Below are 57,671 nucleotides of genomic sequence, written 5' to 3'. Positions count from 1 at the left end.
CCTTGTTTTTATTGGCAAAACTAATTGGCTGTTTAATCCCTACACCGATCCGGTCATTAAGATACTACCAGAGACTTTCTTTTTGCACTGTTTTTTAATTTTCTTGCTCATTTATGAGGTTTTCTTTTGGGGTCTGACGGTCCTCAGCTACTTCCAATTTAAACAGTTAGATAAAATGACTTGATTGATAAAATAATGTGATTAGCTCTTGCAAAATAAGGGAAATTTTAATAGGATAGAAGAGGATAAAGACTTTAGGGAAGCAAATGGAGAATAGGCATGCAAATTGAACGGGTGTATAATAACAATGTGGTCCAGGTCTTTGATGACAAGAATCGTGAAGTCATTGTCATGGGACGCGGCATCGGTTTTCAACGAAAATCAGGAGATTTTCTTGATCCTAGCTTGATTGAGAAAAAATTTGTGTTAGAGGACCAAGAAAAAGCTCAAGAATTGTCCCAGATTTACGGTGATTTAAAGGCAGAGGAAATTGACCTAGTCATGGCCGTCATCAAACATGGTCAGGCGTTATTAGAAGAGCAATTTGATATTTCTCTCTATATTGCTTTAGCAGACCACTTGCATTACGCTTTGACTCGCTTGACAGAAGGCTTGGCACTGACTAACCCCTTGGCTTGGGAGATTCGCAAATTTTGCCCCAAGGAATATGAGGTGGGCCTTTATGCGACAGATTTGATGACTAGCCGGTTGGGGCTATCCTTTGTGAGTGACCAAAACAAGCAGGGCGAAGCAGCTTCTGTGGCCCTTCATTTTATCAATGCCCAGAAAAATGGTCGTCTGGGAGAGAAAAATCAACAAGTGGGCAAGATGATTGTGGATATATTGGAAATTATCCGCCTGCATTTTGGCAGTCTAGCAGAGGAAACTTCACTCAACTATCATCGTTTGGTGACCCATATCAATTATTTTGCTCAGCGTGTGGTTAATGGCATGGTTCAAGGACAAAATGATGCCTTTCTTTATGAGCAGGTCAAGGTTAATTACCCGCAAGCCTTTGCCTGTACCGAAAAGATTAAGACTTATGTGGAGCAGGCCTATGACTTTCCCATGAGTCGTGATGAACAGGTTTACCTGACCATCCATATCCAACGCCAAGAAATGAACAAGTAGGATTTGATAGGGTAGCTTAGCCTTATCAAATTTTTTTAACTTTTTTCATAAAAACGCTTGCAAAAAATCAAAAGTCTGCTATAATAAAATCATAAGGATTGTTACTGGTAAGCAGGCAAAACCTAAATAGATACGAAAGAAGCAGGACACCCTTGGGGACAGTCGAGGCTTGTTTGGTATTTGTTTAGGTTTTTTGTTTGTTTAACCGAAAATATCAGTTGAAAGGAGCCGATTATGGCTAAGAAAGATTATACAGAGTTGGCAAAAGACATTGTCGCTCATGTCGGTGGTAAGGAAAACGTGATTGACCTCCGCCACTGTGTGACCCGTTTACGTTTTCGCTTGAAAGATGTGGCTAAGGCTGATACCGATTATCTCAAAGCCCGTGAAGGGGTGGTAACCGTTGTTGAAGCTGGTGGTCAGTATCAGGTGGTTATCGGCAACCATGTTCCTGACGTTTATGCGGCTGTCTTACAAGAAGGCGTGGCTGGTGTTGGTGTCCTTGATGTGGATGAAGGGGATGCTGGTCCAAAAGGTAGTCTTTTTGATCGCTTCATTGACATGATTTCTTCTATTTTCCAACCTACCCTAGGGGTTTTGGCGGCAGCAGGTATCTTGAAGGGATTGGCCTCTCTCTTAACCGCTCTCTTTGGTTGGACGGCAGCCAATAGTGGTGTCTATGTTCTCTTGAATGTGGCTGGCGATGGATTTTTCCAATTCCTACCAATTGTTTTAGCCCTAACTGCGGCTCGTAAATTTAAGGTTACTGAATTTATCGCCTTGGCTCTAGCAGCTGCCCTTGTTTACCCAGGCTTGTCAGATATGGTGACTGCCTTAGGGGAAGCCAAAGCTGCTAACTTCTTTGGTTTGCCAATCAGCCTACCAGCAGGTGGCTACCTCCAAACGGTGATGCCAATTGTCTTAGCCGTTTGGGTCACTTCTTATGTTGAAAAATGGGTACGGTCATGGATGCCAGATGTGGTTAAACTCTTCATGGTACCATTTGTCACTCTCTTAATCATGGTTCCTGTGACCTTCTTGGCAGTAGGACCAGTGGCCAATACTGTTTCAGCTTGGATTGGTGCAGCTTTTGGAGCTATCTATGGTTTCAGCCCAGTCCTTTACGGGGTCTTGCTTGGTGGCTTGTGGCAAATTATGGTCATGTTTGGTCTGCATTGGGGCTTGATTCCACTGGCGATTGTAGAGCTTTCTCAAACAGGAACCAGCTTTGCCCTAGTTCCAGCTGTTCTACCTAGCTTTACTCAAGTCGGTGTCTTGGGAGCTATCATGCTCAAAACCAAGGAGAAAAAAGTTAAGGGTCTCTCTTTCCCAGCCTTTATTTCAGCTATTTTTGGGGTAACTGAGCCTGCTATTTACGGGATTACCCTTCCTATGAAAACGCCATTCTATCTCAGCTGTGTTATCAGTGCCATTATCGGTGGCTATGTCGGTTTCTTCAAACCAATCAGCTATGTCATGGGTGGCCTTGGTATCTTCTCTTTCCCAGCCTATGTCAATCCACAAACAGGTGATTTGTCAGGCATGTGGGTGATGATTGGTGGAGCTGTCTTGGCAGTTGTCCTATCCTTTATTGCTCAGATGTTGGTTCCCGTGCCAACCCTCTATGGCCAAGCAAGTGAGAGCCAAAGCAAGGAAGTTGTCGCTGAGCCTGTAGCAGATTTGAAAGAAATCTCACAAGAGATTGTAGCTAGCCCAATGACTGGTCAGATTCTTGACCTAGCTGATGTACCAGACCCAGTTTTTGCCAGTGGTGTTATGGGAAAAGGGGTAGCCATCCAACCAACGGAAGGTCTGGTCCTTGCTCCTGCCAATGCAGAGGTGACCTTGGTCTTTCCAAGTAAACATGCTATCGGTTTGAAAACAGAAAATGGCGCTGAATTGCTCATCCATGTCGGTATGGATACCGTTTCTCTGGATGGCAAAGGTTTTGAAAGTTTTGTCTCAGTTGGCGACAAGGTCAGCAGCGGTCAACAATTACTCAGCTTTGACCTAGATGTCATTCATGAGGCAGGCCTACCAAGTGTGACGCCGATTATTGTAACCAATACAGATAGCTTTGAAGATGTTCTGGTCACCCAAGATAAGCAGGTGACAACAGGTGATTACCTCTTAACAGCTGTCAAATAAGTCTTGAACAAGCACCAGTTAGACTGGTGTTTGTTTTTCTAATGACAGTAGTAGCCATTTTGTTGAATTTTTTGGTATAATAGGACATATTGAATCGAATAGTAAAGGATAGTTGATGAATAGTAGTGAATTGAAAAAACGTCAAGAAAAGATACGGAATTTTTCCATCATCGCCCACATTGATCATGGCAAATCAACCCTGGCAGACCGTATCTTGGAAAAGACAGAGACTGTTTCTAGCCGAGAAATGCAGGACCAGCTCTTGGATAGCATGGATTTGGAGCGTGAGCGTGGCATTACCATCAAGCTCAATGCCATTGAATTGAATTACACCGCCAAGGACGGCGAGACCTATATTTTCCACTTGATTGATACCCCAGGGCACGTGGACTTTACCTATGAAGTGTCACGTTCTTTGGCAGCTTGTGAAGGAGCCATTTTGGTGGTGGATGCCGCTCAAGGTATTGAGGCTCAAACCCTTGCTAACGTCTATCTGGCTTTGGATAATGACTTGGAAATCTTGCCGGTTATCAACAAGATTGACTTGCCCGCAGCAGATCCGGAACGTGTCCGTGCCGAGGTAGAAGATGTCATTGGCTTGGATGCCAGCGAGGCTGTTTTGGCTTCAGCCAAGGCAGGAATCGGCATTGAGGAGATTTTGGAGCAAATCGTTGAAAAAGTGCCAGCCCCAACTGGTGATGTCGAGGCTCCCTTGAAGGCCCTGATTTTTGATTCGGTTTATGATGCTTATCGTGGTGTCATTCTCCAAGTGCGGGTCATGGACGGGATTGTCAAGCCCGGCGATAAGATTCAACTGATGTCTAATGGCAAGACCTTTGATGTGACAGAAGTGGGAATTTTTACCCCTAAAGCCATGGGACGTGAGTTCTTGGCGACCGGTGATGTTGGCTATATTGCGGCTTCTATCAAGACCGTTGCGGATACCCGTGTCGGTGATACAGTGACCTTGGCAAGCAATCCAGCCAGTGAGCCTTTGGCGGGTTATAAGCAGATGAACCCCATGGTTTTTGCAGGGATTTATCCGATTGAGTCCAACAAGTACAACGACTTGCGTGAAGCTTTGGAAAAACTTCAGCTCAACGATGCCAGTCTGCAATTTGAACCAGAAACGTCCCAAGCCCTTGGTTTTGGTTTCCGTTGTGGTTTTTTGGGGCTTTTGCACATGGACGTTATCCAAGAACGCTTGGAACGTGAGTTCAACATTGACCTCATTATGACTGCGCCATCGGTGGTTTATCATGTCAATACCACAGATGGCAATCAGCTTGAAGTGTCTAACCCTAGTGAGTTCCCTGACCCAACCAAGGTGGCTAGCATTGAAGAGCCTTATGTCAAGGCTCAAATCATGGTGCCGCAGGAATTTGTTGGTGCGGTTATGGAGCTAGCCCAACGCAAGCGGGGTGATTTTGTAACCATGGAATACATTGACGACAATCGGGTCAATGTCATCTACCAAATTCCCCTAGCGGAGATTGTTTTTGATTTCTTTGACAAGCTCAAGTCATCAACCCGTGGCTATGCTAGCTTTGATTATGAGATTTCTGAGTATCGTACCTCACGTCTGGTCAAGATGGATATTCTCCTCAATGGCGACAAGGTAGATGCCCTTAGCTTTATCGTTCACCGTGATTTTGCCTATGAACGTGGGAAAATTATCGTGGAAAAACTTAAGAAAATCATTCCACGTCAACAGTTTGAGGTACCTATTCAGGCTGCCATTGGGCATAAAATCGTGGCTCGGACAGACATTAAGGCCTTGCGGAAAAATGTTTTGGCCAAGTGTTATGGCGGTGACGTGTCGCGGAAACGGAAACTCCTTGAGAAACAAAAAGCTGGTAAGAAACGGATGAAATCTATCGGTTCGGTAGAAGTACCACAAGAAGCCTTCTTGAGCGTCTTGAGCATGGATGATGAAAAATAAGCAATGAGCTGGGTGTTGCCCAGCTTTTGTCTTAGCCAAATGTTAAGGAGATAAGCATGAAGATAAAAACAGTTTGCCAACTGACCAACCTATCGGCAGACACCATTCGCTATTATGAAAAAATTGGTCTCTTGCCTGAGATTAAGCGAGATAGGGCTGGGATTCGAGACTTTAATCAACGAGATGTTGATACTCTAAACTTTATCCGCTGTTTTAGGCAGGCGGGTATGTCGGTGGAGACTTTGTCAGCCTACATGAACTTGGTTAGGCAGGGGCAAGAAACCCTGAGTGAGCGCGTGGCTCTCTTGACCAAGGAGCGAGAGCTTTTAGCCCAACGCTTGTCAGATTTACAGGCGGCCCTAAATCAATTAGATTACAAAATCGACCATTACCAAGAGCAGATTCTTCCCCATGAAAAGAGGTTATTTGAAAAAGGACAGTGACTGGCTAATTCACCAGTTGATTAGAACAAGATTTTGAAAATCAAGCCAATTTATGATAAGATAGGAGTGATAATTAAGGAGGATGGCAGATGAGAGTTGGCTTGTTTACAGATACTTACTTTCCCCAAGTATCAGGGGTGGCAACCAGTATTCAAACCCTGAAACAAATGCTAGAAGCTAATGGCCATGAGGTCTATATTTTTACCACTACAGATAAAGACATCGGTGCCTATGATGACCCAACCATTATTCGCCTACCTAGTGTTCCCTTTATTTCCTTTACTGAGCGGCGCGTCGTTTATCGGGGACTGTTGTCTTCTTATAAAATTGCCAAAAAATACCAACTAGATATTATTCATACTCAAACAGAGTTTAGTGTGGGGATTTTGGGGAAAATTTTAGGGAGAGCTCTGGGGATTCCCGTTGTCCATACTTACCATACCCAGTATGAGGATTATGTCAACTATATCGCCAATGGGAAAGTTATCCGTCCTAGTATGGTAAAATACATTATGCGAGGCTACTTGAAGGATTTGGACGGTCTTATTTGTCCCAGTCGAATTGTGCTCAATCTCATGAATGATTATGCCATCAAGGTTCCTAAGCGGATTATTCCAACAGGGATTTACCTAGAAGATTATGTGCGAGAAGATATTTCTCAAGAAAGCTTGCTTCAATTACGAGAGGATTTGGGAATCCAAGCAGGGGAAAAAATGTTACTCAGCCTATCTCGTGTTTCCTATGAAAAAAATATTCAAGCTATTTTAGCCAGTCTACCTGAAGTGTTATCTGAAACTCAGGCAGTTAAATTGGTGGTGGCAGGCGATGGCCCTTATTTGGAAACCTTAAAGAAGCAGGCTCAGCAGCTAGGTATTAATGAGCATGTCATTTTTACGGGTATGGTGCCTCATGATAAGACAGCCTTGTACTATCATGCAGCAGATTTCTTTATCAGTGCCTCAACCAGCGAGACGCAAGGCCTAACTTATACAGAGAGCTTGGCAAGTGGCACACCAATTATTGCTTGTGCCAATCCCTATCTCAGTGATTTGATTACTAACCCTATGTTTGGTATTTTATATGAGAGTCAATGGGATTTGGCAGGGGCGATCTTAGAGGCTGTTTTAGTCACTCCTGAAAAAGAACAGCTGTTATGGGATGAAAAACTGTATGACATTTCAGCCCAGCATTTTGGTCAATCCGTTTATAATTTTTATTTAGATGTTCTGATTGCTAAGGCCAATCAGAAACAAGAGCATATTTCGATGACCTTACCAGGAAGTAAGACAGAAACTTCTGTTAAGCTAGTTCGTAAGGCTATCAGTTTACCAAAATCAGCGGCCAAAAAGACAGCGCAGACATCTATTAAAGCCATGAAACTGCCCAAACGGTTAGTTCATTCCATCAAAGATTTTTTAGATTAAATCTTGCTAAATTTTTAGAAAATGGTATAATGTAAGTGGAAACATGTTTCTTGTGTCGGGTTTTAGAGAGAGCGTCCGTGGCTGGAAGTGGCGTAAACTTAAGCAAGCAAATACTCTTCCCTCGATTTTATGTAAACATAAAAGGGTGGTCACCTTATAACCAGCAATGAGGTGCAGGATTTTCTGCATAAATGAAGGTGGAACCACGTTACGACGTCCTTTTTGTGAGGGCGTCGTCTTTATTTTGAGGAGATAGTATGCTGACAGATGACCTATTGAAACGGTGTCAAGATGTGCGACAAGCCTATAGAGAATTGGAAATCAAACACCATCAGAAAGAATGGACCATTGAGGAAGATCTCTTGGCTTTGACCAATGATATTGGCCATATGAATCGGCTGGTGATGACCAAACAGGGACGTTATTATGATGAAACACCCTATAAGTTGGAGCATAAACTGGCTGAAAACATTTGGTGGCTGATTGCCTTGGCCGATCGTCTAGACATTGATATTCAGCAAGAAATGGAAACCTTTTTAGTTCAAAAAGAAGAGCTATTAGGGATAAAAAAATAAAAGGAGATACCTATGATTAATATTACTTTCCCAGATGGAGCAGTTCGTGAGTTCCAAGCTGGCGTCACAACTGTTGAAATTGCTCAATCAATCAGCAATTCCTTGGCAAAAAAAGCCTTGGCTGGTAAGTTCAATGGCAAATTGATTGACACCACTCGTCCAATCATGGAAGATGGTAGCTTGGAAATTGTCACCCCAGACCATGAAGATGCTTTTGGGCTTTTGCGTCACTCAGCGGCCCATTTATTTGCCCAAGCGGCTCGTCGTCTTTTCCCTGATATTCATTTGGGGGTAGGGCCAGCGATTCAGGACGGTTTCTACTATGATACAGACAATGCAGCAGGTCAAATTACCAATGAAGATTTGCCCCGCATTGAAGAAGAAATGCGTAAAATCGTCAAGGAAAATTTCCCAAGTATTCGCAAAGAAGTCAGCAAGGAAGCAGCGCGTGAGATTTTCAAAAATGACCCTTACAAGCTGGAATTGATTGAAGAACATTCAGAAGATGAGGGTGGCTTGACCATTTATAGTCAAGGTGAATACACTGACCTTTGCCGTGGCCCTCATGTGCCAACGACTGGTCATATCCAAGTTTTCCAACTCTTGAATGTGGCTGGTGCTTACTGGCGTGGTAATAGCGACAATGCCATGATGCAACGGGTCTATGGAACAGCTTGGTTTGACAAGAAAGACTTGAAAAAATACATTCAAATGCGTGAAGAAGCCAAGGAACGTGACCATCGTAAACTTGGTAAAGAATTAGACCTCTTCATGGTTAATCCAGCAGTGGGGCAAGGTTTGCCATTCTGGCTGCCAGATGGTGCAACCATTCGTCGCACAGTGGAGCGTTACATCACCGATAAAGAAATCGAGTATGGTTATCAGCATGTCTATACCCCACCGCTTGCCAATGTTGATTTGTATAAGACTTCTGGCCATTGGGATCACTACCGTGAGGACATGTTCCCACCAATGGACATGGGTGAAGGCGAGCATTTGGTCTTGCGTCCTATGAACTGCCCACACCATGTTCAGGTTTATAAAAATCATGTTCACTCTTATCGTGAGTTGCCAATCCGTATCGCCGAGCTTGGCATGATGCACCGTTATGAGAAATCAGGTTCCCTATCAGGTTTGCAGCGGGTGCGTGAGATGACCCTTAATGATGGCCATATCTTCGTTACACCTGAGCAAATCCGTGAAGAATTCAAACGGACCTTGCAGTTGATTCTTGACGCTTATGCAGACTTTAACTTGACCGAGTATTCCTTCCGTCTGTCTTACCGTGATCCAGCGGACAAGGAAAAATACTTTGACAATGATGAGATGTGGGAAAATGCCCAAGCCATGCTCAAGGCAGCCATGGATGATATGGAGCTTGACTACTATGAGGCAGAGGGTGAAGCAGCCTTCTACGGACCAAAATTGGATATTCAGGTGAAAACAGCCTTGGGTAATGATGAAACCCTATCAACCATTCAGCTTGATTTCTTGTTGCCAGAGAAGTTTGAGCTGACCTATGTGGGGGCTGATGGTGAAGAACATCGTCCAGTTATGATTCACCGTGGAGTTCTTTCAACCATGGAACGCTTTACGGCCTACTTGATTGAGACCTACAAGGGAGCTTTCCCAACTTGGTTGGCACCAACTCAGGTAACCCTTATTCCAATCTCAAACGACGCCCATACGGACTACGCTTGGGAAGTGGCTCAAGCTCTTAAAGACCGTGGTGTCCGTGCAGTTGTTGATGAACGTAATGAGAAAATGCAGTACAAGATTCGCCAAAGTCAGACTAAGAAAATCCCTTACCAACTGATTGTCGGTGACAAGGAAATGGCTGATAAATCTGTTAATGTTCGTCGTTACGGTAGCAAGGAAACCCATACAGAAACCGTGGCTGAATTCGTTGACAATATTCTGGCAGATATTGCCAACTACTCACGTGTTAGCGACTAATCATCAAGAAACTGGTTATCCAGTTTCTTTTTGTGTGATTGTGATATAATGAAAGAAAACAGAAAGGGTGAGCAAGCATGTGGGAATTGGTTATGACTGGTCAGCAAGGAGATTTCACGGAACAATCTCTTAGAGCTCGCTACCAGTTAGCTAGGCAGCTATTGACCTTGCTGGCCAAGGGCTGGTCAAAGGCCAGTTTACGGGCTGTTTTAGGTCAACATTTGGCTGTCAGGGATACTAGGGTCGGCACAGAGGCTTTCAAGGCCATGTGGCGGGTAGAAAAAAAGCAATCTAGCCCCCAGCAGCTCTTGCAGATTTTGCTCAATCACTTGGATTTTCCCCAAGACTTATCAGGGCAGCTATCAGAAAATCAAGCCTTGGTTAGGCGATTTTGGCCTCATCTGGCCCCCCATGATGGCTTTTGGCGGGAATTGGCTCGGCTGGTCAATCGAACTTTTCCCCAAGAGGCTCTTTGCCAGCCTGGTTTATTGGCCCGGCAGATTCATCAGCTCCGCTATCTGATTTCCAGCCAGCAGGCTGCCTATGTGCGAGAGCATTATGGACAAGAGGGGCAGACGGATGCTAAGGCTCTAGCTCGTTATTTGAGAAAGACTTTTGCCTATCGTCCTTTTGCTTATAGCACTAGGTCATCGGCTCGCCTGCACAATAAGGTCAAGTTTCGGAAAGGGGAAAAAATTTACCCCTCGGCCTATCCCTCGGTTAATATCAAGGTTTTAGTTGGTTTTCACACGGAGTTTATTTTAGATAGTCAGGGTAATTTTTTGAATGAACTGGAGACGAAAGAGGTGACGGAAATTGGGATTGTTAATGGTGCTAGTTTTAATTATGGCAAGGGGCAGCGGCATTGGCACTTGGATGTCAATCCAGTAGCAATCCATGATCCTGTCTTTCGTCAAATGGCCCTCAAAGGCTTTCGGGCACCCAATCGGCAAGGTAAAAAAGCGCCAACCTATGAAAAAAGTTATTTTAATCCTAGTGGACTCTATGCCAAAAACAATCAGTCGGCTCACCAGCAAAATAAAGAAGCGGTCAAGGCCTTTCGACGTTTAGTGCGACAGTTTTAAAGGGAGTTTTCAACTCGCTTAGGTGGTAGGAGGGAGTTGTGCTTGCTTCATGTTAATTTTGGGGACTTTTGGTATAATAGCAGGTAAGAAGAATGAGGTGAAATGAGATGAAAAAAATACTAATTGTTGATGATGAAAAACCAATCTCGGATATTATTAAGTTTAATTTAACCAAGGAGGGGTATGATGTGGCCACTGCCTTTGATGGCAGAGAAGCACTAGCTGTCTATGAAAGGGAACAACCTGACCTGGTGGTTTTGGATTTGATGTTGCCAGAACTAGACGGTTTAGAAGTAGCTAAGGAAATCCGAAAAACAAGTCATGTTCCCATTATTATGCTATCTGCCAAGGATAGTGAGTTTGACAAGGTTATCGGCCTAGAAATCGGTGCAGATGATTATGTGACCAAGCCTTTTTCTAATCGTGAGTTACTGGCTCGCATTAAGGCTCATCTGCGTCGAACAGAGAACATTGAAACGGCCCTTAGTGAGGAACAGACTGATACAGGGATTCCCAAGATTATTATTGGCGATTTGCAAATTATTCCGGATGCTTTTTTGGCGCAAAAACGTGGAGAAGACTTGGAATTGACCCATCGTGAATTTGAGTTGCTTCACCATTTGGCTACGCATATTGGCCAAGTGATGACTCGTGAGCATCTCTTGGAGACTGTTTGGGGGTATGATTATTTTGGTGATGTGCGAACAGTGGATGTAACTGTGCGTCGTTTGCGAGAAAAATTGGAGGATACGCCAAGCCGTCCAGAGTACATTATGACGAGACGTGGTGTTGGCTACTATATGAGAATCCATGAATAATACAGTTATCAATAATTTAACCTGGTTTGAACTGGCTCTCCTCTTCTTACTAGGTTTTGTAGCCGTCTATTTTATTTGGCTGGCCGTTCGAGATTACCGGCATGCTAAAAATGTCAAACTCTTAAATGCTAAGGTAAGGAGTCTCATTTCGGGGGATTACACAGGAAATCTGATTCTAAAAGGGGATGATGAAATTGTGGATTTGGCCAACCATCTCAATATATTATCGACAGTTTTACGTTCAACCCATGATAATCTGGTTCAGGAGCGTAATCGTTTGGCCAGCGTCTTAGCCTATATGACAGATGGGGTTCTCGCTACCAATCGAACAGGTCGGATTGTCATGATTAATGCAACCGCTCAAAAACAGTTGAATGTTAGCAAAGACAAGGCTTTTGAGCTATCAATTCTTGACATCTTAGGCCGAGATAACCCCTATAGTTATCAAGACTTGATTACCAAGACTCCAGAAGTTGTGCTTAATAGTCGCGATGAAAATGGAGAATTTGTCACCTTGCGGATTCGTTTTGCCCTCAACCGTAAAGAAAACGGCTTTGTCTCAGGTTTGATTGCAGTTCTTCATGATACGACAAACTTGGAAAAAGAAGAAAGGGAGCGACGCATGTTTGTCTCCAATGTGAGTCATGAATTGCGGACTCCCCTCACCTCGGTCAAGTCATATCTTGAAGCCTTGGATGATGGCGCCTTAAATGAGCCGGTGGCTCCAGATTTTATCAAGGTATCCTTAAATGAAACCAACCGTATGATGCGGATGATTTCAGACTTGCTGAACTTGTCACGGATTGACAATCAGGCCAGTCAGTTAAATGTCGAAATGACGAACTTTACCGCTTTTATGACGGCCATTTTAAATCGCTTTGATCAGATAAAAAACCAGCAAGCCAGTGAGGGTAAAACCTTTGAGATTATCCGTGATTACTCGATTACCCCTATTTGGCTGGAAATCGATACTGATAAAATGACCCAAGTGTTAGATAATATCCTGAATAATGCCATCAAATATTCTCCTAATGGCGGTCAAATCACAGTTAGTGTCAAAACAACTGAGAATCGGCTAATTATTGCCATTGAAGATCAGGGCTTGGGTATCCCTAAGAAAGACTTACCTTTGATTTTTGATCGTTTTTACCGCGTTGACAAGGCTAGAAGTCGAGCTCAGGGAGGGACCGGTTTAGGTCTGTCGATTGCTAAGGAAATTGTTAAACAACATAAGGGCTTTATTTGGGCTAGAAGCCGTGATGGCCAAGGCTCTACGTTTACAATAGTTCTGCCGTATGAGCGAGTACAGGGCAGTTTTGAAGAATGGGAGGATGTTGAGTTAGAATAATGAAAGAAAAAGGATTTCGCTATAGCATTTTAGCCTCCGGTTCCAGTGGTAACTCTTTCTATCTGGAAACTGGGGAGAAAAAAATCCTAGTCGATGCAGGCTTATCTGGAAAAAAAATTAGTCAGTTGTTGGCTGAAATCGATCGCCAACCAGAAGATTTGGATGCTATTTTTATCACACATGAGCATAGTGACCATATACAAGGAGTAGGTGTTTTAGCGCGTAAATACCAGCTAGATGTTTATGCCAATCAAAAAACCTGGCAGGTTATTGACCAACAAAATCTTATAGGAAAATTAGCCTTAGAGCAAAAGCATGTGTTTGAGTGTGGCAAGCTAATGACCCTAGGGGATTTGGATATTGAGAGTTTTGCTGTTAGCCATGATGCTGTTGCTCCACAATTTTACCGCTTTATTAAGGATGATAAATCCTTTGTCATGTTAACAGATACTGGCTATGTTAGTGATCGCATGTCGGATCTGTTAGCTAATGCTGATGGTTATTTGATTGAATCCAATCATGATGTTGATATTTTAAGAGCAGGCTCCTATCCTTGGGCGACCAAGCAGAGAATTTTGTCAGATAAGGGGCATCTCTCTAATGAGGATGGGGCAGATAGTATGTTGCGAACGATGGGACAAAAAACCAAGCGGATTTACTTGGGGCACTTGAGTAAGGAAAATAATATCAAGGAGTTGGCCCATATGACCATGACCAATCATCTTCTGAAGGCAGACATTGGTGTGGGGCAAGAAGTCAAGATTTATGACACCTCACCGGATAATGCCACACCGCTAGTAACCATTTGATTATAGTGAAAGACGACTTTTTGAAGTCGTTTTTCGCTAATTTGTTTAGAAAATGCTTGAATTTTGCTATAATAGAAGGAGAATAAAGAGGGGGGGAAATCTTGATGGCAAGAAAGAAAAAAATATTTTATGTCAAGGTTGAAACCCTAAAGGGTCAGGAAAAAATCTTTCAATTACCAAAGGATTTACAGCGCCCAGTCTTGATTTATTACTGGGAAAATCCTGGCAAGTGGTCTGGCTTTTTGCACAATGCTCTAATTAATGTTCCAGTAGACGATTATACGGAAGCCAACAACTATCAACCTAGGATTGAACTTGCTAGGGTAACTGCTTTTTTCTATCGCTATAAGGAACAACAAAAACGAACGAGAGGGCAGTTTTTAGTTGAAGATAATTGGCAAACCAGAGGCTGGAGGCATTTTTGGCAAAGTTTGCGGTTTGTGCAACATGACTACCCTTGGTGGAATAAGTTCAGTCTGTTTTGGGACTATTATCGTTGGCGGCGTGCCTGGCGCAGAGGTAACTTGGCAAACAATGAATCAACCAAAAGCTGACTGATGCTTAGCTTGCTGACTTGGTAAGAAATTTTGATTCAGTTTAGTTTATCAGATTGTACCGCTTATTTTATTGCTAACCTGAAGTGAGGGGATGGGAAAGGAAGAAAAGATGTTAGAAACCAGTAGACTAGAATTGGACCAATATATTGAGCAACGTTTGGCGACTTTTGTGGCGGCCAATGCCAAAGAAAACAAGGGAGCCACGGTCTTTGTTGGTGATTCCATCACGGAGTTTTTTCCCTTAAAAAAATACTTAGGGAGAGAGCAGCAGCTCATCAATCGGGGAATTGCTGGCACGGACACGGTTTGGTTGCAGGAGCATTTGGCAGAGCAGGTCTTGGCCCTAGAGCCGAGTAAAATTTTCCTGATGATTGGGGTTAACGATATTGGTCGCGGCTATGCCAATCAGGAGATTGTCAAACGCATTAGCGAGATAGTGGCCACTATTCGTCAAGCTCACTATTTTAGTCAGATTTATTTGCTTTCTGTTTTGCCAGTTAATGAAAATCCTAGCTACCAAGACAAGGTCAAGGTTCGCAATAATCAGACCATCCAAGCTCTAAATAAGGATTTGGCGGTCTTGGGTGGGGTGGAATTTATCAATCTCTATCCTGTTCTTTTAGATGACCAGGGGCAGCTAGCTCAAGCCTATACCAGTGATGGCCTCCACCTAAGCATGACAGCTTATGAAAAATTGGCAGAACAGTTAACCCTTTATCTATAATGAGTGATATTATTATCAGCAAGAGGAGGTAGATGACAATGGCAGTATGGTATCAAGGAAAACCTGCCCAAGTTTGGGTGATTGGTAAGGACAGTCCCCAACCTGACTGGGTTGAGCAAGCTTTCAGGCAGCAGTATATCTGCTGGATGGATAATCATATCAGGGTCTTGATGGCAGGCTTACAGGCTTCTTTAGCGACTAATCTCAAATTGGGAGCTACTGGCAGTGCAGCTGGTGGAGGCTTTGTAGGCTATGGCATGTATCAATTAGGTTATGAGGGAGATGTTTTGGATATCACCAATCATCGGATTGTATCCGCCAAACGCTTTGCCAAAGATTATCAGGTTGTAGAAGATTGACTATGAGATAACTATGCTGGGGAGACTTGGCATAGTTTTTTCTTGTTTCTTAAAAAATCAGAGGATAGTATCAGTTTTTCAGATGATTTGCTTAGAATTTTAGTCATTTTCGTGTGATAATAGAACTATCAAAAGGAGGGATGACAAATGGCAGAGCTTTATCTCATGCGGCATGGTCAGACCCGTTTTAATCTTCAAGGACGGATTCAGGGAGCCTGTGATTCGCCCTTGACAGAAGAGGGGCAGGCACAAGCTCGTCAGGCTAGAAAGTATTTTCAAGAGCAGGACATTAGCTTTTCTCAGGTTTATGCCTCAACCCAAGAGCGGGCCTGTGATACAGCTGAATTGGTTAGTGGCAGAACAGACTATCAACGTTTGAAAGGGATTAAAGAATGGGATTTTGGTTGGTTTGAGGGAGAACGTGAAATTCTTCAACCCAAACTGACTGGTCCTAGCTACGGAGATTTCTTTGTTCAGTTTGGTGGCGAGGATAGTCAAGCTGTTGGCCAACGAATGACAGAGACCTTGACCCAACTGATGATCAAACACAAAGACGATGCAGACCCAATCCTAGCTGTTAGCCATGGTGGAGCCATGTGGGCCTTTCTGCTGAGTTTGGACTTGCCAGACTTACCCAAGCTCGGTTTGCCCAACTGTTCTATTTTCCATTATCGTTATGAGCAAGGGCAATTTGATTTACAAGCAGTCATTGACCCTGTGGCCAATCACATCATTTATCAAAAAGAAGGAGACTTAAGATGACAACTTATCCAGAATTTCCAAAAAATTTCCTCTGGGGTGGAGCAACGGCTGCTAACCAGTGTGAGGGGGCCTATAATGTTGACGGCCGTGGTTTAGCCAATGTTGATGTCGTGCCGATTGGCAAGGACCGTTTCCCAATCATTGCCGGTAAAAAGAAGATGTTTGACTTTGAGGAGGGCTATTTCTATCCAGCCAAGGAATCTATCGATTTTTACCATCGCTATAAGGAAGATATTGCTCTCTTTGCGGAGATGGGCTTTAAGACCTATCGCATGTCTATTGCTTGGTCACGGATTTTTCCTAAGGGAGATGAGCTCGAGCCAAATGAAGCGGGCTTGGCTTTCTACGAAGATGTTTTCAAGGAATGTCGTAAACATGGCATTGAGCCCTTGGTGACCATTACTCATTTTGATTGTCCAATGCACTTGATTAAGGAGTATGGCGGTTGGCGGAATCGTCAACTCATCACTTTCTATGAGCGTCTTTGTCGTACCATTTTCACGCGTTACAAGGGCTTGGTCCAGTACTGGTTGACCTTTAATGAAATCAACATGATTTTACATGCTCCGTTTATGGGAGCAGGACTTTATTTTGAAGAGGGGGAAAATGTTGAGCAGGTTAAATATCAGGCTGCCCATCATGAATTGGTAGCGTCAGCCCTAGCGACTAAGCTTGCTCATGAGATTGACCCAAACAACAAGGTCGGTTGTATGTTGGCGGCAGGGCAATATTACCCAAATACGCCAAAACCAGATGATGTTTGGGAAAGTGTCAAGTTGGACCGAGAAAATTACTTTTTCATTGACGTGCAGGCTAGGGGAGAGTATCCAAACTATGCTAAGAAACAGTGGGCGCGTGATGGTATCGAGGTCGTCATGACCGAGGAAGATTTAGAACTCTTGAAAAAGCACACGGTTGATTTTATTTCCTTCTCTTATTATTCTAGCCGAGTGGCTTCTGCTGATCCAGAGGTTAATGAGCAAACGGCAGGTAATATTTTTGCCTCCATCAAAAATCCCTACCTTGATGAGTCTGAATGGGGCTGGCAAATTGACCCGCTTGGTCTTCGCATTACCCTCAATATCATCTGGGACCGTTACCAAAAACCGATGTTTATCGTGGAAAATGGTCTGGGGGCGGTTGATACCCCTGACGAGAATGGTGATGTGGCAGATGATTATCGCATTGAGTATTTGCGTGAGCATATCAAGGCCATGAATGATGCCATCAATCAAGACGGTGTCGAGCTTTTGGGCTATACTTCATGGGGCTGCATTGACCTGGTGTCAGCAAGTACAGGAGAGATGAAAAAACGCTACGGTTTCATCTATGTTGACCGTGATAATGACGGCAATGGCACACTGAAACGGTCTAAGAAAAAATCCTTTGACTGGTACAAGCAGGTTATCGCTAGCAATGGTAGTCAATTATAAGAAAAGAGGTTGAAAATTTTCAACCTTTTTCTGTATGAATTTCAATTCTTGGATTTTTTGGTGGAAAAAAATCCCTAGATAGGGTAGAATGGACTTATGACATTTAATAAATCTCGTTTTCTATTTGTTGTTTTAACTTTTTCAGCCTGCTATGCCATCATGACCTATTGGAAGGTCGGGGAATCCTTGTTAGGGACTCTGTATCAATCATTAAGTCCCTTCCTGACAGGAGCAGGTATTGCCTATATTGTTAACATCGTTATGAGTAACTATGAAACTCTGTTACTCAAACTTTTTAAAAAGCCCATTAAAGGACAGCGTGGCTTGAGTTTACTTTTGGCTTATCTGACTTTTGCATTTGTCTTTTTTGTTATTTTTTCAATTGTCTTGCCGGACTTGATTGCTAGTTTGCAACGCTTATTGGCCATCAACCCATCTGACATTCAAAAGATTTTAGATGACATTCAAAATAACGATTATGTGGCAAAAGTTGTGGATTATCTTGGCGGAGAAGCTGAAATTAGTAAGCAGATTTCATCTTATAGTCGTCAAATTTCCAATCAGTTTTTGGGGATTCTATCCAATGTGGTGTCTTCAGTTAGTAGTTTTGCGTCTGGTTTAATCTCTGTCTTCGTTAGTTTTGTCTTTTCTATCTATATTTTAGCTAGTAAGGAAGATTTGGGGAGACAGATTAACCTCTTGATTGATACCTATCTAGGAAGATTTTCAACTAAGTTCCACTATATTCGTCAAACCTTACATCAAAGTTTCAGTCGTTTCTTTATCGGTCAGACCTTAGAAGCTATGATTTTAGGTAGTTTGACGACCCTTGGGATGCTGATGTTTAAATTACCCTATGCTCCGACGATTGGAATTGTCATTGCTTTTACAGCCCTTATCCCTGTTGTTGGGGCCTATATTGGTGTAGCGATTGGGACTATTTTAATCATGACCCAGTCTATCAATCAAGCAATCTTCTTTGTGGTTTACATTGTTATTTTACAACAGTTTGAAGGAAACCTCATTTACCCACGTGTGGTTGGTGGTTCAATTGGGCTTCCTGGTATGTGGGTGCTCTTGTCTATTACTGTTGGAGGAGCCTTGGCTGGAATTTTAGGCATGTTGGTAGCTGTTCCCATAGCAGCCAGCCTTTACAAACTACTGAAAGACCATATCGCTAAGCGCCAAGGGCATCTTAATTAACTGATAAAAAAGAAGTTAAAATACCTCACCAGTTGCTGGTGAGGTATTTTAGTTGCTTCAGATAGCGGAGATAGGTTAATACGATTGTAGTGGTGTTTTAGAAATTAAGAAAGTTATGGCTACCAGGTCATGGCCTTAGTCATGATGGCTGTAAATTCTTTTTTGTTTATCTGTTACGAATTAATAGATAGGAGGTGGGTGTATGTATGCCGTTAAATTAGCAGAAGAAGCCATGAAACCAAGAGAACGCTTATTGGCCCTAGGAGCAGAACAACTCAGCCATCAGGAGCTATTAGCTATTATTTTACGAACGGGAAATAAAAAGTTATCTGTGATGGACATTGCGAATCAAATCATTGCTGGTCTGGCTAATCTTGCTGACTTGAGGGAACTCTCTATTCAAGAATTACAACAGTTATCTGGCATTGGTCAGGTTAAGGCTATTGAAATTAAGGCCATGTTAGAATTGTCAAAAAGAATTCACCAGTCAGAGTATATAAAACAGGAGAGGGTTTTAAGTAGTGAACGAGTGGCTAAAAAGATGATGTTGGCCCTGGGAGATAAAAAACAAGAGCACCTAGTGGCGCTCTATCTTGATACACAAAATCGGATTATTAAAGAAAAAGTTATTTTTATTGGGGGAGTCCGCCGCTCTATTGCAGAGCCACGTGAAATTTTATATCATGCCTGTAAGACTATGGCGACATCACTGATTGTGGTTCATAATCATCCATCTGGTGTTCCATTTCCGAGTGACAATGACATTGACTTTACGAAAAAAATTAAACGGTCTTGTCAAGACTTAGGCGTTTTATTCTTAGATCATATTATTGTTGGTAAGCATGATTACTATAGTTTTCGTGAAGAAAATACGGTTTTTAAAGATGATTAACCACATAATCGAAGAGAGCCAGATCTTCATTGCGATGGCCATAGAGCAGTTCAGGATGCCATTGAACCCCTAAGAAATGTAGTTGAGAATTGGTTACCGCTTCAATCGTTCCATCTTTAGGATCATGGGCAATGATCTCTAAACCTGGGGCCAAATCTTTGATACTCTGGTGATGGAAGGAGTTGATGGCCGTTTTTTGACCATAAATACTCGCGAGAATGCTATCAGGTTTAACTGCCATATCTTGTGAGAGATAGTCTGATGGATGGTCTTGCCAATGGTTTTCAACAACTTGATTTAGATTTCCTCCCAAGGCAACATTCATTAGTTGTGTGCCCCGGCAGACAGAGAAAATTGGTTTTTTCTGTTCAAGCGCTGCCTTGATTAGGGCAAGTTCAAATTCATCACGTTCACGCAAAAAATCACAATCATTAGTTTGATTGACCTCGCCATAAAATTCGGGGAGGACATTCTGCCCGCCGGTTAAAATGAGCTTATCAATGAGATTGATATAGATGTGGGCACTTTCGGGCTTACTGATTGGAATAATAAGAGGGAGTCCTCCAACTCTTTTGACTCCCTCAACAAAACCTGTAGCAGTGTAAGAAATGTTGATGCCATCAGGTGTGGTGTTATCAAGATTGGTTCTTTGGTTACCTGTGATGCCAATAATCGGTTGTTTTTGTTTATTTGTCATAATGGTCCTGATTCATAAAATAGAGAAGGGTTTGCAATTCGCTAGTCAAATCAACATATTGCACAACCACATCATTTGGTAGGTTAAGGTGGATGGGTGAGAAGCTCAAAATTCCCTTAATACCGGCTGCAACTAAGATATCTGCGACTTCTTGTGCCTTAACACTAGGGACAGTGAGAATGGCTGTATGACTCTTGAGTTTAGCCAATTGGTCTTTGATTTGACAGATGTCATAAACGGGGATACCGTCAGGGCTATTTTGACCAATCATATCATGATTGCCAGTGTCAAAGGCTGCAACAATTTGCATTTTATTTCGTTCGTGAAAGCGGTAGTGAAGCAATGCCTTACCAAGGTTTCCGACACCGACAAGAACGACATTTGTTGTAGAATTATCATTGAGAATATCGGCGAAAAATGTCATTAGTTTCTTAACGTCATAACCAAAGCCACGTCGTCCCAATTCACCAAAATAGGAAAAATCACGACGAACAGTTGCAGAATCAATACCGATAGCATCTGCAATTTGTTTTGAGTTGACCTTATCAATTGACTCTGCATTAAGGCGTTTGAAAATACGATAGTATAGTGATAAGCGTCGAGCAGTAGCATTTGGAATGGTTTTATCAATTGTCATGGCTATGTTTAATCCTTTGTAATCCTTTTATTACTATTTTAATGAAACCTTGTGAAAATATCAACTAATCTAGCTTATTTGGTGATAAAAAAAGCGTATTGACGCTTTTTATTTTTCTTCTTTCTCAAAAATGCCACGTTCAACCAGGCTGTCCATCAAGAAATAAAACTTATCCTGGAGAATTTTGTGGTCGGGAGATTTGAAAATATTAACTAGCCGCAAGCCCGATTGGTCAGTGATGTTTAATTTAAAGGCTGTTAACTCACGATTAACGATAATTTTTAGTGGAAAACCAATGTTGGAATTCGGTACTTCTTCAAGCAGTCGTTGTAGTTCATATTGACCAATCTTGGTTTCAACAAAGGTGGTATCGCGCAAGGTGTACTTTTTGATTTTTGGGCTGATACGATAACTGTATTTGCAGTCCGTAAGGTGAATTTCTTTAGCAAATGCCATATTAGGTTCCTACCATTTCTTTTAAAGTCTTAGCCACTGTTGAAATTTCTTCTAGGCTGTTGGATTTTGAAAAACTGATGCGAATGACTTCTTGCAGGCGTGGGGAATCTGGGCCATAGTAACTGGCTAAGACATGGCTAGGTGTGATATTACCAGCAGTACATGCCGAGCCTGCGGAAACCGCAATACCGGCTAAATCCAACTGTGTGATGAGTAGCATATTGTTTGATTGAGGAAAGCCGATATTGAGGATATGGGGAAGGGCATCGTTCCTCTGGTTGAGGTAATAGGGAATATCAAGTTGATTTAATTGTTGGAGAAGTTGTTTTTTTAGTTGTGCAATATGCTGGTTATCTTGAGTCAAGTTAGCTAAGGCCTGTTCAAGAGCTAAGGTCATCGCCGCGATACCAGCTAAATGTTCAGTGCTGGCACGTCGCTTTCCTTCTTGTTCCCCACCTTGTAGAAGAGCATCAAAATGACGATGCCTGCAATAAAGGAAGCCAACTCCCTTTGGTCCGTGGAATTTGTGGGCAGAAGCCGAGAGAAAATCAACCCCTAAAATTTGAGGAAAGACAGGGATTTTTCCGACTGTTTGAACAGCATCAACATGGAAGGCTGCCTGATGGTGATTTAAAACCTGAGCAATCTCTTCGATGGGGTAAAAATCACCAGTTTCATTATTGGCATGCATGATTGACACCAGAATGGTGTCTTCCCGTAGCGCTTCTTTGACCTGTTGAGCTGTAATGGTTTGATTTTGAGGTGCTAGATAGGTTACCTCAAAGCCAAAACGTTCTTCAAGATAGGCTAGTGGGTGGAGCACTGAGTGATGTTCCATTTGGCTAGTGATGATATGCTTGCCTTGATTTTGATGAGCCAAGGCATACCCTTTGATGGCGAGGTTGTTACTTTCAGTCCCGCCAGAAGTAAAGAGAATAGTGTCTTCCTCAACTTGGAGTAGTTGGGCGATGGATTGGCGGCACTGACGTAGTTCTTGATTGGCCTTGCGACCGTAGCTGTGGGTGCTAGAAGGATTGGCAAAATTTTCCTGCATCACAGTGGCCATTTTTTCAATGACAGACAGGGCAGGACTTGTAGTGGCTGCATTATCTAAATAAATCATGACTCAGTTGTTTCCTCGTTAGAGTGATAGGAAAAGAGGGGACTTAGTGGTTGTCGTTGATGGATTCGCATGATAGCGTCCGCAATGAGTTGGCTAGCGGAAATGTAGGCTAGTTGACTTGGTTGCTTGTACTTACTCTTGATGGATTCAGTCGCAATAATTTCCTTAATTGGCGAAGCATTCAAAATTTCAGCGGTTCCCTTGGTTAGGTGGGCATGGCTGACAGCTGCATAAATTTCAGTGGCGCCGCCACGCTCAACAATTTTTGCGGCCTCAGCTAAGGTTTTACCGGTATTTAAAATGTCATCAATCAGAATAGCCTTTTTGCCACTGACATCACCAATGATATAGCCTTCTTCACGCATGGCGTCATCTTGAGCATAGTCAATGATTGCAATAGGGGCATCAAGGTATTCTGCTAAACTACGAGCACGTTTAATACCAGAATTTTTCGGGCTGACAACCACAACATCCTCGCTGATCAAGCCTTGGTTAATGTAACGTTTGGCAAAGAGGGGTGTCGTTAAGAGATTATCGACAGGGATATCGAAAAAGCCCTGCACTTGAACAGTGTGGAGGTCCAGGGTCAGTACACGATCTACACCGGCTTTTACCAACATATTGGCGACTAACTTAGCCGTGATTGGTTCACGTGAGGAAGCGATACGGTCCTGACGGGCATAACCAAAGTAGGGGATGACCACATTGACGGTGTTGGCGCTAGCGCGACGACAAGCATCAATCATGATGAGTAGTTCCCAGAGATTATCATTGACAGGGAAACTAGTTGATTGAATAATGTAAATATCGGCCCCACGGACACTTTCTTCAATGTTTACCATAATTTCACCGTCAGAGAATTGACGTGAAGACACTTTGCTCAAGGGAATTCCTGCGGTTTCAGCAATCTTTTCGGCCATCTCATAATTTGAAGAGAGGGAGAAAAGTTTTGGCTGCTTAGCAATATGGGCTTGGTCTAACATGATAGGGTAGGCTCCTTTAACTTATTAATCATATCCATTTTATCAAAAATAGTGAAAAATTTCAGTAGCAGGGGTGGAACTGGCTTATTTTTTTTTCAGGGTGCTGCTGAAACGTGCCACTTTACTTTTAGCAAATTTATAATCGATATGGTACTGGGCAAGAAAATCAAGGAAATCTTTTTGGCCAGTTTTAGCATCAAGAACCTCTAATTCTAGCTCATAGTCTTTGACTTGCCCATAGTAATTACGGTCTAGGGCCAAGAGACCAATAGGTAGTTGTGTTTCCCGCCGTACAGTTGTTAAATGCCCTAATAAGCCCAGGTCGGTTAGAGGAATACCAGCATCAACAATTAATTGTGTCGTGGAGTTCAAGGGAATGGCACCAGAATGAATCATTTGTTTAGCCTGGGTTAGATCTAAGGGATGGTTGTACTCAAGATTGCCGGTTGTTTGTGGGATTTTTAGGGTTAATTCAGCACGATCAGCTAGGGTCCTAATCCGGAGAGATAGCCGATGTTGTTTTAGCAGGAAATTGTCGGTATCAAAATAATAATTGGTCTGAGATTTGGCTGGGACGTGACTAAATAAGAGGTCCAATCTTTTGTATTCATCTTTGGTTAATAAGGTCTTGTATTCAATTTCTAGGTGTGTCATAAGGGCTCCTTTGTAAGATGTCATTTAGTTTATTGTATAACAAAGTTTTTAAATTAGCATGTTTTTTGTGACTCTTTTTGGTAGCTTGTTCGCCAGCAATCCTGCCCAGGCTCATGAATCAAGAAAATATGCTATAATAGAAAGGTAAAAGTTAGGCAAGGCAGGTAGGTAAGAGATCCTGTGTTAAGAAAAGGGGTGTCATGCAGATGATAGATTGGGAAGAATTTTTAGACCCTTATATTCAGACGGTCGGTGAGTTAAAGATAAAGTTACGTGGCATTCGGAAACAATTTCGGAAACAGGGGCGTCATTCACCGATTGAATTTGTCACAGGCAGGGTAAAATCAGTTGAGAGCATTCAGGAAAAAATGAGTCGTCGAGCGGTTGCCCTAGAAGATATTGAAGAGGGCATTGAGGATATTGCTGGTTTGCGGGTCATGGTCCAATTTGTGGACGATATTGATGAAGTTTTGGCCTTGATTCGGCAACGAAAAGATATGAGGGTTCTGCGTGAGCGGGATTATGTTAATCATAAAAAGGCTAGTGGCTATCGGTCTTATCATGTGATTGTTGAGTATGCAGTAGATACCATTGATGGTCCCAAAACTGTTTTGGCAGAAATACAGATTAGAACTTTGGCCATGAATTTTTGGGCAACGATTGAACATTCCCTTAATTATAAATATCAGGGAGATTTTCCAGACGACTTACGCGAACGGTTGGAAAAAACAGCAGAAATTGCCCTAGAATTAGATGAAGAAATGCGAAAAATAAGAGATGAGATTAAGGAGGCCCAGCTACTCTTTGACCCTGTGCATAAAAGGGTAAGTGACGGTGTAGGAAATAGTGATGACACAGACGAATTTTACAGATAAGCAAATTAAGGTTGCCATTGTTTCCAATGGTAATTATCATAGTAGGGGCATTGCCCATAAACTATTTACGACTTTGCGTGATGATGATGATTTTTATCTGACTAAGCGCTATCCAGATGTGGTGATTTCCATTGGTGGGGATGGCATGCTTTTGTCGGCTTTCCATATGTATGAACGCTCTTTAGACAATATTCGCTTTGTTGGTATTCATACAGGACATTTGGGATTTTATACGGATTATCGTGATTTCGAGGTTGATACATTATTGGAAAATCTGCGTTCAGACAAGGGGGAGAAGATTTCCTATCCTATTTTGTCTGTTAAGACGACACTTTCAGATGGCAGAATTTTGACGTCACGCGCCTTGAATGAGGCAACCATTAAACGATTGGAAAAAACGATGGTAGCCGATGTGATCGTCAATGACATCAAGTTTGAAAGTTTTCGAGGTGATGGGTTATCCGTGTCAACGCCGACAGGGAGTACGGCCTATAATAAATCCTTGGGCGGGGCAGTGCTCCATCCAACGATTGAGGCCTTGCAGCTGACGGAAATTGCTAGCCTCAATAACCGTGTTTTTCGAACTTTGGGTAGTCCACTTATTGTTCCAAAACATGAAACAATCGAGGTTATCCCTAGGCGTCTAGGAACTTATGTGATTACTATAGATAATAAAACCTACAAGCATCGTGATGTGGTTAAAATTGAGTTTGAGATTGACCGGAAAAAGATTCATTTTTTGGGTTCGGAGAATCACACGAGTTTTTGGGAACGGGTGCGAGATGCCTTTATTGGAGAATTAGACGATGAAATTTGAGTTTGTTGCCCATCGCCCCTGTCAGGTCAAAAGCCTTCTAAAAGAACATGATGTATCCAAGGCTCTTTTGGCCAAGGTAAAATTCAAAGGGGGGAATATTTGGGTTAACGGTCGTGAAGAAAATGCTATTTTTGTCTTGCAGGTTGGTGATCAGGTAACCATTGAGGTGCCTGATGAACCAGACCTTGATGGTAGTTTGACACCAGTTGAACAACCACTTAATATTATTTACGAAGATGAGCATTTTTTGGTCTTGGATAAACCACATGGTGTGGCCAGTATTCCTAGTATTCTTCACTCTAATACGATGGCCAATTTTGTCAAGCATTATTATCTCTCTAATGATTATCCCAATAAACAAGTACACATTGTGACGCGTTTGGACAAGGATACCAGCGGTTTGATGCTTTTTGCCAAGCATGGTTATGCCCATGCGCGTTTGGATAAGCAACTTCAGGCTAAGACCATTGAGAAACGCTATTATGCCTTGGTCGCAGGAGAAGGAGAATTGGCCAAGCAGGGGGAAATTATTGCCCCCATCGCTAGACCAGAAGATAGTATTATCACCCGTTGTGTCCATCCCTCTGGCAAATACGCTCATACCAGCTATCGAGTGGTAGAAGATTTCGGTCAGGTCAAGCTGGTTGATATCAAACTACATACGGGTAGAACTCATCAAATTCGCGTTCATTTTTCCCATATTGGTTTTCCCTTGTTGGGAGATGACCTTTATGGTGGACGAATGGATTTAGGCATTACTAGGCAGGCTCTTCATTGCTATCGCCTATCCTTTGTAAATCCCTTTACCAAGGAAAGGCAGGAACACACAAGTCGCTTGACAGATGACATGAAAACGGTTATCATAAAAAGTGAACATTAAAAGATAGAGGTTACTTATGGCATCATTGTTTGATACATTGACGGAGAAAATTACCGGTAAGCATGTAAAAATTGTGTTTCCTGAAGGAAATGACTTACGTGTCGTGACTGCAGCCGGTCGTCTCAAGGCTGAAGGGTTGTTAGAGCCAATCGTTTTAGGACAAGTGGCAGAAGTTGAAAAATTGTTAGCTGAGGCGGGCTATGCTGGCCTTGGGTTAACTATTATCAATCCGGAAGACTATGCGGGCTTTGAAGAGATGAAAGCGGCCTTTCTTGACTTGCGCAAGGGGAAAGTTGACCCTGAAAAAGCCGGTGATATCCTAAAAGATGTTAACTATTTTGGTGTCATGTTGGTGCAAATGGAATTGGCAGATGGCATGGTCAGCGGAGCTATTCACTCAACGGCTGATACCGTACGTCCAGCCCTTCAAATCATCAAAACCAAGCCAGGGGTGTCACGCACATCAGGTATCTTTATCATGAACCGTGACAGCACCAATGAGCGGCTAGTCTTTGGTGATTGTGCCATCAATATTTCACCAAATGCTCAAGAATTGGCTGAAATTGCTGTTAATACAGCTGAAACTGCCAAAATCTTTGATATTGACCCTTATGTGGCCATGTTGAGTTTTTCAACCATGGGATCAGGAAAATCGCCTGACGTTGACAAGGTGGTTGAGGCCACTCGTTTGGCCAAGGAACTGGCTCCCAACCTCAAGTTAGATGGGGAGTTGCAGTTTGATGCGGCCTATGTGCCAGCAGCTGCTAAAATCAAGGCACCAAAAAGCCGTGTGGCTGGTTATGCCAACACCTTTATCTTCCCAGATTTGCAGTCAGGAAATATTGGTTACAAGATTGCTGAACGCTTAGGGCTTTTTGAAGCTATCGGCCCAATCTTGCAAGGGTTAAATAAACCTGTTAATGATCTTTCACGTGGGTCAAATGATGAAGACATTTATAAGCTAGGGATTATCACTGCAGCCCAGGCTTTGGAACAGTAAGGGAATTAAAAGCTGGGTATTTGCTATCCAGTTTTATGTTGAGGAGGAAATATGGTAGAAACTGTTTTAGTAACCGGAGCTTCAGCAGGCTTTGGCTGGGCTATTTGTCAAGAATTGGTTAAAGCTGGTTACCGTGTGATTGGTGCAGCTAGACGTTTAGAGAAATTACAAGACTTAAAGGAAGAATTGGGAGATTCTTTTTATCCTTTGGCTTTAGACCTGACTTCAACAGAAAATGTAAATCAGGGTCTAGCTAGCTTACCGAATGAGTGGCAGGAGATTGATAGCTTAATTAATAATGCTGGTCTGGCTCTGGGTCTCGATAAGGCTCAGGAAGCGAATTTTGGGGATTGGGAAACCATGATGATGACCAATATGGTTGGACTGGCCTATTTGACCCATGCTTTATTGCCAAAAATAGTTGAACGTCAGGGCTATGTGATTAATATGGGGTCTATTGCCGGAACTTATCCCTATCCGGGAGGTAATATTTACGGGGCAACGAAGGCTTTTGTTAAACAATTTAGTCTCAATCTGCGAGCCGATTTAGTAGGGACAGGGGTAAGAGTAACCAATCTAGAACCTGGCCTAGCAGGTGGAACGGAGTTTTCTCTTGTTCGCTTTAAGGGCGACCAGGACAAGGCAGAGCAGCTCTACCAAGGGGCTAACAGTATCCAGCCAAAAGATATTGCTAGAACGATTTTATGGTTGCTTGAACAACCAGCTCATCTCAATATTAACCGCCTAGAAATTATGCCGACTTCCCAAAGTTTTGGGCCCTTGCCCGTTCATCGTGAGCCTTAATCAAAGCCATGGGCTAATGTCAGCATCTTGAGAAGAAAGCCTGCCATCTGGTCAGGCTTTTCTCTTTTTCCCTGCTCAATCCAAGCTTGACAGACCTTGAAATAAGCACCGGAAAGATAGGTGACGCAGTAGTCTATCTCTTTGTCAGTGAAATTTTGCAGGACTTTGGAGGTTTGACTGGCCAAGTCCAATCTGACCAAGTCTTGAAACTTGTAGGACAAGAAATCATGAATTTCCTTGCTGCCTTGGGGGAGCAAGAGTGTGGTAAAGAGTTCTTCTCTGGCTAAAATGGTAAAAATTTGGCAAATACAGGCCCTTTTATCCTGAGAAAACTGGCGGAAACAGTTTTCCAATTCCTGAAATACTTTTTGCTGGCAGCGTTCGATGATATCATACTTGTCTTGGTAATAATTATAAAAACTGGCCCGACTAAGACCAGCCTGACTGGCAATTTGGCTGACGCTAATGTCTGCTAGTTGTTGTTTTTGCAGTAATTGATTAAGACTGTTTTCCAGCCGTCCTTGGCTGTTTTTTGATTGTGGGGTAGTAGTAGTCATCTGTTCTCCTTTTGACAGTTTTTCATCAAGTGTCTAAATTGTCTTTATCTGACTTGTTTTATCCATCAAAGCTTGTTATGCTATTATAGCATAAGATAGTTTAGAAAAAGGAGTTATTATGTCAATCTTAGCGAATAGTTTTGTGGTTTTGGTCGCCTTGGAATGTTTCTATATCATGTATTTGGAAACCATTATCACCAATTCAGAAAAAACGTCAAAGGTTTTTGGCATGTCCCAAGAAGAACTCAGTCAAAAATCTCTCAACACCCTGTTCAAAAATCAAGGGGTTTACAATGGCCTGCTAGGTGTGGGACTTTTGTACGGCTTGCTTTTCAACGCTAGCTTGGTACCTGCCATTTTAATCTATATCATTTCAGTAGCAGCTTATGGGGCCATGACCAGTAGTCCAAAAATTATTTTGACCCAGGGAGGGCCAGCTATCCTTGCTCTCTTATTAACCATTTTAGCCTAAGGAAAGGACAGGAAACTGTCTTTTTCTTTTTGGCATTGATTTAAGAAGAGAAGTAGGTAAAAAGAAAAACAGCTCGGAAGCTGTTTTCATTAGTTAGCCAATTTAGCTGCAAGACGAGCTTTATCACGGCTAGCTTTGTTTTTATGAATCAAACCTTTTGATTCAGCTTTATCAATAACTGAGCTAGCAGCACGGTAAAGTTCTTCACTTGGATTAGCTTCAAATGCTTTGATTGCAGTACGCATAGCTGATTTTTGTGCTGAGTTTTTAGCGTTTTGTTTTACGTTAAGTTCAGCACGTTTGATAGCTGATTTAATATTTGCCAATGTTTTCACCTCCATTTATACTAACTATCTAATTATAGCTGAAAACTTTGTCTTTGACAAGTAGAAATACCTGTTTTAGATAAATTTCTTACGGATTTGTCCTATTTTCTTAAATAAATCTTATCAATGTCGTGGTTACTAGACTTATGTAGAATGAGCTGGGCCCGGTGGCGGGTTGGTTGGATAAATTGTTCCAAATTCACCAAGTTGATTGATTGCCAGACTTTTTGTGAAAAGGCTAAAGCCTCTTCCAAAGGGAGTTGTGACAAGGGGTGATAGTAATTGTTGGGATCCTTTTTGGCTAAATCAAGTAGTTTTCTGAAGCGTTCCAGATACCAGTGTTCAATATCCTGACTGTCTGCATCAATGTAAATAGAAAAATCGAAGTAGTCGCTCATGTTCATATAGAGTTGATTATTTTGCTGATGTTGTAGAACATTGATGCCTTCAACAATTAAAATATCAGGGGCCTCGATCTGCTGATGTTGGTTAGGGATGATGTCATAAATGTCATGTGAATAAATTGGAATGGTGACATCGTGACCATTTTTGATTTGCTCAAGGAAATGCAGGAGCAGTTCCATATTATATGATTCAGGAAATCCTTTCCGATTAAGTAAATTTTTTTCTTGGAGAAGGGCATTTGGGTAGAGAAAACCGTCTGTTGTTGCCATGACTACCTTACTTTGGGGAAAGGCCCTTTTTAAGAGCAGGGTTAGGAGACGGCTGGTAGTTGATTTACCAACAGCCACACTACCAGAAATACCAATCATAAACGGAATCTTTTTGTGGGGTTCTTGTAAAAACATGGTTTTAGAAAAATTAAGATTTTCATGAGCACGTTTATAAATATCAATGAGGCTGACAAGGGGCAGGTAGACCTCTTTAACGTCCTGTAAATCAATGCGATCATTAAGACTTTTGATATTTTCCAGCTCACTCGGGCTTAGAGCTACTTGAGGATTGGCGTGGAGGAGGCTGGACCACTTTTGGCGAGATATAGTATAAAAATTGATTAATTCTTTATTCATTCATTTTTTGTCCTTTAGTCATCGAGTCTGTCTAGCTACTATATTCAGATTGAACAAGTCTATTTACAATAGTATTATATCATAAAAATAGAGAAAACGCTTTATAACCGAATGTTGAAAAATAAAAGGGCTTTCAATTTGTTTAAAAAAAACGTCTTTAGCTTGTCAATTGTTTAAGAATATGTTAAGATAGTCTTGTAAAAAAATACAACGGTAGTGTAGTTGAAAATGACAAATATGTATTACACGGAGAACCCAACTAGCTTGCGTGATGTTCAATGTATCAAGGTTAACTTGTTGGGGCAGCAGTTCCAGTTTTTGACTGATTCAGGCGTCTTTTCAAAGAAGATGGTGGATTATGGCAGTCAAGTCCTCCTCTCCAGTTTGCACTTTGCAGAAGGTGAGAGCCTATTGGATTTAGGTTGTGGCTATGGCCCCTTAGGGATTTCCTTAGCCAAGGTTCAGGGCTTGAATGTTACCATGGTTGACGTGAATCTTAGAGCCTTAGATTTGGCTCGGCAAAATGCTTCTCTGAATAAGGTGACGGCCACTATTTTCCAATCAGATATCTATCAGGCGGTTGAAGGGGCATTTGACCATATCATCAGCAATCCTCCTATTCGGGCTGGAAAAACGGTTGTCCATACCATTTTAGCAGATAGTTGGAATTATTTGAAATTTGGAGGTGATTTAACCATCGTTATCCAAAAAAAACAGGGTGCACCTAGTGCTAAGAAAAAAATGGAAGAGATTTTTGGAAATTGTGAAACCTTAAAAAAAGATAAGGGATATTATATTTTTAGAAGTGTGAAAAAATGAGAGCAGTAGATTTAATTCAAAAAAAACGTGACGGTAAGGAATTGACCACAGAGGAAATTAGCTGGCTGATATCGAACTATGCGCAAGGGCATGTGCCAGATTATCAAATGTCAGCCCTAGCCATGGCAATTTATTTCCAAGGGATGTCGGTCAATGAGATTCGCGATTTGACCATGAGCATGGTTAAAACGGGAGAAGAAATTGACTTGTCATCACTGGTAGGAATCAAAACGGACAAGCACTCAACTGGTGGAGTCGGTGACAAGGTAACCTTGATTCTGGCCCCTCTAGTAGCTAGTTTTGATGTTCCGGTGGCCAAAATGAGTGGAAGAGGCTTGGGACATACGGGTGGTACCTTAGATAAACTAGAGTCAATCAAGGGCTATCAGATTGACCGCAGCCAAGAAGAATTTATTCAGCAGGTAAAGGACATCGGTGTCTCAGTCATCGGACAATCAGACCAGTTGGTCAAGGCGGATAAACTCTTATATGCCTTGCGTGACGTGACGGCAACAGTCGACATCATTCCTTTGATTGCAAGCTCAGTCATGAGTAAAAAAATTGCAGCAGGTGCCGACAGCATTCTCCTTGATGTGACAGTTGGTGATGGGGCCTTTATGAAAAATGAGGCTGATGCAGAAGTGCTATCACGGACGATGGTCGACCTTGGAAAAGAGGTTGGCCGCAAAACAGTGGCCGTTATGACCAATATGAGTCAGCCTTTGGGCAGGGCGGTTGGTAATCGTCTCGAAGTTTTAGAAGCTCTTGATATTATGAAGGGGCAAGGTCGTGAGGACGTGACACACTTTATCTGTGAACTAGCTCAAATCATGTTAGAGTTGGCAGGTCGTGAGGAAAGTCTTGAAACGGTTAGGGAACATTTAGTTAACGGCCAAGCGTTGAAGAAATTTGAGGAGATGGTTGCTTACCAAGGGGGCGACTTAGAGGATCTCTATCGTCCATCGCAAGCGGCTTTTATCACAGAAGTTCGAGCGGAACAAGAGGGTTATATTACGGCATTACCTGCCTTGGAGTTTGGCCTAATAGCCATGCGTCTAGGGGCGGGACGAGCTGTTAAGACCGACCAATTAGACTATGAAGCAGGTCTTGTTTTTGAGAAGAAGGTTGGTGACTATGTCAATGTTGGTGATCTTGTCCTAACCATTTACTCTAATCGAGTTGTTGAAGAAACGGTTTTACAAGACTGCCAGAAGAACATTACGATTGGTAGTGAACAGAAAATTCCAAAAGAGATTTTAAAAGTTATTACGTAAGAAAGTGAGCTTGTATGCAAATTAATAAATACATTGATCATACCTTGTTAAAGCAAGATAGTAGTCGGGAGCAAATTGATCAGCTCTTGGCGGAAGCTAAAGCATATGATTTTGCGAGTGTTTGTGTTAATCCGACTTGGGTGGCACATTGTGCCCAGGTTCTTTCGGATTCTGATGTTAAGGTATGTACAGTCGTTGGCTTTCCTTTGGGGGCAACCTTGCCTAGTGTTAAGGCCTTTGAAACAGTTCAAAGTATTGAAGCAGGGGCTGATGAAATTGATATGGTTATTAATATTGGTGCCTTAAAGTCTGGTAACGATGACTTGGTTGAGGAAGATATCCGAGCAGTTGTTGAAGCGAGCGGTGACAAGTTGGTTAAGGTCATCATTGAAACCTGTCTTTTGACAGAAGAAGAAAAAGTTCGTGCTTGTCAGTTGGCAGTCAAGGCGGGAGCTGATTTTGTTAAAACCTCTACTGGATTTTCTACCAATGGTGCGACTGTTGCAGATGTAACCTTGATGAGAGAGACAGTTGGACCAGATGTTGGCGTTAAAGCTGCGGGTGGCGCTCGTTCCCTCGAAGATGCTCAAGCCTTTATTCAAGCAGGAGCTACTCGTATTGGAACATCATCTGGTGTGGCCATCATGAAAGGACAGGTGGTTTCAGGTGGATACTAAGATGCTGACACTGGCAAAAGAGGCTAGTCAATTGGCCTATGTTCCTTATTCAAAATTTCCTGTTGGGGCAGCCTTGAAAACGTCAGATGGAACGGTTTTTACGGGTTGCAACATCGAAAACGTGAGCTTTGGCTTAACTAACTGTGCTGAGCGTACAGCAATCTTTAAGGCGGTATCGCAAGGTCACACAAAATTAGATGAAATCGTTGTTTATGGTGAGACAGAAGAACCTATTTCACCTTGTGGTGCTTGTCGTCAGGTCATGGTTGAATTTTTTGAACCAGACAGCAAGGTAACCTTAATGGCTAAAAATGGTAAGACGGTCGAGATGATGGTCAGGGAATTACTTCCATATTCGTTTATAGATTTCACATAATCTGTATTCTGTTGTCCTAAACCCTTGGTTTAGTCGTTGCTGTAACTATATGTTACGAAATCAAATTTTTTAGGAGGGTTCATAGAAATGAACAAAAAACTTATCGGTGTTGGTTTGGCTTCAGTAGCGGTGCTAAGTCTAGCAGCTTGCTCTAATCGTAAAGCGGCATCTTCTGGTGATGCTAAGACAGACCTTAAAGTTGCCATGGTAACAGATACTGGTGGTGTTGATGACAAATCATTCAACCAATCAGCATGGGAAGGTTTACAAGCTTGGGGGAAAGATAATGGGCTATCAAAAGACAATGGCTTTACTTACTTCCAATCATCAAACGAATCAGAGTATACCACTAACCTATCAAGCGCTGTTGATAATGGTTATAAATTGATTTTTGGTATTGGTTTTGCCCTTCGTGATGCGGTTGAGAAAGCAGCGGAAGATAATACTGATGCAAACTTTGCTATCATTGACTCAGTTATCGAAGGCAAAGATAATGTCGCTAGTGTTGTCTTTGCGGATAATGAGGCAGCTTACCTAGCAGGTGTTGCAGCAGCTAAAGCAACTAAGACAAAACAAGTTGGTTTCATCGGCGGTATGGAAGGTGAAGTTATCACTCGTTTTGAAAAAGGATTCAAAGCTGGTGTGGAATCTGTTGATCCATCGATTAAGGTTTCTGTAGAATACGCAGGTTCATTTGGTGACGCAGCTAAAGGTAAAACAATTGCCGCTGCTCAATATGCAGCAGGTGCAGATATTATCTATCAAGCAGCAGGTGGAACTGGTGCCGGTGTCTTCAGTGAAGCCAAAGCAATCAATGAAACTAAAGCTGAAGCAGACAAAGTTTGGGTTATTGGGGTTGACCGTGATCAGTCAGCAGAAGGTAACTACACTTCTAAAGATGGTAAAGAATCAAACTTTGTCCTAGCTTCATCAATCAAAGAAGTAGGAAACTCATTAAAAGCTATTTCTGAAGCAGCACAAGAAGGCAAATTCCCAGGTGGTAAAACAACTGTTTACGGTCTTAAAGACGGTGGTGTAAACATTGCAACAACTAACCTTGACGAAGAAGCTAAAAAAGCTGTTGAAGATGCCAAAGCGAAAATCACCTCAGGTGAAATTACTGTTCCGGAAAAATAATCTTTCTTAGGGCGTCCATGATTGGTCGCCTTTAGAAACTGAGATATTTATATCTCAGTAAAGCTTAGCAGTCATGCTAGGTTTTACTGTTTGATAAATATAATGAAAGGAAGTCTTCCCATGACAGAGAATGTCATTGAAATGAGAGAAATCACGAAGAAATTCGGTGATTTTGTAGCCAATGACCATATTAATTTAATGGTCAAAAAGGGAGAGATTCATGCCTTGTTGGGAGAAAATGGGGCAGGAAAATCAACCTTGATGAATATGCTTGCTGGCTTGCTCGAGCCAACAAGTGGAGAAATCGCGATTAAGGGCGAAGTTGTCAAAATTGATTCTCCGTCAAAATCTAATAGCCTAGGAATCGGTATGGTTCACCAACACTTTATGTTGGTTGAGGCCTTTACTGTAGCAGAAAATATTATTTTGGGGAATGAAACCACAAAAAACGGGGTATTGGACCTAAAAAGTGCGAGTAAGGAAATTAAAGAGCTATCTGAAAAATACGGATTAGCTGTTGATCCTTCTGCCAAGGTTGAAGATATTTCTGTCGGTGCCCAGCAACGTGTTGAGATTTTAAAAACTCTTTATCGTGGGGCGGATCTTTTGATTTTTGATGAACCAACTGCAGTATTAACCCCATCTGAGATTCAAGAATTAATGGAAATCATGCGTAATTTGGTTAAAGAAGGAAAATCAATTATCTTGATTACGCACAAATTGGATGAGATTCGTGCAGTGGCAAATCGTGTGACAGTTATTCGTCGTGGTAAGAGTATCCAGACAGTTGATGTGGCTGGAGCGACTGCGGAAGATTTGGCTGAAATGATGGTTGGGCGTTCTGTATCTTTCAAAACTGCCAAAAAACCGGCAGAGCCCAAAGAAGTGGTCCTCTCAATTAAGGACTTGGTTGTCAATGAAAACCGTGGGATTCCAGCTGTTAAAAATCTTTCACTCGATGTTCGAGCAGGCGAGATTGTCGGAATTGCAGGGATTGACGGTAATGGTCAGAGTGAACTCATTCAAGCCATTACAGGCCTACGTAAGGTGAAATCAGGTAGCATTACCATCAAAGGTCAAGAAGTTACTAAAATGACGACCCGCCAAATTACAGAGTTGAATGTAGGTCATATTCCAGAAGACCGCCACAGGGATGGATTGGTCTTGCCAATGACCTTGGCTGAAAATATTGCCTTGCAAACCTATTATAAAGAACCTTTGAGTAAAAAAGGAATTTTGGATTATAAGAAAATTAATGACTATGCCAAACAGTTGATGCAAGAATTCGATGTTCGTGGTGCTAATGAACTTGTTCCTGCGAAAGGTTTCTCGGGAGGGAATCAGCAAAAAGCAATCATTGCTCGTGAAGTTGATCGTAACCCAGATTTACTGCTAGTCAGCCAACCTACTCGTGGCTTGGACGTAGGTGCTATTGAGTATATCCGGAAACGTCTAATTGCTGAACGTGATAAAGGCAAAGCCGTTCTTGTGGTTAGTTTTGAATTGGATGAGATTTTGGATGTTTCAGACCGGATTGCTGTTATTCATGATGGCCACATTAAGGGAATTGTAACACCAGAAACAACCAACAAGCAAGAACTTGGTATCTTGATGGCGGGTGGAGTTGTTGAAAAGGAGGTTAGTCATGTCTAAAAAAAATCAACAGGTTATTATTCCGCTGATTTCAGTTGTGTTAGGCTTGCTTCTAGGAGCCGTCGTCATGCTGATTTTTGGTTATGATCCTCTTTGGGGTTATGAAGGTCTCTTCCAGGTTGCCTTTGGTAGCATGAAAAATATTGGTGAGATTTTCCGTGCCATGGGGCCACTGATTTTGATTGGTTTAGGTTTCTCGGTGGCTAGTCGTGCAGGTTTCTTTAACGTTGGATTGGCTGGTCAAGCTCTGGCAGGTTGGATTGCTGCTGGTTGGTTTGCCTTGGCAAATCCAAATATGGCTAGACCCTTGCTGATTTTGATGACAGTTCTGATTGCCATGCTTGTTGGAGGTTTGGCAGGTGCCATTCCAGGGATTCTTCGGGCATATTTGGGAACCAGTGAAGTTATCGTTACCATTATGATGAACTATATCATTCTTTATGCTGGTAATGCCATCATTCAGACGGCCTTTCCAAAAGCATTCATGCGTAGTGTTGATTCAACTATTCAAGTTAGTAGTAATGCAACCTATCAAACAGAATGGTTATCGACAATGACTAACAATTCTCGGATGAATATTGGTATTTTCTTTGCGATTATTGCGATTGCCATTATTTGGTTCTTGTTGAATAAGACAATTATTGGGTTTGAGATTCGTTCAGTAGGTCTTAACCCAAATGCCAGTGAATATGCTGGAATGTCTTCAAAGAAAACCATTATCCTTTCCATGGTCATCTCCGGAGCCTTGGCTGGTTTGGGAGGTGTTGTTGAAGGTTTAGGGACATTTGAAAATGTTTTTGTTCAAACAAGCTCTCTTGCCATTGGTTTTGAAGGAATGGCCGTGAGCCTTCTAGCAGCTAATTCACCAATTGGTATTTTCTTTGCAGCCTTGCTCTTTGCCATCCTCAGTGTTGGTAAGACCGGAATGACAGCGGCGGGAATCCCACCAGAATTGGTTAGTATTGTGACAGCCTCAATTATCTTTTTCGTTGCGTCACACTACCTGATTGAACGTTACATGGCTTCAAGAAAATCAGTGAAAGGAGGAAAATAGAATGACCTCATTAAGTTTAGTAACAATCTTATCGCTCTTAGTATCCTCCATGTTGATTTATGCAGCTCCCCTTATTTTTACGAGTATTGGAGGTGTCTTCTCTGAACGCTCGGGAACGGTAAATGTTGGCCTAGAGGGGATTATGGTCATGGGAGCCTTCTCAGGTATTGTTTTTAACCTAGAATTTGCCTCCGCCTTTGGGAAAGCTACCCCTTGGTTAGCTTTATTGGCTGCAGGTTTGGTTGGTTTGCTCTTTTCTTTGATTCATGCCTTGGCAACAATCAATTTTAGGGCTGACCATATTGTTAGTGGTACTGTTTTAAATCTCTTGGCACCAGCTCTTGCAATTTTCTTAACCAAAGCTCTTTATTCAAAAGGACAAACAGACAATATTCAGGAGTCTTTCGGGAAGTTTACTTTCCCAGTCTTGTCTGATATTCCAGTAATTGGAGAAATCTTCTTTACTAGTACAAGTATTTTAGGTTATTTAGCAGTTGCCTTTTCATTCTTAGCTTGGTATATTTTGTACAAGACACGTTTTGGTTTGCGTTTGCGTTCGGTAGGCGAACACCCACAGGCGGCAGATACTCTAGGAATCAATGTTTATAAAATGCGCTATTTTGGTATCATGATTTCAGGGTTTTTAGCAGGTCTAGGTGGTGCCTTGTATGCACAATCAATCTCCGTTAACTTTGCGGCGACGACCATTCTCGGACCAGGATTTATTTCTTTGGCAGCCATGATTTTTGGGAAATGGAATCCAATTGGGGCCATGCTAGCCAGTCTTTTCTTTGGTCTATCGCAAAGTCTGGCGGTGATTGGTAGTCAGTTGCCTTTACTGTCAAAAATCCCAACCGTTTATCTACAGATAGCTCCTTATCTATTGACAATCATTGTTTTGGCAGCTTTCTTTGGTAAATCAGTTGCACCAAAAGCAGACGGTGTCAACTATATTAAATCTAAATAAAAGGAAAGAACAGCATTTTGCTGTTTTTTTCAATAATTTTAAAAAATCTATGCAAATAACTGGTAAGCGTTTTAAAATAATGATATAATGATAGGGTAAAAAAAATTGAAAGTTGGAAAGTTTATATGAGTAAAATCGTTGTTGTGGGTGCTAACCATGCCGGTACAGCATGTATTAAGACCATGTTGTCAAACTATGGTAGTGAAAATGAAATTGTTGTTTTCGATCAAAACTCAAACATTTCATTCCTAGGTTGTGGGATGGCACTTTGGATTGGTGAGCAAATTGCTGGTCCAGAAGGATTGTTCTATTCTGATAAAGAGCAATTGGAAAGCATGGGAGCTAAGGTTTACATGAACTCACCAGTTGAGTCTGTAGATTACGATAAAAAAGAAGTTCACGCTATCCTAGAAGACGGTTCAAAACACGTTGAATCATATGATAAATTAATTTTCGCAACAGGTTCTCAACCAATCTTGCCACCAATTAAAGGTGCTGAGATCAAGGAAGGTTCTCGTGAATTTGAAGCAACCTTGAAAAACCTTCAATTTGTTAAATTGTACCAAAACTCAGCTGATGTGATTGAGAAATTGAAAGATGCTGACATCAACCGTGTAGCAGTTGTTGGTGCAGGGTACATCGGCGTTGAATTGGCAGAAGCCTTCCAACGTAAAGGTAAAGAAGTTATCTTGATTGACGTTGTTGACACTTGTCTTGCTGGCTACTATGATAAAGACTTGACTGATATGATGTCTAAAAACTTGGAAGACAATGGTATCCAATTGGCATTTGGTCAAACCGTTAAAGAAATTGCTGGTGATGGTAAGGTTGAAAAAATTATCACTGATAAGGCTGAATACGATGTTGACATGGTAGTCTTGGCTGTTGGTTTCCGTCCTAACACAGGCCTTGCAGCTGACAAGGTTGAGTTGTTCCGTAATGGTGCTTTCCTTGTTAATAAAAAACAAGAAACAAGCCTTAAAGATGTTTATGCTATCGGTGATTGTGCAACGATTTATGACAACGCAACTAAGGATACTAGCTACATCGCTCTTGCTTCAAACGCTGTCCGTACTGGTATCGTAGCAGCTCACAATGCTTGTGGTACTGACCTTGAAGGTATCGGTGTGCAAGGTTCAAATGGTATTTCAATCTATGGCCTTCACATGGTATCAACTGGTTTGACACTTGAAAAAGCTAACCGTCTTGGTTTCAATGCTGCAGTGACAGAGTATACTGATAACCAAAAACCAGAATTCATGGAACATGGTAACTTCCCAGTAACCATCAAGATTGTTTACGATAAAGATTCTCGTCGTATCCTTGGGGCACAAATGGTTGCTCGCGAAGACATCTCTATGGGTATTCACATGTTCTCACTTGCTATCCAAGAAGGTGTAACCATCGAGAAATTGGCATTGACAGATATCTTCTTCTTGCCACACTTCAACAAGCCATACAACTACATCACAATGGCTGCTCTTGGAGCAAAAGACTAATGTATAAAAAAGTAAGCTGATTGTCATGTCAGCTTACTTTTTATTTTTCTTGAGCAATGAAGAAAAAATCTCCCTAACTAAGATAGGGAGAACAATTATTATTAGTTTTTGCAAGCTGAAGCAAATTCTTCTTTGGCGAAAGCTTCATCAATGATGTCTTTCAATTGGCTTGCAGATGCTTGCATTTTTTGGAGTTCAGCATCGTTCAATGGGATGTTAACTGGGCGCACAATTCCGTGAGCCCCAATGATAGCAGGTTGACCGATGAAGATTCCTTCAACCCCCTGGTATTGGCCGGCTTGATAAACTGATAGTGGCAGAACTGCAGATTCATCATCTAAGATAGCCTTGGTGATACGAGCAAGAGCTACGGCGATACCATAGTAGGTTGCTCCTTTTTTGTTGATAATAGAATAAGCAGCGTCACGAACAGAGATGAAGAGGTCAATCAAACCTTGTTCACTAACATCACGGTTTTCCATTAACCATTGTTCAAGTTTTACCCCAGCAACGTTGGCGTGTGACCAAACGGCAAATTCAGAATCTCCGTGTTCTCCCATGATGTAGGCATGGACTGAACGAGCGTCGATACCGATTTTTTCAGCCAAGGCTTGGCGGAAACGAGCAGAGTCAAGAGATGTTCCTGAACCGATAACCCGTTCTTTAGGGAAACCTGAGAATTTCCATGTTGAATAAGTCAAGATATCGACTGGGTTGGCAGCAACAAGGAAAATTCCGTTGAAACCAGATTCAACAATAGCAGTGACGACTTCCTTGTTGATACGAAGGTTTTTCTCAACCAAGTCAAGACGTGTTTCACCTGGTTTTTGTGGGGCACCAGCAGTCAAGACAACCAAATCTGCATCGTGGCAGTCTGAGTAGTCAGCTGAGTAGATTTTCTTTGGTGAAGTAAAAGCAAGTGCATGGCTCAAATCTTCAGCATCACCTTGAGTTTTTTCTTTGAAAATATCAATAATTCCAAGCTCTTGTGCAATGCCTTGGGTAACCAAAGCAAAAGCATAAGAGGAGCCGACAGCACCGTCGCCGACAAGGATAACTTTTTTATGTTGTTTAGTTGTCATGTTCTAAACATCTCCCTTTAAATTTTATTGGATTTCTCCATACGATTTTATTCTATCACTTTCATTTCAAAATGTCATTAAGAAAATGAAAAAATCCTTCCAGATAGCGTTTACAAGGTGTAATAAGGGGCTTTTTATGGTATAATAAAGAGTGATTTTCACAGGAAAAGAGGCAGAACATGCAGGATAAAAATTTAGTAACTGTTAATTTAACTAGTGAAATGAAAACTAGCTTTATTGACTATGCCATGAGTGTTATTGTGGCCAGAGCCTTACCTGATGTGCGGGACGGACTAAAGCCTGTTCACCGTCGAATTTTATATGGGATGAATGAGTTGGGAGTTACACCAGATAAGCCCCACAAAAAATCAGCCCGTATTAGTGGTGATGTGATGGGGAAATACCATCCTCACGGAGATTCTTCAATTTATGAAGCCATGGCCCGGATGGCCCAATGGTGGAACTACCGGCATATGTTGGTTGATGGGCATGGAAACTTTGGCTCTATGGATGGTGATCGTCCTGCGGCACAACGTTATACAGAAGCCCGGATGAGTAAAATTACTCTGGAAATGTTACGAGATATCAACAAAAGTACGGTTGATTTCATTGATAACTATGATGGAAATGAACGAGAGCCAGTGGTCTTGCCGGCTCGTTTTCCAAATCTCTTGGTCAATGGAGCAACGGGGATTGCTGTTGGTATGGCGACCAATATTCCGCCTCATAATTTGGCAGAAACCATTGATGCGGTTAATCTGGTCTTAGATCAACCAGAGGTGACAACCAGAGAGTTAATGACTGTTTTACCGGGGCCAGACTTTCCAACAGGGGCCTTAGTCATGGGGAAATCTGGTATTCACAAGGCCTATGAGACAGGTAAGGGCTCGATTGTTTTACGAGCTCGGACGGACATTGAGGAAATGAAAAACGGCCGTGAACGAATCGTGGTGACAGAGTTTCCTTATATGGTTAACAAGGTCAAAGTTCACGAGCACATTGTCAAGCTAGCCCAAGAAAAGCGGATAGAAGGCATTACTGCGGTTCGTGACGAATCAAGTCGTGAGGGAGTGCGCTTGGTGATTGAGGTCCGTCGCGATGCTTCTGCCAGTGTGATCTTGAACAATCTGTTCAAGTTGACTAGCCTGCAAACCAATTTTGGGTTTAATATGCTGGCCATCGAAAATGGGGTTCCAAAAATTTTGTCTCTCCGTCAGATTTTGGACAACTATATTGCTCATCAAAAGGAAGTCATTACTAGGCGGACTCAGTTTGATAAGCAGAAGGCTGAGCAACGCGCCCATATCTTAGAAGGTCTCTTGATTGCCTTGGACCACTTGGACGAGGTCATTAGTATTATTCGCAATAGTGAGACAGATGCTATTGCTCAGGCCCAGTTGATGGAACGTTTTGACTTGTCTGAACGCCAAAGTCAGGCTATTTTGGATATGCGTTTACGTCGTTTGACTGGTTTGGAACGGGATAAAATTCAGGCTGAGTACAAGGATTTGTTGGCTTTGATTGCTGATTTGGCTGATATTTTGGCAAAACCAGAGAGGATTGTTGCCATCATCAAGGAAGAATTGGGCGAGATTAAACGCAAATATGCTGATGCTCGTCGCACAGAGTTGATGGTGGGAGAGGCCTTGTCAATCGAGGACGAGGACCTGATTGAGGAAGCTGATGTCCTGATTACCCTGTCTAATAAGGGCTATATCAAACGCTTGCCACAGGACGAATTTCGCAGTCAAAAACGTGGTGGTCGTGGGGTTCAAGGTACAGGTGTCAACGATGATGATTTTGTGCGTGAGCTGATTTCTACCAGCACCCATGATGTTATGCTTTTCTTTACCAATAAGGGGCGAGCTTATCGTTTAAAAGGCTATGAAATTCCAGAGTATGGCCGGACAGCCAAGGGCTTGCCTGTGGTTAACCTCCTGAAGTTGGAAGAGGGGGAAACTATCCAGACCATTATTAATGTGAAGTTGGAAGATTTTGATAGCAAGTATCTTTTCTTCACCACTAAGCAAGGACTGGTGAAACGTTCGAGTTTATCTGCCTTTAGCAATATTAGACAGAACGGTTTGATTGCCTTAAATTTACGTGATCAGGATGAACTCATTAATGTTTTACTGACCCAGGGGCAAGATGAGGTGATAATTGCTACTAAGTTTGGTTATTCAGTCCGTTTTGAAGAAGCAGGCGTTCGCCAGATGGGACGCAGTGCGACTGGGGTTAAAGGAGTTAGCTTACGTGATGGAGACTGTGTGATTGGGGCCGCACGAATTCATGACGAGCAAGAAGTACTGATTCTTACCGAAAAAGGCTATGGAAAACGCACATCAGCCAAAGAGTACCCACGAAAAAATCGTGGTGGTAAGGGAATTAAGACAGCTAATATTACGGCTAAAAATGGTGGTTTGGCTGGCTTGATGACGGTTGATGGCCAAGAAGATATCATGGTCATCACAGACACTGGGGTGATTATTCGGACCAGTGTAGCAGATATTTCACAGACGAGTCGTTCTACCCAAGGGGTTAAGGTTATGCGCCTTGATGACCAGGCTAAAATCATGACCTTTACCCTGGTAGAGGCCGAAGAAGTCAGTGAAAAAAATGAAGAATAGAGGAAAATATGTCGAAAAAAACTAAGAAAAAATTCCGTTGGGTCCGCCCTTTGCTAATGTTTGTTTTGATAACAGTGGGCTTGGCCTTGGTCTTTAATAAATCCATTCGAAATAGCTTGATTGCAGTCAATACCAACAAGTATCAAGTCTCTAATGTGTCCAAAGAAAAAATTGAGGAAAATAAAAAAGCAGAAGGCAATTTTGATTTTTCGACGGTTAAATCAATTAGTACCGAATCGGTTCTAGCTGCTCAAATGGAATCACAAGTTCTCCCAGTTATTGGAGGGATTGCAATTCCTGAGTTGGGCATCAACCTTCCTATTTTCAAGGGGTTGGATAATACAGCCTTGACCTACGGGGCTGGCACCATGAAAGAAGGCCAGGTGATGGGAGCTGAGAACAATTATGCCTTGGCTAGCCATAATGTCTTTGGCTTGACGGGGGCTTCTGAAATGTTGTTTTCTCCTCTTGAGCGTGCCTCTTTGGGAATGAAAATTTATTTGACAGACAAGGATAAAATTTACACTTATGTTATCTCAAATATTACCGAGGTAACTCCTGAACACGTTGAAGTTATTGATGACACACCTGGTGTTAAAAATTTGACCTTGGTTACTTGCTCAAATCCAGAAGCGACTGGACGGATTATTGTGCATGCTACTTATGAAAGTGAAGTTGCCTTTGATCAAGCGCCACAGGAAGTCAAGGATTCGTTCAACAAATCTTATAATCAAATTAACCTATAATGCCTAGGAGACTGGAGTTCATCCAGTCTTTTTTAATGTCATTATGTTATAATATAGGAAGTATCGGAGGGATAATAATGAAGCTAAGAGCTGTTCATCATGTTGCGATTATTGTTTCTGACTATGATAAATCGCGCGATTTTTATGTCAATAAATTGGGGTTTGAGATTATCCGTGAGAATCATCGGCCCCATAAACAGGATTATAAGTTGGACTTGAAGTGTGGTGATATTGAGTTAGAAATTTTTGGTAATAAGCTAACTGCCACGGACTATCAAGCACCTCCTAAGCGCCTAGCCTATCCTGAAGCAGCTGGTTTGCGTCATTTGGCCTTTGCAGTTGATGATGTTGAGGCCTATAAAAAAGAACTGGAGGCAATGGGAATTTTTGTTGAGCCTGTCCGGTATGATGATTATACGCATAAAAAGTTGACTTTTTTCTTTGATCCTGATGGGCTTCCCCTAGAATTACACGAATAATTAAGGGAAAAATAAGATTTCTTTGCTATGTTGATTAGCTAGAAAGGAATGATAGTGAAAATGAAATGGAAAAAAACAGTGCTGGCCACCTCTTTAGTGCTTGCTTCAAGTTTAGTCGTGGCTCGGGCACAGGCTGCTAGTGACATTCAATCAGTCATTGATGAGACCTATGTTCAACCTGACTATGTGTTAGGGTACTCTCTGACTGAGGAGCAAAAAACGGCTACTTTGGGTTTGTTGGGGTATTCGAGTCAGGATAGGGATCTCAAAACCATGACAACCAGTGCCTATGCGCAAATCATGAATGTGGCAGATGATCCAAGTTTACAACTTTATTCATCGGTAAAAATTCAAAAATTGGGAGCTTCTGAACCGCTCAAGGTTAAGATTGTTACACCCCAAAACATCACCAAGGTAACGGAAAATATGTATCGGAATGCAGCCGTCACCTTGGGCATTGAACACGCGCAGATTACAGTGGCAGCGCCGATTGCTGTTACAGGAGAAAGTGCGCTAGCAGGGATTTATTATTCTTTAGAACAAAATGGGGCACCTGTAGCTGATGAAAACAAGGCCCTGGCTCAGGAAGAACTTAAGGCCTTGTCAGATATCACTGCAGAAAATCAAAATAAGGAAGGTTTTAATGCAGATAAACTGAATGTTGCCTTGACCGATATTAAAAAGGCTGTTGCTGATGGCGGGGGGCAACTTACAGAAGGAGATGTGAGGACGATTGTTGAGCAGACCTTGGCTAATTACGGCTTGACATCGTCAATAACGACTAATCAGATCAATCTGATTGTTAATTTTGCCTTAAACCTTTCTAAAAGCGGGGTCATTACTGATGCAGACTTTCAGGCAAGTTTGACTGCTTTGAAAGATAGCATTGTCCAACAGGCGGGCTCTCTTTTCGATGGGGTCAACTTAAACATGGATACTAGTCAGGCAGTCGAAAAAGGTAAGGGGCTACTGGCAACCATTTGGCAACAAATTGTGACATTTTTCAGAAATTTAATTGGTTAGACTTGTTCCTATGACGTTAGTAACTTATCAGCCCCTACGGAGGAAACTGGCTTGTTCCGTCCTTATTATTCTCGTTTTTTTACTGGGGCGGAAAATTCCACTGCCTTATTTGCAAGATTTATCAATCAATAACCCCTTGTTAACTCTATCTAGTATGATGACAGGCGGTAATCTAACTCGGTTAAGTCTTTTTTCTCTAGGTTTATCTCCCTGGATGTATGCCAAACTCTTACTTCGTCTATTAAGCTTGGGGCAGGAGCAAGATAATTGGTTGTTGAAACAAGACAGTTATAGTAAGGGGCTAAGTCTAATCTTTTCACTCTTACAGGCCTACTTTTTGGTGTCTAGTTTGGTTAATCAGGCTTCCTTAGTTTTTGATGGGCTTGCCTGGCTGACAGTGTTCTTGTTAACGACGGGGAGCTTTGTTCTGCTTTGGTTAACAGAAGTGAACAGTCGCTACGGGATTGGTCAAGCTAGTTTAATCATTCTTGTAGGGATGCTTTCAGGACAACTCCAAACTTTAGGAGACCTGAGTTTGCCATCTGGAATGTCTGGGATTATTGTGTTGGTCTGGCTCATGCTGGCTATTTATCTGGGGGTTAGTCTAGAAAAAACGACCTATCCCTTGGCGGTAAAACGTCTAGCCATCAGTCATCCTCAGTTTCAAGACTATAGCCTACCTTTAGGGGTTAATCTGGGTCGTTCAATGGCTGTCCTGTACGCTCATTCATTCTTATTATTGGGGCAATATGCGCTTGATTTTGGAGCAGCCCGTTTTCCTAGACTGTTGAATTGGTTGTGGTGGAAAGAGGCCGTATCCTTAGACTATCCCTTGGGGATTAGTTTTTATGCCATCTTGGTGGTTATTTTAACCCTAGTTTTTGCCTTTCTGAATTTTGATAGCCTTAGTTTTGTGTGCAATTTGCAAAAATCAGGCGACTATCTGCTCTATCAAAACCCTGGTAGGGCTAGTCTGGCCTATGTCAATCATGTGTTGAAACGTATCTCTCTGTTTACTGGTTTGCTACTGAGCTTGCTGGTTAGTTTGCCTTGGTGGCTAGCGCTTTATGAGCCAAGTTTCTTCCCTTTGGCTGGGCTGACAAGTCAGGCCCTGGCCATAACGGGAATGATTCGGTCCATTCAAGAGGAAGTAAAAACTATTTGCCTTCCCCTAGCCTATGGTCCTATTTTTCAAGAAAAAACGGAAGGATAAGTGATGTTTTACGTGGTCCCTGCTTGGTATGCTCAAAAAGATTCAGAGGATTTGTCAGGACAAATTAGTCGGCCCTGGTATGAACCTGCGCGTTATCTGGATGATGACATGACGGGTTATTTACGTTTATTACAAGAGCATGGCCAAGAGAGTCAGTTAATCTTATTATCTTATTTACCTCAGTTGGATCAATTACTGCAGGAGGAGGCGTTATATGGTTTAGCTTATTGGTCTGTTTTTGATGTTTTACAAGATACAGTAGATGCCCCTCAGCGTTTTTTATCCTTCCGCGACCTGTTGTGGCCTGAACGAGCTGAGTTTGTTTACACCCCTTTTCTAGTCCAAGTTAGGTTAGACAATCGTCTCTTTGCTAGGGTAGAATTTGCTGCGGCTGGAAATTTACTGTGGATTGATTATTTTAATAATGACCAACTTTTTAAACGACTAGTCTATGACGCTCGGGGATTTTTATCTAGTCAAATCACCTACCAAGCTGGTCTCCCCTATTGCCAAGACTATTATAATTTGGCTGGTTCTTGGCAGTTTCGACAGTATTTACAGGATTCATCGGCCAAGCTTGTGATTAATCCAGTCCATCAAGACCGGTTTAAAGCCACTACTTATGCTTCAATAAAAGAACTGGTGGTTGAAAAATTGACGGCTTACCTGACTTCTCTGACAGCAGGACAGAAATTTCTCGTTGCTGCCGAGGCTAGAAACCTGGATTTGTTACAAGATTGGTTTTCTAAACATCAAGTTGCTCTCTCGTTTTGGGAAGACCGATTATCCCAGGCTACATTAACTCAAATAAAAGGTTCCTTGACGAGGGCCAAACTTCTGCTCAGCAATCGGCCCTTGACCTGGAAAAAACTGGAAAATAATCAGTTGCCCGCCACAAACCTTTTGCAAGCAGTAGGAGATAAGGGGACAGAATTTGGAAAAAGTCAAGAGTTGGCAGGGGTTTCCCTCTATCTTCAACTAGATGGTCTAGATCCTGAGACAAGAACCAGTCTTCTTAAACTTCTACTAGCTCAGGCTGAAACCTATTCGGGTTATGATGTGATTTTGGTTTCCCAGGAGCAAGACGCGAGAAAAAGAGAAGCGCTCAAGCAGTGGTTAAATGATTATTTTCCAGATGTTTCCTCACGCTTGCAATTGCGATTCCCAGCCAGTTCTTTTGAGCAAGTAAGCTTGTTGCAGCAGGCTAGACTTTTGATTGATCTGTCACCGAATCCTAATCTCAAGTTACAGGCCCAAGGGCTTAATTTGGGGTTGCCACAAATTGTTGCCTGTGAGACGCCCTATGTCGATCACTTGAAAAATGCTTATATCATTCATGATTTGCAAGAATTGCCTCAGGCCCTAGCTCATTATTTAACCAGATTGGATTATTGGCATCAGGCCCTGGCAGATATGGTTATGAAACAGTCACAATATCAGGGGCTGGCTTTGATTCATCAACTGAAAGCTGAATTAGACAAATGACAAAGGAAATTATTTTACAGATTGGATATGATAATTGGGCGGAACGCTATCCCATACCGGCTAATTTGGACTGGCGGCATGTTCATCCTGAAGCCTTAGTGGATTTGGTTGAGGCTAGACAAGACTTGCTTAATCACAATAAACAGTTGGAAGAACTCATGGAACAAGCAAGCCTGTCGTCTGATAATCATCAGGTGATGGCGGAGTTGGAGGCCCAAAAAGAACCGGTGCCAGACTATCGTTTGTTGCTAATTACTGATGATTTTTTCAGTGCTGACTTATCTGCTTTACAGGATTGGATTGAGGCTTATGAAGTCTTCTATCCTAGCGGTTTAAGGGTGACGACCAGTTCCTTGGCTGACTTTTTACGACAAAAAAAAGCCCAATCTTTTGATGAGCCCCCAGTTGAGTTTTTATTAACATTAAGTAAGATTAGCTTTAAAAAACCTTATGGTGCCAAACTTCCTCTTCGACACTTTTTATTGGCTCCTCAACTAAGGTGCTATCAAGTTTGCTACCAAGGTAGTGCCAGTTTACATCTGACAGGTGACTTTGGAAGGACTTATCGTTTTTTGGGAAATTTTTCTTACAATATCCCCTATGATAAAACCTCAAGTTTGGATTTTTGGCAAGAATTTACACTCGATGGAACTTGTGAATTGCTCATTAAGATTACGTTATTGGCTCAAGGGGCAGCTGGTCAAGTCCTCCATGAATGGCACATCAGCGGACCTGATTTGGCGGAACAGTACCATATTGATGCTAATCAGGAGGGTTATCTTGCGGTATCCTTATGGGTTAAAGGTCAGGGACAGCTCAATCTAGGACCACTCCATTATCGCTTTAGCCGAAAAGGTTATGGCCAATTTATCTTTGGAGGGCAACGTTATGCAGATGCCTCAGGTCAGGAATTCCATTATTATCTTAATCCCGGTGATGCCAAACCTCCTCTGATGGTCTATTTCTCGGGTTGGCGGACAGCCGAGGGATTTGAAGGCTTTCCTATGATGAAAAAACTAAAAGCGCCTTTTTTACTAATTTGTGACCCTCGCTTGGAGGGGGGGAGTTTTTATTGGGGAAGTCCTGATTTTGAAAATGCCATAAAAAAAGTCATTCAGGAAAGCTTATTGAGCCTTGGTTTTAAGGAGGGAGATGACCTGATTTTGTCGGGGCTGTCCATGGGGACTTTTGGCGCCTTATATTATGCTAGTTTTTTACGTCCCCATGCCTTGGTTTTGGGAAAACCCTTGACTAATTTGGGACAAATAGCCCTAAGAGAGCGCTTGGAACGGCCGGCAGGTTTTCCTACCTCTTTGGACATTTTACAAGGATTTGCTGGTGATTTGACCCCTCAATCAGCTAGCCAGCTCAATCAACGTTTTTGGCAAGTGTTTCAGTCGGCTAATCTGGCCCAGACGACTATTTATGCAACCTATATGACTGAGGACGACTATGATCAACGGGCACTCAATGATTTACTGGAAGCAACAAAAATTAATGGTGCCCGATTGGTAGCACGTCCTTGGCCTGGACGACATAATGATGGTACTAGGGAAGTGGCCACTTGGTTTCAACATCAGTATGGTCAGCTCCTGAAAGAGGATTTTGGAAGAAACGAAAAATGACACGATACTATGTGATTAAATGGCGAGAAAATCAGCAGTCTACTTATTTATATGGCAGTCAGCTGATTTGGCAAAAAGAAGCAGTACATGTGACCAATCAACTCATGCCGTCAGGACTGAGCTTCCATGAATGGCAGTCACGGACCAACTATCAGCGTGACCGTAGAGAACCGGAGCTCCCTCTCTTGCGCCCTGGAAAAACTTATCAACTTGAATTAGTCAGTGACCTTTTGGTGGGGTCCCTGCCTTATCTGCAAATCATTTGTTATGATCGCTGGGAACAAGAATTAGTCAAGATAACCATTAAAGAGGGTAGGGGAGATTTTGTTTATCCGACAGAGACTTATGATTACCACATCCGACTAATCAATGCGGGGTGCCAGTCCTTTCGGTTTCATCAGCTGGTGTTAAGGGAAGTAGATTAACTGAAAGAAGGGAGGAGGCAATGAGGACATCATATCAGTTAAGGCGACTAAAGCCTATTCTCGCTCAGATTAAGCAGGAAGCAAGCAAGCTCCAAAGCTTATCTGAGCAGGCTTTGCGGGAAAAAACGAGCCTCTTGAAACGGGCTTTTAACCAGGGTCAGTCACTTGACAATCTGTTGCCCCAAGCTTTTGCCTTAGCCAGGGAGGTGATTTTTCGCCAAAGGGCACTTTATCTTTATGATGTTCAACTCTTAGGGGCCATTGTTTTACATCAAGGAAATATTGCTGAGATGAAGACAGGAGAAGGCAAGACCTTAACTGCGGTTCTTCCTCTATATCTCCATGCCCTTACAGGAAAACGGACTTTTTTGATAACCCCAAATGCTTATTTAGCTCAGCGAGATGCTGCTGAAGTAGCTCCCATTTTTGACTTTTTAGGGATCACGTTGGGAGTGGCAGTCTGGGAGGGAGAAAAAGCTCCTGACGCCCAAAAGAAGCGGGCCATTTACCAGGCAGATGTGGTTTATACGACGAGCAGTCAGCTAGGTTTCGATTACTTGATGGACAATCTAGCTGATCGCCAAGCAAATAAATTTTTTCCATCTTTAGATTATGCTATTATTGACGAAGCGGACACCGTTCTCCTTGACATGGTTCAGACACCCTTAATTATCTCAGGAGCACCCCGTGTTCAGTCCAACCTCTATCAAATGGCTGATCAGTTTGTCAGCACCTTGGATGATAGGGGCATCTATTACCATGCGGGTAAGAAAGAAGTTTGGCTTACCGAAATCGGTATTAAGGAGGCCGAACGATTTTTCAATATAGAGCATTTGTATGCGCCGGCTTATTTTGATTTGGTTAGACATCTAATGCTGGCCCTCAAGGCCCATTACTTATACCTTAAGCAAAAAGATTATTTAGTTAAAAATGAGGAAATTAAGCTGATTGACCAACAAACAGGTCGCTTGCTAACAGGAACCAAATTACAAGGAGGGCTTCACCAAGCTCTTGAAGTCAAGGAACAGTTGCCCCCTAGCCCTGAATTGAGGACGGTAGCGACCATTACCTATCAAAATTTATTTCTCTTGTTTGAGCAATTGGCTGGTATGACGGGAACTGGTAAAACAGCAGAAGGTGAATTTTTAGAGGTTTATCAGATGGCAGTTGTGTCTATCCCGACTCATCGACCGGTTCAACGCCGTGATTTACCCGATCGTATCTATCCTAGTTTGACAGAAAAAATAGGAGCTGTCTTAAGTCTTGTTCAAGCTTGTCATAAAAAGGGGCAACCAGTCCTACTGGTGACAGGATCCTTGACCATGTCTCAACTTTATTCTAACCTGTTACTGAGTCAGGGATTGGCCCATACGCTTTTAAATGCCAAAAGTGGTGCTCGGGAAGCTGAGATTATTGCTGGAGCGGGAGCTTATGGGGCCATAACCATTGCAACGCAGATGGCAGGTCGAGGCACTGATATTATCTTAGAAGCAGGTGTTCGGGAGCTTGGCGGTTTGGCAGTGATTGCCACCGAACGTTTTGCTAATGAACGAATTGATTTACAAATCAGAGGACGAGCAGGACGACAGGGTGACCCTGGCTTTAGCCAGTTTTTCGTTTCTTTAGAGGATGACCTTTTGGAAGAATACGGCAACAAGCGGCAGCTTAAAAAATGGCGTCAATCTGGTGGAAACAAGAGATACAGGTCTCTTTACCGTCTGGTCAAAGAAGCCCAGGCCAAGAGTGATAAACTCGGACAACTCCAAAGAGCGAATGCTCTGGCCTTTGACAAAAGTATTAAGTTCCAAAGAGACCTGGTTTACCACCAACGCGATGCCTTATTGAGAGAAGATCAGCTTCAATTAGACCTAGAACAGCTGGTTGAACAAGCGCTACACCGCCTTTTTCAATCGGAAAATCTGTCTGAGCAGGTGGTGGAGCGTTATATCTTGGATCATGTTTCCTATCGGTTCCAATCCTTACCTTCTCACTTGGATCTGCAGGATAAGATGGCTTTAAAAGCCTACACGCAGCAGTTGATTAGGGACAAAATCGAGCAGAAACAGCGGTATCTAGGTCAGGATTTTGCAGTATTTCTCCGTTTGGCTAGCTTGAAGGCCTTGGATGAAGCCTGGATTGAAGAAGTTGATTATTTGCAGCAGTTACGCCTTGTTTTGAGCGGGGTGTCGGCTAGTCAGACCAATCCCTTGTTTGACTATCACCAACAGGCGCATCAAGCCTATCTCAAGATGCAGGAGCGCGTGCAAGACTATTTGTTAACCTATCTTTGTCTAAGTGAGGTTGAAAAAACTTCAAATGGACGACTTATCATTTACTTTGGTTAGGAATTATATGACAGTTTACAATATTAATTTAGGAATTGGCTGGGCCAGCAGTGGGGTTGAATATGCTCAGGCTTATCGGGCCCAATGTTTACGTCAGTTAGAAATAGAGAGCAAGTTTATTTTTACTGATTTTATTGGTCAGGATAATATTATTGATTTAACCCGTAATATTGGTTTTCGAGATGAAGAAGTTATCTGGCTTTATTTGGCCTTTACGGATCAAAAATTAGCGCCGACAAGTTTCACCTTGGATGATTTATTAACCCAATATGATGGAGAAGTTCATCGAACTGAGCGTCAAGGTAAACGGGTTCGTTTCTTTGATGACGTCAAGAACCAGTTTGTGACGGCCTATCTCAAGGATGAGAATCAAGATATTGTGCATCGGGTCGAATACGTTTCACGGGGTTGTGTGATCAGGAAGGACTTTTACTCCTACACTAAAATGTTTACTGAATTTTATTACCCCAAGCAAAATAAGGCCCATCTCTACCAGCGTTCTTATTATAATGAAGATGGTAGTGTGGCCTACGATGAAATCATGTCAGATACGGGTTCATTTTTCCGTTTTCCAGACCGTCTGCTCATGTCTAAGGAAGAGCTAGTGGCTCATTTTTTGGACAAGCTAGCCTTGACGAAGCAAGATACCATTATCTTAGATCGGGCAACAGGCATTGGTCAAGCTGTTTTTCGCCATGTTAAACCTGCTCGTCTAGGGGTGGTGATTCATGCGGAACATTATGTCAAAGGAACGGAAGAAGAGGGCCACTTGTTGTGGAATAATTATTATGAATACCAGCTGTCGTATGCGCAACATGTTGATTTTTTTGTCCTGGCAACTGACAAACAAAAGCAGGTCTTAAGTCAACAATTGAGAGAGTTGGGAAAGCCACTTCCACGTCTGGTCACCATTCCTGTTGGCAGTTTAGCAAATCTGTCCTATCCTAAGGGACAGCGCAAGGCTTATCATGCCATGACAGCTTCACGTTTGGCAACCGAAAAACATGTGGACTGGCTGGTTAAGGCCGTTATTGAAGCTAAAAAGAGCTTGCCCGACCTTATCTTTGATATTTATGGTCAAGGGGGGGAAGAAGCCCTGCTTAAACAAATCATCACTAGCCATCAAGCAGAAGGTTACATTCGTTTAAAAGGACATCAAGAGCTGACTGAGATTTATCAGAATTATCAGTTGTATTTGACCGCTTCTACTAGCGAAGGTTTTGGCTTAACCCTTTTAGAAGCAGTTGGAGCGGGCTTGCCTATGATTGGTTTTGACGTTCCTTATGGCAACCAGACATTTATTGCTCCAAATAAAAATGGTTACCTCATTCCTCAAATGGATGATCAAGATGAAGCAACTATTGTGGCTTCATTTGCTCAAGCGATTAAGCAACTTTTCCAGAAGGATAAGTTGTCAGATTTGGAGCAGGCCTCTTATCACATTGCCAGTGAGTTTTTATCGGAGAAAGTTGTTAAAAAATGGGAACGATTATTTAAGGAGTTAGCAGATGATTAATTTATTTGATACCTATCATCAAAAGAGCTGGGACCTGCATTTTTCCTTGCTCAAGTCAGGCTACCAGCACCCCACGGTGGTTTTGGAAGATAATGGCTGGTTGCCTGAAGATGTGACCTCTCCTTATCAATTCATGACCGGCTACCAGTTGAGCCAGGGAGAGCCTCTTTATTTTAACCAACTGGCCATTCCCGATTTCTGGGAGATTAGGGGAAATAGTCAGGAAGCCAATGTCTGGGACTACCATCAACGGCGGGCTGCTATTCATTATGCCACCCCTAAACATAGACGATTTATCCAACAAGTGGATTGGTTTGATAAATCAGGAAAAATAATCAGTAGTGACCATTATAATCGTAAAGGCTATCGTTTTGCCCAGTCAATTTATGATGCTAAAAATGGTGAATTGCTATCTAAAAGTTATTACGATGCCCAGCAGAAGGAGGTTGTTGTTGAGAATTATAAGACAGGTGATGTCATTATTAATTACAAACAACAGGTGAGTATTTTTCCATCACAGGTAGCTTTTTATGCCTATTATTTAAAAGAAGCAGGCTTCCAGCTAGACCGTATTTTTTATAATTCCCTAGGTAAATCTTTCTTGACAGCCTTTGAAAGCAAGGAAGCGCAAAATAACATTCTCTTTTGGCAAGAGGGGATAGGGGAGCAACTGCCTGCTAATATGACTTTTCTGTTGGATAGTAAGACGGTAAGCACGCAGATTGCTGTCCAAGATTCAGCTGTTTTTAAGAAAATCAAAAGCATGGTCCAGCCTAAAGACTTGCAGCACTTTTCTTATCTCGGCTTCCTCTACCCTTTCAAGCCAAATCAGTCCTTTTACCCTGAGGCCTTGATTGTCACGAATTCCGATCAGATTGAGCAGGTGGAAGAACTGATTAAGGATTTGCCAGAGTTAACCTTTAATATTGCGGCTGTCACAGAAATGTCTAGTAAATTGGTGAGATTGAAAACCTATGATAATGTTCGTCTTTACCCCAATTCTAGTCCAGCATCTATTGAGGAACTTTTTAAGAAATCAAGTTTTTACTTGGATATTAATTATGGGCGAGAACTACTGTCAGCCTGTCGGACTGCTTTCGAACGTGAATTACTTCTTTTCAGTTTTGATAAAACAGCTCATAATCGCCATTATGTGTCTTCCTCACAAGTATTTCAGACCAATGAACGAGAAAAACTGGTCGCAACCCTTCGCGCCTGCTTAACAGATCGTTACCACTGGTATAGTTTGTTAGAAAATCAGCGGGAACACGCCAATGTCTCAACCATTGATTTTTATCAGCAATTTTTGGGGTAAACCATTAACAATTACTTATTTTCTTTATGATTCTACTTGTTTATCCGTACATATTGTAGTATAATCAATCAGAAAAAGAAGAAAGTACGAAAAACAGTCGTTTCAAAGGAGAATTAAATGAAACATCGATCAGTTAATAAATTATTAGCCATCGTTGGACAAGAAACGCGGGTCATTTTACGAAAATCCGGTAAGCGCTGGATTAGTGTTTTATTGTCCAAACTCCATTTTGTTCGTATGATGGGTAAATCATCAGCCCAACAAGACTCCCAGATTTGTGCAGATGAGTCGCTCTTAGCTCAATCACCTTATTTAAAGGCCTTCCTGTCTTTAGGAGCTATTGGGGGAGGAGCCCTAGTCCACAATAATGTGTTGGCGGAAGAGCAACCAGCGGCCGAAGTGGCAACAACTGAACAACCTACCTTGGCAGAAACAAGGCAGGTTGAGGTGACCTTGAGTGCGACGGCAGACCCAAGCAGTCAGTCACTGCCTCAAACAGAAGACATCCCCTCCCAAGTTTCTCAATTAGCTACTTCTGAACAGGAGTCAGCTGCAGTGCCTGTGTCCGAGTCACAGAGGATGACTGACCTGGTTTCAGAATCAGAAAGCCAGATGTCAACTAGCTCTTCTCAGTCATCTTCGGAGTCAGAACAGGGTTCAGAATCTAGCAGCATAGATTCAACTAGCACTAGTCAAGTCATTAGTAACTTTAGAAGTTTTTCTGGTTTTCGTAGTGTGTCTTCAGCGACAACTAGGGCAGCTGAAACAGAAACGGTCACCACTATTACTGACTCAACGATAGCAAGCACAATTGGCTCTCAGGTGGATAGCGAGGGGAATCAAGTTCTTGTTTTCCAGGAATCAGATGCTAATGCTAAAACTCAGGGAAAAACCATTACTTCGGTTGAGGGCTACCTTAACCCACAAACCAATATTATTTCTTGGGTTGTTCGCTTCACTCCGCCAGGAAGTGGCCAAGCTTTCCCAGGGCTTTATGTGGCAGCAGTTTCCAATATGGGAGAGCCGCAAAATGTCAAGGTTAATGGCCAGCCAATTTCAAAAAATAACAATAACTATCGAACAGTTGACAGTGCTTCTACGACAGGAGAGAAAAAAGCACTTGGGGTGAACCTAACAACGACAGACTATTCAGGTCGTTATTGGGGAAATAATTATTCTCTCGGTGATACAATGATTCCATTGGGAAGTGAAGCTATTTTCACTTTTGAAACCCAAGTCGGTGACTCTCTAGCTAATGTCAGCATGTATGTCCAGGCAGCGACTAATACAAGAAATGATGTTCGGGCGACAGTTGATGAAAAAAATGGTAGCTCTAACCTCGGAGGGATGCTGGTTAATTATCGCACGTCGTTTACGTCCAATGAATATACCACTTCAGTATCCCATTCTGTT

56 protein-coding genes (2 of these 56 only partly in view) are annotated in these 57,671 nt (G+C 42.3%); 46 read left to right on the top strand and 10 right to left on the bottom strand.

Annotation, left to right across the window (positions count from 1 at the left end; all coding sequences use genetic code 11):
* The 19 genes from FRX57_RS01705 to radC all read left to right on the top strand — a co-directional run.
* Positions 1-184 carry the final stretch of a TIGR01906 family membrane protein gene (locus tag FRX57_RS01705; RefSeq protein ID WP_146566009.1) on the top strand. Its footprint begins 458 nt before the window's first position, so the window shows 184 of its 642 coding nt (coding positions 459-642); its start codon lies beyond the left edge, outside the window; its stop codon occupies positions 182-184.
* A 95-nt stretch (positions 185-279) separates the two neighbouring features.
* The gene (gene licT / locus FRX57_RS01700) at positions 280-1,131 is read left to right on the top strand and encodes a BglG family transcription antiterminator LicT (protein ID WP_146566007.1); all 852 of its coding nucleotides are present in this window, start codon (positions 280-282) and stop codon (positions 1,129-1,131) included.
* 234 nt (positions 1,132-1,365) lie between these two features.
* Complete coding sequence (locus FRX57_RS01695; protein WP_146566005.1) at positions 1,366-3,279, top strand: beta-glucoside-specific PTS transporter subunit IIABC; 1,914 nt, start codon at positions 1,366-1,368, stop codon at positions 3,277-3,279.
* 115 nt (positions 3,280-3,394) lie between these two features.
* Positions 3,395-5,221 (top strand): translation elongation factor 4, encoded by a 1,827-nt coding sequence (lepA, locus tag FRX57_RS01690; RefSeq protein WP_146566003.1) that lies wholly within the window; start codon positions 3,395-3,397, stop codon positions 5,219-5,221.
* Between the two features lie 56 nt (positions 5,222-5,277).
* Positions 5,278-5,664: a MerR family transcriptional regulator gene (locus FRX57_RS01685; RefSeq protein WP_146566001.1), complete on the top strand. Its 387-nt coding sequence runs from the start codon at positions 5,278-5,280 to the stop codon at positions 5,662-5,664.
* 89 nt (positions 5,665-5,753) lie between these two features.
* Positions 5,754-7,088 carry a glycosyltransferase family 4 protein gene (locus FRX57_RS01680; RefSeq protein WP_146565998.1) on the top strand — a complete coding sequence of 445 codons (1,335 nt, stop codon included), beginning with the start codon at positions 5,754-5,756 and terminating at the stop codon, positions 7,086-7,088.
* A 257-nt stretch (positions 7,089-7,345) separates the two neighbouring features.
* Positions 7,346-7,663 (top strand): nucleoside triphosphate pyrophosphohydrolase family protein, encoded by a 318-nt coding sequence (locus FRX57_RS01675; RefSeq protein WP_146565996.1) that lies wholly within the window; start codon positions 7,346-7,348, stop codon positions 7,661-7,663.
* A 12-nt stretch (positions 7,664-7,675) separates the two neighbouring features.
* Entirely contained in the window at positions 7,676-9,619 is a 1,944-nt protein-coding gene (gene thrS, locus FRX57_RS01670) for a threonine--tRNA ligase (RefSeq protein WP_146565994.1), read from the top strand.
* 77 nt (positions 9,620-9,696) lie between these two features.
* The gene (locus FRX57_RS01665; protein ID WP_246100891.1) at positions 9,697-10,704 is read left to right on the top strand and encodes a DUF3114 domain-containing protein; all 1,008 of its coding nucleotides are present in this window, start codon (positions 9,697-9,699) and stop codon (positions 10,702-10,704) included.
* 107 nt (positions 10,705-10,811) lie between these two features.
* Entirely contained in the window at positions 10,812-11,522 is a 711-nt protein-coding gene (gene yycF, locus FRX57_RS01660) for a response regulator YycF (protein WP_146565992.1), read from the top strand.
* Positions 11,515-12,870 (top strand): cell wall metabolism sensor histidine kinase VicK, encoded by a 1,356-nt coding sequence (vicK, locus tag FRX57_RS01655; protein WP_146565990.1) that lies wholly within the window; start codon positions 11,515-11,517, stop codon positions 12,868-12,870. Before yycF ends, vicK begins: the two co-directional genes overlap by 8 nt.
* Positions 12,870-13,679: an MBL fold metallo-hydrolase gene (locus tag FRX57_RS01650; RefSeq protein ID WP_146565988.1), complete on the top strand. Its 810-nt coding sequence runs from the start codon at positions 12,870-12,872 to the stop codon at positions 13,677-13,679. Before vicK ends, FRX57_RS01650 begins: the two co-directional genes overlap by 1 nt.
* 104 nt (positions 13,680-13,783) lie before the next feature.
* On the top strand, positions 13,784-14,233 hold the full coding sequence (locus FRX57_RS01645; RefSeq protein WP_146565986.1) for a DUF7679 family protein: 450 nt from the start codon (positions 13,784-13,786) through the stop codon (positions 14,231-14,233).
* A gap of 112 nt (positions 14,234-14,345) precedes the next feature.
* A complete protein-coding gene (locus tag FRX57_RS01640; protein WP_146565984.1) occupies positions 14,346-14,960 on the top strand; it encodes an SGNH/GDSL hydrolase family protein in 615 nt (204 codons plus the stop codon).
* Positions 14,961-14,998: 38 nt separating this feature from the next.
* Positions 14,999-15,319: a role in replication gene (locus tag FRX57_RS01635; RefSeq protein ID WP_146565982.1), complete on the top strand. Its 321-nt coding sequence runs from the start codon at positions 14,999-15,001 to the stop codon at positions 15,317-15,319.
* 147 nt (positions 15,320-15,466) lie between these two features.
* On the top strand, positions 15,467-16,081 hold the full coding sequence (locus FRX57_RS01630; RefSeq protein WP_146565980.1) for a histidine phosphatase family protein: 615 nt from the start codon (positions 15,467-15,469) through the stop codon (positions 16,079-16,081).
* Positions 16,078-17,514, top strand: coding sequence for a 6-phospho-beta-glucosidase (locus FRX57_RS01625; RefSeq protein ID WP_146565976.1), 1,437 nt, complete (start codon positions 16,078-16,080; stop codon positions 17,512-17,514). Before FRX57_RS01630 ends, FRX57_RS01625 begins: the two co-directional genes overlap by 4 nt.
* A gap of 96 nt (positions 17,515-17,610) precedes the next feature.
* On the top strand, positions 17,611-18,717 hold the full coding sequence (locus FRX57_RS01620; protein WP_146565974.1) for an AI-2E family transporter: 1,107 nt from the start codon (positions 17,611-17,613) through the stop codon (positions 18,715-18,717).
* A gap of 202 nt (positions 18,718-18,919) precedes the next feature.
* The gene (gene radC / locus FRX57_RS01615) at positions 18,920-19,609 is read left to right on the top strand and encodes a RadC family protein (protein WP_146565972.1); all 690 of its coding nucleotides are present in this window, start codon (positions 18,920-18,922) and stop codon (positions 19,607-19,609) included.
* Here the strand turns inward: radC and FRX57_RS01610 are convergent.
* The 6 genes from FRX57_RS01610 to FRX57_RS01585 all read right to left on the bottom strand — a co-directional run bounded on the left by FRX57_RS01610 (position 19,596) and on the right by FRX57_RS01585 (position 24,159).
* On the bottom strand, positions 19,596-20,306 hold the full coding sequence (locus tag FRX57_RS01610; protein ID WP_146565970.1) for a gamma-glutamyl-gamma-aminobutyrate hydrolase family protein: 711 nt from the start codon (positions 20,304-20,306) through the stop codon (positions 19,596-19,598). The two genes, radC and FRX57_RS01610, sit on opposite strands and share 14 nt — an antisense overlap.
* Positions 20,296-20,943: a redox-sensing transcriptional repressor Rex gene (locus FRX57_RS01605; RefSeq protein WP_146565968.1), complete on the bottom strand. Its 648-nt coding sequence runs from the start codon at positions 20,941-20,943 to the stop codon at positions 20,296-20,298. Before FRX57_RS01605 ends, FRX57_RS01610 begins: the two co-directional genes overlap by 11 nt.
* 108 nt (positions 20,944-21,051) lie before the next feature.
* Positions 21,052-21,399 (bottom strand): DUF1831 domain-containing protein, encoded by a 348-nt coding sequence (locus FRX57_RS01600; protein WP_146565966.1) that lies wholly within the window; start codon positions 21,397-21,399, stop codon positions 21,052-21,054.
* Position 21,400: 1 nt separating this feature from the next.
* Positions 21,401-22,522 (bottom strand): cysteine desulfurase family protein, encoded by a 1,122-nt coding sequence (locus tag FRX57_RS01595; protein ID WP_146565964.1) that lies wholly within the window; start codon positions 22,520-22,522, stop codon positions 21,401-21,403.
* Positions 22,519-23,505: a ribose-phosphate diphosphokinase gene (locus FRX57_RS01590; protein WP_146565962.1), complete on the bottom strand. Its 987-nt coding sequence runs from the start codon at positions 23,503-23,505 to the stop codon at positions 22,519-22,521. The genes FRX57_RS01595 and FRX57_RS01590 overlap by 4 nt, the downstream gene beginning before the upstream one ends.
* A gap of 84 nt (positions 23,506-23,589) precedes the next feature.
* Complete coding sequence (locus tag FRX57_RS01585) at positions 23,590-24,159, bottom strand: CYTH domain-containing protein (protein WP_146565960.1); 570 nt, start codon at positions 24,157-24,159, stop codon at positions 23,590-23,592.
* A 206-nt stretch (positions 24,160-24,365) separates the two neighbouring features.
* Between FRX57_RS01585 and yjbM the strand changes: the two genes are divergently transcribed.
* From yjbM to FRX57_RS01560, 5 genes are read left to right on the top strand one after another with little or no spacing between them, the layout of a single operon-like run.
* On the top strand, positions 24,366-25,034 hold the full coding sequence (gene yjbM, locus FRX57_RS01580; RefSeq protein ID WP_146566684.1) for a GTP diphosphokinase: 669 nt from the start codon (positions 24,366-24,368) through the stop codon (positions 25,032-25,034).
* Complete coding sequence (locus tag FRX57_RS01575; protein ID WP_146565958.1) at positions 25,009-25,851, top strand: NAD kinase; 843 nt, start codon at positions 25,009-25,011, stop codon at positions 25,849-25,851. The genes yjbM and FRX57_RS01575 overlap by 26 nt, the downstream gene beginning before the upstream one ends.
* A complete protein-coding gene (locus tag FRX57_RS01570) occupies positions 25,841-26,731 on the top strand; it encodes an RluA family pseudouridine synthase (protein ID WP_146565956.1) in 891 nt (296 codons plus the stop codon). The genes FRX57_RS01575 and FRX57_RS01570 overlap by 11 nt, the downstream gene beginning before the upstream one ends.
* A 16-nt stretch (positions 26,732-26,747) precedes the next feature.
* Positions 26,748-27,731: a phosphate acetyltransferase gene (pta, locus tag FRX57_RS01565; RefSeq protein WP_146565954.1), complete on the top strand. Its 984-nt coding sequence runs from the start codon at positions 26,748-26,750 to the stop codon at positions 27,729-27,731.
* 51 nt (positions 27,732-27,782) lie between these two features.
* Entirely contained in the window at positions 27,783-28,535 is a 753-nt protein-coding gene (locus FRX57_RS01560) for an SDR family oxidoreductase (RefSeq protein WP_146565952.1), read from the top strand.
* On the opposite strand, the gene FRX57_RS01555 is transcribed toward FRX57_RS01560, so the two are convergent.
* Positions 28,532-29,092: a TetR/AcrR family transcriptional regulator gene (locus tag FRX57_RS01555; protein WP_146565950.1), complete on the bottom strand. Its 561-nt coding sequence runs from the start codon at positions 29,090-29,092 to the stop codon at positions 28,532-28,534. The two genes, FRX57_RS01560 and FRX57_RS01555, sit on opposite strands and share 4 nt — an antisense overlap.
* A 118-nt stretch (positions 29,093-29,210) precedes the next feature.
* Here FRX57_RS01555 and FRX57_RS01550 point away from each other — a divergent pair, with 118 nt between their 5' ends.
* Entirely contained in the window at positions 29,211-29,564 is a 354-nt protein-coding gene (locus FRX57_RS01550; RefSeq protein ID WP_146565948.1) for a DUF1304 domain-containing protein, read from the top strand.
* A gap of 89 nt (positions 29,565-29,653) precedes the next feature.
* Here the strand turns inward: FRX57_RS01550 and rpsT are convergent, their stop codons facing one another.
* Both rpsT and coaA read right to left on the bottom strand, forming a co-directional pair.
* Positions 29,654-29,905 carry a 30S ribosomal protein S20 gene (gene rpsT / locus FRX57_RS01545; protein WP_146565946.1) on the bottom strand — a complete coding sequence of 84 codons (252 nt, stop codon included), beginning with the start codon at positions 29,903-29,905 and terminating at the stop codon, positions 29,654-29,656.
* A gap of 86 nt (positions 29,906-29,991) precedes the next feature.
* Entirely contained in the window at positions 29,992-30,921 is a 930-nt protein-coding gene (coaA, locus tag FRX57_RS01540; protein WP_146565944.1) for a type I pantothenate kinase, read from the bottom strand.
* 228 nt (positions 30,922-31,149) lie between these two features.
* Here coaA and FRX57_RS01535 point away from each other — a divergent pair, with 228 nt between their 5' ends.
* The 9 genes from FRX57_RS01535 to nox all read left to right on the top strand — a co-directional run bounded on the left by FRX57_RS01535 (position 31,150) and on the right by nox (position 40,377).
* Positions 31,150-31,740 (top strand): class I SAM-dependent methyltransferase, encoded by a 591-nt coding sequence (locus tag FRX57_RS01535; protein WP_146565942.1) that lies wholly within the window; start codon positions 31,150-31,152, stop codon positions 31,738-31,740.
* Entirely contained in the window at positions 31,737-33,014 is a 1,278-nt protein-coding gene (locus tag FRX57_RS01530; RefSeq protein ID WP_146565940.1) for a pyrimidine-nucleoside phosphorylase, read from the top strand. Before FRX57_RS01535 ends, FRX57_RS01530 begins: the two co-directional genes overlap by 4 nt.
* 14 nt (positions 33,015-33,028) lie before the next feature.
* On the top strand, positions 33,029-33,691 hold the full coding sequence (gene deoC, locus FRX57_RS01525) for a deoxyribose-phosphate aldolase (RefSeq protein WP_146565938.1): 663 nt from the start codon (positions 33,029-33,031) through the stop codon (positions 33,689-33,691).
* A gap of 1 nt (position 33,692) precedes the next feature.
* A complete protein-coding gene (locus tag FRX57_RS01520; protein ID WP_146565936.1) occupies positions 33,693-34,067 on the top strand; it encodes a cytidine deaminase in 375 nt (124 codons plus the stop codon).
* An 87-nt stretch (positions 34,068-34,154) separates the two neighbouring features.
* Complete coding sequence (locus FRX57_RS01515; RefSeq protein WP_146565934.1) at positions 34,155-35,204, top strand: BMP family lipoprotein; 1,050 nt, start codon at positions 34,155-34,157, stop codon at positions 35,202-35,204.
* A gap of 120 nt (positions 35,205-35,324) precedes the next feature.
* The gene (locus FRX57_RS01510) at positions 35,325-36,857 is read left to right on the top strand and encodes an ABC transporter ATP-binding protein (RefSeq protein WP_146565932.1); all 1,533 of its coding nucleotides are present in this window, start codon (positions 35,325-35,327) and stop codon (positions 36,855-36,857) included.
* Positions 36,850-37,911: an ABC transporter permease gene (locus FRX57_RS01505; protein ID WP_146565929.1), complete on the top strand. Its 1,062-nt coding sequence runs from the start codon at positions 36,850-36,852 to the stop codon at positions 37,909-37,911. The genes FRX57_RS01510 and FRX57_RS01505 overlap by 8 nt, the downstream gene beginning before the upstream one ends.
* 1 nt (position 37,912) lies before the next feature.
* Positions 37,913-38,878, top strand: a complete 966-nt coding sequence (locus tag FRX57_RS01500) for an ABC transporter permease (RefSeq protein WP_146565927.1) — start codon at positions 37,913-37,915, stop codon at positions 38,876-38,878.
* 125 nt (positions 38,879-39,003) lie between these two features.
* Positions 39,004-40,377, top strand: coding sequence for a H2O-forming NADH oxidase (gene nox, locus FRX57_RS01495; RefSeq protein WP_146565925.1), 1,374 nt, complete (start codon positions 39,004-39,006; stop codon positions 40,375-40,377).
* 101 nt (positions 40,378-40,478) lie between these two features.
* Here the strand turns inward: nox and FRX57_RS01490 are convergent, their stop codons facing one another.
* Entirely contained in the window at positions 40,479-41,459 is a 981-nt protein-coding gene (locus FRX57_RS01490) for an L-lactate dehydrogenase (RefSeq protein WP_146565923.1), read from the bottom strand.
* 179 nt (positions 41,460-41,638) lie between these two features.
* Here FRX57_RS01490 and gyrA point away from each other — a divergent pair, with 179 nt between their 5' ends.
* The 12 genes from gyrA to FRX57_RS07590 all read left to right on the top strand — a co-directional run.
* On the top strand, positions 41,639-44,086 hold the full coding sequence (gene gyrA, locus FRX57_RS01485; RefSeq protein WP_146565921.1) for a DNA gyrase subunit A: 2,448 nt from the start codon (positions 41,639-41,641) through the stop codon (positions 44,084-44,086).
* A gap of 8 nt (positions 44,087-44,094) precedes the next feature.
* Positions 44,095-44,832: a class A sortase gene (locus FRX57_RS01480; protein ID WP_146565919.1), complete on the top strand. Its 738-nt coding sequence runs from the start codon at positions 44,095-44,097 to the stop codon at positions 44,830-44,832.
* A 77-nt stretch (positions 44,833-44,909) separates the two neighbouring features.
* A complete protein-coding gene (gloA2, locus tag FRX57_RS01475) occupies positions 44,910-45,311 on the top strand; it encodes an SMU1112c/YaeR family gloxylase I-like metalloprotein (protein WP_146565917.1) in 402 nt (133 codons plus the stop codon).
* Positions 45,312-45,371: 60 nt separating this feature from the next.
* Positions 45,372-46,334 carry a DUF1002 domain-containing protein gene (locus FRX57_RS01470; protein WP_146565915.1) on the top strand — a complete coding sequence of 321 codons (963 nt, stop codon included), beginning with the start codon at positions 45,372-45,374 and terminating at the stop codon, positions 46,332-46,334.
* Positions 46,335-46,344: 10 nt separating this feature from the next.
* Positions 46,345-47,547: a hypothetical protein gene (locus tag FRX57_RS01465; protein ID WP_146565913.1), complete on the top strand. Its 1,203-nt coding sequence runs from the start codon at positions 46,345-46,347 to the stop codon at positions 47,545-47,547.
* 3 nt (positions 47,548-47,550) lie between these two features.
* A complete protein-coding gene (gene asp1 / locus FRX57_RS01460) occupies positions 47,551-49,032 on the top strand; it encodes an accessory Sec system protein Asp1 (protein ID WP_146565910.1) in 1,482 nt (493 codons plus the stop codon).
* Positions 49,029-50,657 carry an accessory Sec system protein Asp2 gene (gene asp2, locus FRX57_RS01455; protein ID WP_146565908.1) on the top strand — a complete coding sequence of 543 codons (1,629 nt, stop codon included), beginning with the start codon at positions 49,029-49,031 and terminating at the stop codon, positions 50,655-50,657. The genes asp1 and asp2 overlap by 4 nt, the downstream gene beginning before the upstream one ends.
* A complete protein-coding gene (gene asp3, locus FRX57_RS01450; RefSeq protein WP_146565905.1) occupies positions 50,654-51,082 on the top strand; it encodes an accessory Sec system protein Asp3 in 429 nt (142 codons plus the stop codon). The genes asp2 and asp3 overlap by 4 nt, the downstream gene beginning before the upstream one ends.
* Positions 51,083-51,102: 20 nt before the next feature.
* Entirely contained in the window at positions 51,103-53,427 is a 2,325-nt protein-coding gene (gene secA2, locus FRX57_RS01445; RefSeq protein ID WP_146565903.1) for an accessory Sec system translocase SecA2, read from the top strand.
* A 7-nt stretch (positions 53,428-53,434) separates the two neighbouring features.
* Positions 53,435-54,943: an accessory Sec system glycosyltransferase GtfA gene (gene gtfA, locus FRX57_RS01440; RefSeq protein WP_146565901.1), complete on the top strand. Its 1,509-nt coding sequence runs from the start codon at positions 53,435-53,437 to the stop codon at positions 54,941-54,943.
* Entirely contained in the window at positions 54,936-56,258 is a 1,323-nt protein-coding gene (gene gtfB / locus FRX57_RS01435) for an accessory Sec system glycosylation chaperone GtfB (RefSeq protein WP_146565899.1), read from the top strand. The genes gtfA and gtfB overlap by 8 nt, the downstream gene beginning before the upstream one ends.
* Positions 56,259-56,375: 117 nt before the next feature.
* A protein-coding gene (locus tag FRX57_RS07590) for a hypothetical protein (RefSeq protein WP_186600807.1) crosses the window boundary here: on the top strand, positions 56,376-57,671 show its start. The gene runs 3,480 nt beyond the window's last position; only the first 1,296 of its 4,776 coding nucleotides appear in the window; it begins with the start codon at positions 56,376-56,378; its stop codon lies off the right edge, out of view.

The organism is Streptococcus cuniculipharyngis (assembly GCF_007859195.1).
Classification (GTDB): Bacteria; Bacillota; Bacilli; order Lactobacillales; family Streptococcaceae; genus Streptococcus; species Streptococcus cuniculipharyngis.
This window is presented reverse-complemented; position numbering and strand designations above follow the sequence as displayed.

What these genes read in the sequence shown, in the direction of transcription:
- FRX57_RS01675 (WP_146565996.1), top strand. Translation starts at nt 7,346, where the DNA reads ATGCTGACAGATGACCTATTGAAACGGTGTCAAGATGTGCGACAAGCC.
- FRX57_RS01550 (WP_146565948.1), top strand. Translation starts at nt 29,211, where the DNA reads ATGTCAATCTTAGCGAATAGTTTTGTGGTTTTGGTCGCCTTGGAATGT.
- FRX57_RS01685 (WP_146566001.1), top strand. Translation starts at nt 5,278, where the DNA reads ATGAAGATAAAAACAGTTTGCCAACTGACCAACCTATCGGCAGACACC.
- FRX57_RS01695 (WP_146566005.1), top strand. Translation starts at nt 1,366, where the DNA reads ATGGCTAAGAAAGATTATACAGAGTTGGCAAAAGACATTGTCGCTCAT.
- nox (WP_146565925.1), top strand. Translation starts at nt 39,004, where the DNA reads ATGAGTAAAATCGTTGTTGTGGGTGCTAACCATGCCGGTACAGCATGT.
- FRX57_RS01650 (WP_146565988.1), top strand. Translation starts at nt 12,870, where the DNA reads ATGAAAGAAAAAGGATTTCGCTATAGCATTTTAGCCTCCGGTTCCAGT.
- FRX57_RS01510 (WP_146565932.1), top strand. Translation starts at nt 35,325, where the DNA reads ATGACAGAGAATGTCATTGAAATGAGAGAAATCACGAAGAAATTCGGT.
- FRX57_RS01575 (WP_146565958.1), top strand. Translation starts at nt 25,009, where the DNA reads ATGACACAGACGAATTTTACAGATAAGCAAATTAAGGTTGCCATTGTT.
- asp3 (WP_146565905.1), top strand. Translation starts at nt 50,654, where the DNA reads ATGACACGATACTATGTGATTAAATGGCGAGAAAATCAGCAGTCTACT.
- thrS (WP_146565994.1), top strand. Translation starts at nt 7,676, where the DNA reads ATGATTAATATTACTTTCCCAGATGGAGCAGTTCGTGAGTTCCAAGCT.
- FRX57_RS01640 (WP_146565984.1), top strand. Translation starts at nt 14,346, where the DNA reads ATGTTAGAAACCAGTAGACTAGAATTGGACCAATATATTGAGCAACGT.
- FRX57_RS01620 (WP_146565974.1), top strand. Translation starts at nt 17,611, where the DNA reads ATGACATTTAATAAATCTCGTTTTCTATTTGTTGTTTTAACTTTTTCA.
- FRX57_RS01500 (WP_146565927.1), top strand. Translation starts at nt 37,913, where the DNA reads ATGACCTCATTAAGTTTAGTAACAATCTTATCGCTCTTAGTATCCTCC.
- FRX57_RS01645 (WP_146565986.1), top strand. Translation starts at nt 13,784, where the DNA reads ATGGCAAGAAAGAAAAAAATATTTTATGTCAAGGTTGAAACCCTAAAG.
- gtfB (WP_146565899.1), top strand. Translation starts at nt 54,936, where the DNA reads ATGATTAATTTATTTGATACCTATCATCAAAAGAGCTGGGACCTGCAT.
- gtfA (WP_146565901.1), top strand. Translation starts at nt 53,435, where the DNA reads ATGACAGTTTACAATATTAATTTAGGAATTGGCTGGGCCAGCAGTGGG.
- FRX57_RS01465 (WP_146565913.1), top strand. Translation starts at nt 46,345, where the DNA reads ATGACGTTAGTAACTTATCAGCCCCTACGGAGGAAACTGGCTTGTTCC.
- FRX57_RS01470 (WP_146565915.1), top strand. Translation starts at nt 45,372, where the DNA reads ATGAAATGGAAAAAAACAGTGCTGGCCACCTCTTTAGTGCTTGCTTCA.
- FRX57_RS01535 (WP_146565942.1), top strand. Translation starts at nt 31,150, where the DNA reads ATGACAAATATGTATTACACGGAGAACCCAACTAGCTTGCGTGATGTT.
- FRX57_RS01600 (WP_146565966.1), bottom strand. Translation starts at nt 21,399, where the DNA reads ATGGCATTTGCTAAAGAAATTCACCTTACGGACTGCAAATACAGTTAT.
- deoC (WP_146565938.1), top strand. Translation starts at nt 33,029, where the DNA reads ATGCAAATTAATAAATACATTGATCATACCTTGTTAAAGCAAGATAGT.
- lepA (WP_146566003.1), top strand. Translation starts at nt 3,395, where the DNA reads ATGAATAGTAGTGAATTGAAAAAACGTCAAGAAAAGATACGGAATTTT.
- FRX57_RS01490 (WP_146565923.1), bottom strand. Translation starts at nt 41,459, where the DNA reads ATGACAACTAAACAACATAAAAAAGTTATCCTTGTCGGCGACGGTGCT.
- gyrA (WP_146565921.1), top strand. Translation starts at nt 41,639, where the DNA reads ATGCAGGATAAAAATTTAGTAACTGTTAATTTAACTAGTGAAATGAAA.
- rpsT (WP_146565946.1), bottom strand. Translation starts at nt 29,905, where the DNA reads ATGGAGGTGAAAACATTGGCAAATATTAAATCAGCTATCAAACGTGCT.
- FRX57_RS01530 (WP_146565940.1), top strand. Translation starts at nt 31,737, where the DNA reads ATGAGAGCAGTAGATTTAATTCAAAAAAAACGTGACGGTAAGGAATTG.
- gloA2 (WP_146565917.1), top strand. Translation starts at nt 44,910, where the DNA reads ATGAAGCTAAGAGCTGTTCATCATGTTGCGATTATTGTTTCTGACTAT.
- FRX57_RS01630 (WP_146565980.1), top strand. Translation starts at nt 15,467, where the DNA reads ATGGCAGAGCTTTATCTCATGCGGCATGGTCAGACCCGTTTTAATCTT.
- FRX57_RS01585 (WP_146565960.1), bottom strand. Translation starts at nt 24,159, where the DNA reads ATGACACACCTAGAAATTGAATACAAGACCTTATTAACCAAAGATGAA.
- yjbM (WP_146566684.1), top strand. Translation starts at nt 24,366, where the DNA reads ATGATAGATTGGGAAGAATTTTTAGACCCTTATATTCAGACGGTCGGT.
- FRX57_RS01520 (WP_146565936.1), top strand. Translation starts at nt 33,693, where the DNA reads ATGCTGACACTGGCAAAAGAGGCTAGTCAATTGGCCTATGTTCCTTAT.
- FRX57_RS01480 (WP_146565919.1), top strand. Translation starts at nt 44,095, where the DNA reads ATGTCGAAAAAAACTAAGAAAAAATTCCGTTGGGTCCGCCCTTTGCTA.
- vicK (WP_146565990.1), top strand. Translation starts at nt 11,515, where the DNA reads ATGAATAATACAGTTATCAATAATTTAACCTGGTTTGAACTGGCTCTC.
- FRX57_RS01635 (WP_146565982.1), top strand. Translation starts at nt 14,999, where the DNA reads ATGGCAGTATGGTATCAAGGAAAACCTGCCCAAGTTTGGGTGATTGGT.
- coaA (WP_146565944.1), bottom strand. Translation starts at nt 30,921, where the DNA reads ATGAATAAAGAATTAATCAATTTTTATACTATATCTCGCCAAAAGTGG.
- radC (WP_146565972.1), top strand. Translation starts at nt 18,920, where the DNA reads ATGTATGCCGTTAAATTAGCAGAAGAAGCCATGAAACCAAGAGAACGC.
- FRX57_RS01570 (WP_146565956.1), top strand. Translation starts at nt 25,841, where the DNA reads ATGAAATTTGAGTTTGTTGCCCATCGCCCCTGTCAGGTCAAAAGCCTT.
- FRX57_RS01680 (WP_146565998.1), top strand. Translation starts at nt 5,754, where the DNA reads ATGAGAGTTGGCTTGTTTACAGATACTTACTTTCCCCAAGTATCAGGG.
- FRX57_RS01595 (WP_146565964.1), bottom strand. Translation starts at nt 22,522, where the DNA reads ATGATTTATTTAGATAATGCAGCCACTACAAGTCCTGCCCTGTCTGTC.
- FRX57_RS01555 (WP_146565950.1), bottom strand. Translation starts at nt 29,092, where the DNA reads ATGACTACTACTACCCCACAATCAAAAAACAGCCAAGGACGGCTGGAA.
- FRX57_RS01560 (WP_146565952.1), top strand. Translation starts at nt 27,783, where the DNA reads ATGGTAGAAACTGTTTTAGTAACCGGAGCTTCAGCAGGCTTTGGCTGG.
- FRX57_RS01605 (WP_146565968.1), bottom strand. Translation starts at nt 20,943, where the DNA reads ATGACAATTGATAAAACCATTCCAAATGCTACTGCTCGACGCTTATCA.
- secA2 (WP_146565903.1), top strand. Translation starts at nt 51,103, where the DNA reads ATGAGGACATCATATCAGTTAAGGCGACTAAAGCCTATTCTCGCTCAG.
- FRX57_RS01515 (WP_146565934.1), top strand. Translation starts at nt 34,155, where the DNA reads ATGAACAAAAAACTTATCGGTGTTGGTTTGGCTTCAGTAGCGGTGCTA.
- pta (WP_146565954.1), top strand. Translation starts at nt 26,748, where the DNA reads ATGGCATCATTGTTTGATACATTGACGGAGAAAATTACCGGTAAGCAT.
- FRX57_RS01505 (WP_146565929.1), top strand. Translation starts at nt 36,850, where the DNA reads ATGTCTAAAAAAAATCAACAGGTTATTATTCCGCTGATTTCAGTTGTG.
- FRX57_RS01610 (WP_146565970.1), bottom strand. Translation starts at nt 20,306, where the DNA reads ATGACAAATAAACAAAAACAACCGATTATTGGCATCACAGGTAACCAA.
- FRX57_RS01625 (WP_146565976.1), top strand. Translation starts at nt 16,078, where the DNA reads ATGACAACTTATCCAGAATTTCCAAAAAATTTCCTCTGGGGTGGAGCA.
- asp2 (WP_146565908.1), top strand. Translation starts at nt 49,029, where the DNA reads ATGACAAAGGAAATTATTTTACAGATTGGATATGATAATTGGGCGGAA.
- FRX57_RS01665 (WP_246100891.1), top strand. Translation starts at nt 9,697, where the DNA reads ATGTGGGAATTGGTTATGACTGGTCAGCAAGGAGATTTCACGGAACAA.
- FRX57_RS01590 (WP_146565962.1), bottom strand. Translation starts at nt 23,505, where the DNA reads ATGTTAGACCAAGCCCATATTGCTAAGCAGCCAAAACTTTTCTCCCTC.
- yycF (WP_146565992.1), top strand. Translation starts at nt 10,812, where the DNA reads ATGAAAAAAATACTAATTGTTGATGATGAAAAACCAATCTCGGATATT.
- asp1 (WP_146565910.1), top strand. Translation starts at nt 47,551, where the DNA reads ATGTTTTACGTGGTCCCTGCTTGGTATGCTCAAAAAGATTCAGAGGAT.
- licT (WP_146566007.1), top strand. Translation starts at nt 280, where the DNA reads ATGCAAATTGAACGGGTGTATAATAACAATGTGGTCCAGGTCTTTGAT.